This is a genomic window from Gammaproteobacteria bacterium (genome assembly GCA_036381015.1).
Lineage (GTDB): Bacteria > Pseudomonadota > Gammaproteobacteria > Steroidobacterales > Rariloculaceae > ZC4RG20.
Genome location: DASVDR010000041.1, coordinates 57403 through 115073, shown reverse-complemented (window position 1 = coordinate 115073; position 57671 = coordinate 57403). Strand labels below are relative to the sequence as shown.

51 protein-coding genes and 1 riboswitch (2 of these 52 only partly in view) are annotated in these 57671 nt (G+C 68.1%); of the genes, 17 read left to right on the top strand and 34 right to left on the bottom strand.

Going from position 1 to position 57671, the window contains the following annotated elements; all coding sequences use genetic code 11:
- Positions 1–81: the 3' portion of a sugar transferase gene (locus VF329_14255; protein ID HEX7082168.1), read on the top strand. The gene continues 558 nt to the left of window position 1, outside the view; only the last 81 of its 639 coding nucleotides appear in the window; its start codon lies off the left edge, out of view; its stop codon occupies positions 79–81.
- A 3-nt stretch (positions 82–84) separates the two neighbouring features.
- On the opposite strand, the gene VF329_14250 is transcribed toward VF329_14255, so the two are convergent.
- The 3 genes from VF329_14250 to VF329_14240 form a co-directional block, all read right to left on the bottom strand.
- The gene (locus tag VF329_14250) at positions 85–1497 is read right to left on the bottom strand and encodes a trehalose-6-phosphate synthase (GenBank protein HEX7082167.1); all 1413 of its coding nucleotides are present in this window, start codon (positions 1495–1497) and stop codon (positions 85–87) included.
- A gap of 76 nt (positions 1498–1573) precedes the next feature.
- Positions 1574–2320, bottom strand: coding sequence for a trehalose-phosphatase (otsB, locus tag VF329_14245; protein HEX7082166.1), 747 nt, complete (start codon positions 2318–2320; stop codon positions 1574–1576).
- A complete protein-coding gene (locus VF329_14240; GenBank protein HEX7082165.1) occupies positions 2262–3383 on the bottom strand; it encodes a mechanosensitive ion channel family protein in 1122 nt (373 codons plus the stop codon). The genes otsB and VF329_14240 overlap by 59 nt, the downstream gene beginning before the upstream one ends.
- 112 nt (positions 3384–3495) lie before the next feature.
- Here VF329_14240 and VF329_14235 point away from each other — a divergent pair, with 112 nt between their 5' ends.
- The 3 genes from VF329_14235 to VF329_14225 all read left to right on the top strand — a co-directional run bounded on the left by VF329_14235 (position 3496) and on the right by VF329_14225 (position 6440).
- On the top strand, positions 3496–3924 hold the full coding sequence (locus VF329_14235; protein HEX7082164.1) for a CHRD domain-containing protein: 429 nt from the start codon (positions 3496–3498) through the stop codon (positions 3922–3924).
- 429 nt (positions 3925–4353) lie between these two features.
- Positions 4354–5952, top strand: coding sequence for a tetratricopeptide repeat protein (locus VF329_14230; GenBank protein HEX7082163.1), 1599 nt, complete (start codon positions 4354–4356; stop codon positions 5950–5952).
- A gap of 167 nt (positions 5953–6119) precedes the next feature.
- A complete protein-coding gene (locus VF329_14225; GenBank protein ID HEX7082162.1) occupies positions 6120–6440 on the top strand; it encodes a UrcA family protein in 321 nt (106 codons plus the stop codon).
- Positions 6441–6552: 112 nt separating this feature from the next.
- Here the strand turns inward: VF329_14225 and VF329_14220 are convergent, their stop codons facing one another.
- Both VF329_14220 and VF329_14215 read right to left on the bottom strand, forming a co-directional pair.
- Positions 6553–8424, bottom strand: a complete 1872-nt coding sequence (locus tag VF329_14220; protein ID HEX7082161.1) for a DUF885 domain-containing protein — start codon at positions 8422–8424, stop codon at positions 6553–6555.
- Between the two features lie 91 nt (positions 8425–8515).
- Positions 8516–8962, bottom strand: coding sequence for a nuclear transport factor 2 family protein (locus VF329_14215; protein ID HEX7082160.1), 447 nt, complete (start codon positions 8960–8962; stop codon positions 8516–8518).
- 112 nt (positions 8963–9074) lie between these two features.
- Here VF329_14215 and VF329_14210 point away from each other — a divergent pair, with 112 nt between their 5' ends.
- Positions 9075–9710, top strand: a complete 636-nt coding sequence (locus VF329_14210; GenBank protein ID HEX7082159.1) for a glutathione S-transferase family protein — start codon at positions 9075–9077, stop codon at positions 9708–9710.
- An 87-nt stretch (positions 9711–9797) separates the two neighbouring features.
- Here VF329_14210 and VF329_14205 read toward each other — a convergent pair whose 3' ends face one another.
- The 3 genes from VF329_14205 to VF329_14195 form a co-directional block, all read right to left on the bottom strand.
- The gene (locus VF329_14205; protein HEX7082158.1) at positions 9798–10547 is read right to left on the bottom strand and encodes an FkbM family methyltransferase; all 750 of its coding nucleotides are present in this window, start codon (positions 10545–10547) and stop codon (positions 9798–9800) included.
- Positions 10544–11338 carry a class I tRNA ligase family protein gene (locus VF329_14200; protein ID HEX7082157.1) on the bottom strand — a complete coding sequence of 265 codons (795 nt, stop codon included), beginning with the start codon at positions 11336–11338 and terminating at the stop codon, positions 10544–10546. The genes VF329_14205 and VF329_14200 overlap by 4 nt, the downstream gene beginning before the upstream one ends.
- Before the next feature lie 272 nt (positions 11339–11610).
- On the bottom strand, positions 11611–12261 hold the full coding sequence (locus VF329_14195) for a hypothetical protein (protein ID HEX7082156.1): 651 nt from the start codon (positions 12259–12261) through the stop codon (positions 11611–11613).
- A 125-nt stretch (positions 12262–12386) separates the two neighbouring features.
- Here VF329_14195 and VF329_14190 point away from each other — a divergent pair, with 125 nt between their 5' ends.
- The 3 genes from VF329_14190 to VF329_14180 all read left to right on the top strand — a co-directional run bounded on the left by VF329_14190 (position 12387) and on the right by VF329_14180 (position 16474).
- A complete protein-coding gene (locus VF329_14190; GenBank protein ID HEX7082155.1) occupies positions 12387–12893 on the top strand; it encodes a cupin domain-containing protein in 507 nt (168 codons plus the stop codon).
- A 255-nt stretch (positions 12894–13148) separates the two neighbouring features.
- Positions 13149–15500 (top strand): LysM peptidoglycan-binding domain-containing protein, encoded by a 2352-nt coding sequence (locus VF329_14185; GenBank protein HEX7082154.1) that lies wholly within the window; start codon positions 13149–13151, stop codon positions 15498–15500.
- Positions 15501–15625: 125 nt separating this feature from the next.
- Positions 15626–16474 (top strand): uroporphyrinogen-III synthase, encoded by an 849-nt coding sequence (locus tag VF329_14180; GenBank protein HEX7082153.1) that lies wholly within the window; start codon positions 15626–15628, stop codon positions 16472–16474.
- 12 nt (positions 16475–16486) lie between these two features.
- Here the strand turns inward: VF329_14180 and VF329_14175 are convergent, their stop codons facing one another.
- Complete coding sequence (locus VF329_14175) at positions 16487–18856, bottom strand: EAL domain-containing protein (protein ID HEX7082152.1); 2370 nt, start codon at positions 18854–18856, stop codon at positions 16487–16489.
- A 152-nt stretch (positions 18857–19008) separates the two neighbouring features.
- Here VF329_14175 and VF329_14170 point away from each other — a divergent pair, with 152 nt between their 5' ends.
- Both VF329_14170 and VF329_14165 read left to right on the top strand, forming a co-directional pair.
- Positions 19009–19728 carry a methylamine utilization protein gene (locus VF329_14170; protein HEX7082151.1) on the top strand — a complete coding sequence of 240 codons (720 nt, stop codon included), beginning with the start codon at positions 19009–19011 and terminating at the stop codon, positions 19726–19728.
- The gene (locus VF329_14165; protein ID HEX7082150.1) at positions 19713–21056 is read left to right on the top strand and encodes a hypothetical protein; all 1344 of its coding nucleotides are present in this window, start codon (positions 19713–19715) and stop codon (positions 21054–21056) included. The genes VF329_14170 and VF329_14165 overlap by 16 nt, the downstream gene beginning before the upstream one ends.
- 116 nt (positions 21057–21172) lie before the next feature.
- Here VF329_14165 and VF329_14160 read toward each other — a convergent pair whose 3' ends face one another.
- The 3 genes from VF329_14160 to VF329_14150 form a co-directional block, all read right to left on the bottom strand.
- Entirely contained in the window at positions 21173–21622 is a 450-nt protein-coding gene (locus tag VF329_14160) for a nuclear transport factor 2 family protein (GenBank protein ID HEX7082149.1), read from the bottom strand.
- A gap of 13 nt (positions 21623–21635) precedes the next feature.
- Complete coding sequence (locus VF329_14155; GenBank protein HEX7082148.1) at positions 21636–21857, bottom strand: hypothetical protein; 222 nt, start codon at positions 21855–21857, stop codon at positions 21636–21638.
- Positions 21858–21966: 109 nt separating this feature from the next.
- On the bottom strand, positions 21967–22929 hold the full coding sequence (locus tag VF329_14150; GenBank protein HEX7082147.1) for a M23 family metallopeptidase: 963 nt from the start codon (positions 22927–22929) through the stop codon (positions 21967–21969).
- A 383-nt stretch (positions 22930–23312) separates the two neighbouring features.
- Here VF329_14150 and VF329_14145 point away from each other — a divergent pair, with 383 nt between their 5' ends.
- The 3 genes from VF329_14145 to VF329_14135 all read left to right on the top strand — a co-directional run bounded on the left by VF329_14145 (position 23313) and on the right by VF329_14135 (position 27376).
- Positions 23313–24527: an ABC transporter permease gene (locus VF329_14145; protein ID HEX7082146.1), complete on the top strand. Its 1215-nt coding sequence runs from the start codon at positions 23313–23315 to the stop codon at positions 24525–24527.
- 160 nt (positions 24528–24687) lie between these two features.
- The gene (locus VF329_14140) at positions 24688–25719 is read left to right on the top strand and encodes a hypothetical protein (GenBank protein ID HEX7082145.1); all 1032 of its coding nucleotides are present in this window, start codon (positions 24688–24690) and stop codon (positions 25717–25719) included.
- Between the two features lie 129 nt (positions 25720–25848).
- Positions 25849–25935: riboswitch (cyclic di-GMP riboswitch) on the top strand.
- An 88-nt stretch (positions 25936–26023) separates the two neighbouring features.
- Complete coding sequence (locus VF329_14135; protein ID HEX7082144.1) at positions 26024–27376, top strand: FAD-binding protein; 1353 nt, start codon at positions 26024–26026, stop codon at positions 27374–27376.
- 115 nt (positions 27377–27491) lie between these two features.
- Here VF329_14135 and VF329_14130 read toward each other — a convergent pair whose 3' ends face one another.
- The 3 genes from VF329_14130 to VF329_14120 form a co-directional block, all read right to left on the bottom strand.
- Positions 27492–29204, bottom strand: a complete 1713-nt coding sequence (locus VF329_14130) for a bifunctional sulfate adenylyltransferase/adenylylsulfate kinase (protein HEX7082143.1) — start codon at positions 29202–29204, stop codon at positions 27492–27494.
- A gap of 103 nt (positions 29205–29307) precedes the next feature.
- The gene (locus VF329_14125) at positions 29308–30288 is read right to left on the bottom strand and encodes an ACP S-malonyltransferase (GenBank protein ID HEX7082142.1); all 981 of its coding nucleotides are present in this window, start codon (positions 30286–30288) and stop codon (positions 29308–29310) included.
- A gap of 59 nt (positions 30289–30347) precedes the next feature.
- Complete coding sequence (locus VF329_14120) at positions 30348–31649, bottom strand: MFS transporter (protein ID HEX7082141.1); 1302 nt, start codon at positions 31647–31649, stop codon at positions 30348–30350.
- 117 nt (positions 31650–31766) lie between these two features.
- Between VF329_14120 and ald the strand changes: the two genes are divergently transcribed.
- Complete coding sequence (gene ald, locus VF329_14115; protein ID HEX7082140.1) at positions 31767–32861, top strand: alanine dehydrogenase; 1095 nt, start codon at positions 31767–31769, stop codon at positions 32859–32861.
- On the opposite strand, the gene VF329_14110 is transcribed toward ald, so the two are convergent.
- The 5 genes from VF329_14110 to VF329_14090 all read right to left on the bottom strand — a co-directional run bounded on the left by VF329_14110 (position 32849) and on the right by VF329_14090 (position 36889).
- Entirely contained in the window at positions 32849–33610 is a 762-nt protein-coding gene (locus VF329_14110) for a hypothetical protein (protein HEX7082139.1), read from the bottom strand. The two genes, ald and VF329_14110, sit on opposite strands and share 13 nt — an antisense overlap.
- On the bottom strand, positions 33603–33989 hold the full coding sequence (locus VF329_14105; protein ID HEX7082138.1) for a DUF6152 family protein: 387 nt from the start codon (positions 33987–33989) through the stop codon (positions 33603–33605). The genes VF329_14110 and VF329_14105 overlap by 8 nt, the downstream gene beginning before the upstream one ends.
- Before the next feature lies 1 nt (position 33990).
- A complete protein-coding gene (locus tag VF329_14100) occupies positions 33991–35052 on the bottom strand; it encodes an NAD(P)-dependent oxidoreductase (GenBank protein HEX7082137.1) in 1062 nt (353 codons plus the stop codon).
- Between the two features lie 19 nt (positions 35053–35071).
- Entirely contained in the window at positions 35072–35953 is an 882-nt protein-coding gene (locus VF329_14095) for an MBL fold metallo-hydrolase (GenBank protein ID HEX7082136.1), read from the bottom strand.
- Between the two features lie 270 nt (positions 35954–36223).
- Complete coding sequence (locus tag VF329_14090; protein ID HEX7082135.1) at positions 36224–36889, bottom strand: TerC family protein; 666 nt, start codon at positions 36887–36889, stop codon at positions 36224–36226.
- 238 nt (positions 36890–37127) lie between these two features.
- On the opposite strand from VF329_14090, the gene VF329_14085 reads away from it, so the two are divergent.
- Complete coding sequence (locus VF329_14085; GenBank protein ID HEX7082134.1) at positions 37128–39212, top strand: TonB-dependent receptor; 2085 nt, start codon at positions 37128–37130, stop codon at positions 39210–39212.
- 4 nt (positions 39213–39216) lie between these two features.
- Here VF329_14085 and VF329_14080 read toward each other — a convergent pair whose 3' ends face one another.
- Both VF329_14080 and VF329_14075 read right to left on the bottom strand, forming a co-directional pair.
- Complete coding sequence (locus VF329_14080) at positions 39217–39744, bottom strand: cytochrome c (GenBank protein HEX7082133.1); 528 nt, start codon at positions 39742–39744, stop codon at positions 39217–39219.
- A gap of 23 nt (positions 39745–39767) precedes the next feature.
- Positions 39768–40877: an S-(hydroxymethyl)glutathione dehydrogenase/class III alcohol dehydrogenase gene (locus tag VF329_14075; protein HEX7082132.1), complete on the bottom strand. Its 1110-nt coding sequence runs from the start codon at positions 40875–40877 to the stop codon at positions 39768–39770.
- Positions 40878–41043: 166 nt separating this feature from the next.
- Between VF329_14075 and folP the strand changes: the two genes are divergently transcribed.
- Positions 41044–42324 (top strand): dihydropteroate synthase, encoded by a 1281-nt coding sequence (gene folP / locus VF329_14070; GenBank protein ID HEX7082131.1) that lies wholly within the window; start codon positions 41044–41046, stop codon positions 42322–42324.
- 17 nt (positions 42325–42341) lie between these two features.
- On the opposite strand, the gene pabB is transcribed toward folP, so the two are convergent.
- From pabB to VF329_14035, 7 genes are all read right to left on the bottom strand, one after another.
- Positions 42342–43709 (bottom strand): aminodeoxychorismate synthase component I, encoded by a 1368-nt coding sequence (gene pabB, locus VF329_14065; GenBank protein ID HEX7082130.1) that lies wholly within the window; start codon positions 43707–43709, stop codon positions 42342–42344.
- Between the two features lie 203 nt (positions 43710–43912).
- Positions 43913–44773, bottom strand: coding sequence for a formate dehydrogenase accessory sulfurtransferase FdhD (fdhD, locus tag VF329_14060; protein HEX7082129.1), 861 nt, complete (start codon positions 44771–44773; stop codon positions 43913–43915).
- Between the two features lie 16 nt (positions 44774–44789).
- Positions 44790–45041 carry a formate dehydrogenase subunit delta gene (locus VF329_14055; protein HEX7082128.1) on the bottom strand — a complete coding sequence of 84 codons (252 nt, stop codon included), beginning with the start codon at positions 45039–45041 and terminating at the stop codon, positions 44790–44792.
- Between the two features lie 13 nt (positions 45042–45054).
- Positions 45055–47931 carry a formate dehydrogenase subunit alpha gene (fdhF, locus tag VF329_14050; GenBank protein ID HEX7082127.1) on the bottom strand — a complete coding sequence of 959 codons (2877 nt, stop codon included), beginning with the start codon at positions 47929–47931 and terminating at the stop codon, positions 45055–45057.
- Positions 47928–49505, bottom strand: a complete 1578-nt coding sequence (locus VF329_14045) for an NADH-ubiquinone oxidoreductase-F iron-sulfur binding region domain-containing protein (protein ID HEX7082126.1) — start codon at positions 49503–49505, stop codon at positions 47928–47930. The genes fdhF and VF329_14045 overlap by 4 nt, the downstream gene beginning before the upstream one ends.
- A 4-nt stretch (positions 49506–49509) precedes the next feature.
- Complete coding sequence (locus VF329_14040) at positions 49510–49974, bottom strand: formate dehydrogenase subunit gamma (GenBank protein ID HEX7082125.1); 465 nt, start codon at positions 49972–49974, stop codon at positions 49510–49512.
- 18 nt (positions 49975–49992) lie between these two features.
- Positions 49993–50385 (bottom strand): hypothetical protein, encoded by a 393-nt coding sequence (locus tag VF329_14035; GenBank protein HEX7082124.1) that lies wholly within the window; start codon positions 50383–50385, stop codon positions 49993–49995.
- A gap of 261 nt (positions 50386–50646) precedes the next feature.
- Between VF329_14035 and VF329_14030 the strand changes: the two genes are divergently transcribed.
- The gene (locus tag VF329_14030; protein HEX7082123.1) at positions 50647–52110 is read left to right on the top strand and encodes a hydroxymethylglutaryl-CoA synthase; all 1464 of its coding nucleotides are present in this window, start codon (positions 50647–50649) and stop codon (positions 52108–52110) included.
- A gap of 124 nt (positions 52111–52234) precedes the next feature.
- Here the strand turns inward: VF329_14030 and VF329_14025 are convergent, their stop codons facing one another.
- The 5 genes from VF329_14025 to VF329_14005 all read right to left on the bottom strand — a co-directional run.
- Positions 52235–52867 carry an ABC transporter substrate-binding protein gene (locus VF329_14025; protein ID HEX7082122.1) on the bottom strand — a complete coding sequence of 211 codons (633 nt, stop codon included), beginning with the start codon at positions 52865–52867 and terminating at the stop codon, positions 52235–52237.
- Positions 52868–52994: 127 nt separating this feature from the next.
- Positions 52995–54113, bottom strand: a complete 1119-nt coding sequence (gene hpnH / locus VF329_14020; GenBank protein HEX7082121.1) for an adenosyl-hopene transferase HpnH — start codon at positions 54111–54113, stop codon at positions 52995–52997.
- 27 nt (positions 54114–54140) lie between these two features.
- Positions 54141–54716, bottom strand: a complete 576-nt coding sequence (gene idi, locus VF329_14015; protein HEX7082120.1) for an isopentenyl-diphosphate Delta-isomerase — start codon at positions 54714–54716, stop codon at positions 54141–54143.
- Positions 54706–56982 carry a hydroxymethylglutaryl-CoA reductase, degradative gene (locus VF329_14010; GenBank protein ID HEX7082119.1) on the bottom strand — a complete coding sequence of 759 codons (2277 nt, stop codon included), beginning with the start codon at positions 56980–56982 and terminating at the stop codon, positions 54706–54708. Before VF329_14010 ends, idi begins: the two co-directional genes overlap by 11 nt.
- A protein-coding gene (locus VF329_14005; protein ID HEX7082118.1) for a hypothetical protein crosses the window boundary here: on the bottom strand, positions 56979–57671 show its 3' portion. The gene runs 294 nt beyond the window's last position; only the last 693 of its 987 coding nucleotides appear in the window; the start codon falls outside the window, past its right edge — the gene reads right to left on this strand; the stop codon is at positions 56979–56981. Before VF329_14005 ends, VF329_14010 begins: the two co-directional genes overlap by 4 nt.

Below are 57671 nucleotides of genomic sequence, written 5' to 3'. Positions count from 1 at the left end.
GAGCGCGCTTCGGCGGCACCCGTTGCTCCGGCGAGGGCATCCCACCGCGCGCAGATTTTCGCGGTCGTCGAGCGCGCTTAGCGCTCAGCGCCGGCGCGCGCGGCGCTCGGGCGTCGTGCTCGAGCGTGCGCTTTCCAGTGCGTCGATGAACCGCCGGCACCAGGCATGGATGTCGTTGTTCCGCAGCACCTGGAACATCGCACGGTAACGCTCGCGCCGTTCCGCAAGCGGCATGTCGATCGCTCTCTGCAAGCCTTCGGCGACGCCCTCCTTGTCGTAAGGGTTGACGAGCACCGCGCCTTCCGCGAGCTCGATCGCGGCGCCGCATAGCGTGGAGAGCACCAGCACGCCGGGATCCTTCGGATCCTGGCTCGCGACGTATTCCTTCGCGACGAGATTCATGCCGTCGCGGATCGGCGTGACGAGGCCGACGCGCGCGAGACGCAGGAGCGCCATCAGCACGCTGCGATCGTAGGCCCGATTCAAGTATCGGATCGGCACCCAATCGATCTCCGCGTAGCGGCCGTTGATGTTGCCGGCGGCCTGCTCGAGCTCGTTGCGGATCGCTTCGTAGGTCATGACCTTCGAGCGCGTCGGCGGAGCGATTTGCATGAAGGTGACGTGGCCGCGGATCGCCGGATAGCGGCCGAGCAGGCTCTCGTACGCCCGAAATCGCAGCTCGAGCCCCTTGCTGTAGTCGAGACGATCGACGCCGATGATGAGCTTGCGGTTCCGCAGGCTGAGAAGGAGCCGCTCGACCTGGGGCCGCTCCACGTTCTGTGCACCGAGCGAGCGGCACTCCTCGACGTCGATGCCGATCGGGAACGCGCCGGCCTCGAACGATCTGCCGAACGCCCGTATCCGCCCGTCTTCCAGCAGTCGGCCGCCGATCTCGGGCTGCGACATGCATTCGGCGAGCGCCATCCGATCCGGCTCGGTCTGGAGCCCGACGACGTCGTAGGCCGCGAGCGCGCGCAGCAGCTCGTCGTACACGGGCAGCGACCGCAGCACGTCGAAGCTCGGAAACGGCACGTGCAGGAAGAAGCCGATCGGCAGATTCACGCCTTCCCGCCGCAGCTCTTCCGCGAGCGGGATCAAGTGGTAATCGTGAACCCAGACGACGTCGTCGGGCTCGAGCAACGGCAGCAGGCGCTGCGCGAAGAGTCGATTGACGCGGCGATAGGCTTCGTAGTCGCTCCGGTTATAGGAGAAGAAGCCGAGCATGAAGTGCAGCAACGGCCAAAGGGTATTGTTGCTGAAGCCGTTGTAGTACGCCTCGAAGTCGCGGGCGTCGACGTCGATCGTGGCGAAGCGAACGCTTCCGGAGGTGGAAATCTTCGCGTCGCTGGGCTCCCCTTCCGTGGTCTTGCCGCTCCAGCCGAACCAGAGCCCGCCCCGCTGCTGGAACGCCGCCAAGAGCCCGACGGCGAGACCTCCCGCGGATTTCCCGCTCCGCGGCACGGCTACGCGGTTCGATACGGCCACGAGCCGGCTCATCGCGAGGCCCCGAGCTGCACAGCCGCCTGCCCGACATCCATCACGGGCCTATTATGCGGACAGCTCCGGCGAACCGTTAAGAGGTACCCGCCGCGACGAGCTGCTCGAGCCAGCCGAGCACGGCGCCCACGCCGGCAAGCCGCCAGCGGGCCTCCGTGGCGCCCGCCCCCACCTTCACCGACACGCCTCCCAGGGCGTTCACCGTGCGAAAACCCGCCTCGTCGGTCACGTCGTCGCCGACGAAGACCGGCGTGCGCCCGGCGAACGGCGCCTCCTCCATGAAGGCGGCGATCGCGCTCCCCTTGTTCGTCACGCCCGGCTTGAGCTCGAGCACGCTGCGGCCCAGAAGGATCTCGATATCGGGCGGCAGCGCGCGCTGGAGCTCGCCGGCAAAGCGGTGCACGTCGCGCTCGAGTTCCGGCCGCGCCCGGTAATGCATGGCCAGCGCGATGCCCTTGTCCTCGATCCACAGACCCGGGTGACGGGCCGCGAACGCGTCGAGCGCCGCACGCGCCGCGGCGAGCGCGCGATCGTGCCCGCCCGCGCTGTGCAGCCGGCGGCGGGCATCGCGCCGCTCCAGGCCGTGGACACCGGCGGCGACGTACGTGTGGGGCGCGAGAATGCGATCCAGCTCCTCGATGCGCCGCCCGCTGACCAGCGCCACGGCGCCGCCCGTGACGGTCGGCAGCGCCGGCAGCAGCGCCCGAAGGCGCGGCGAGGCCGTGGTTCGATCGGGATGCTCGACGATCTCGACCAGCGTCCCGTCAAGATCCAGAAACAGCGCCGGTCGATGCGGCCAGGGCGGCCGGTCGGCTTCCGTCATGCTTCGGCGTCTCCGAGACGTAGAGCGTCTGCGTCGGGTAGGCGAATCGAATGCCCTCCTTCGCGAAGCGCTCGTGAAGCGCGAGATCGATCTCCTGCTGGATGTCCATGAACAAGTTGTAGTCGGGCGAAAGCACGTAATACACGGTCTCGAAGATTAGCGCGAACTCGCCGTGCTTCTGAAAATGCGCGCGATCGAAGCGCACGCGGTCCTGCGCCTCGACGGCCTCCCGGATCATTGCAGGGATGCGCCGCAGCTGATCCGGCCGCGTCTCGTACCTGACGCCGATGCTGAAGACCACGCGCCGCTCGAACATCCGCCCGAAGTTACGCAGGCGGCTGCTCAGGAGATCGTTGTTCGAGAACACGAGCTGCTCGCCCGAGAGGCTCCGCAGGCGCGTGGTCTTCAAGCCCACGTTCTCGACCGTGCCGAGGAAATCGTCGACGGTGATGAAATCGCCGACCACGAACGGCTTGTCGAGCACGATCGAGAGCGACGCGAAGAGATCGCCGAGAATGTTCTGCGCGGCGAGCGCCACGGCGACGCCGCCGATGCCGAGCCCGGCCACCATCGCGGTCACGTTCACCCCGACGTTGTCGAGCACGACGAGCAAGATGATCGCCCACACCGCGACGCGCAGCACGAACCCGAGCACGTCGAGCGCGGCCACCGTTCCCGGATCCTCGGAGAGCTGGCGTTCGCGCTTCAGCTTCAGGAACGCGGCCAGCGCGGTCGTCGCCCAGAGCCCGATCTGGAGCAGCAGCCCGATCTCGAGCGCGCGTCGGAAGAAAGCATCGGCGGCGGGCGGCCAGGATGGCAGCCGCGATCCCACATAGAGCGCTACGAGCAGCAGGAACCAGCTCTTCGTGCAGCCGACGGAGCGCCGCGCGATCGCGAGAGGCAGGCTGCGGTTGCGGTCGGCCAGCAGGCCGAGACGCCTGCCGAGCTGCGAGCGGAGCAGCACGAGCACGAGCCACACGACGACGAACACGGCCGCGCCGCCGGCCCAGATCAGCAGCGAGTTGCCGCCGACTTCGTAGTCGAGCCACTCGAGATAGTCCATCAGTCCTCCCTGCTCCGTCGCTCGCGCCGATTGTAACGAATCGCGTCCGACGCGCCCGTCCCGTTGGTATATAGTTGCCGCGGAGCGCGTCCTAGAGAGGGGAGAATGGGCGATGAGGGGAATGATTCGGATCGCAGCGATCGGGCTCGCATTCTGCGCGCTTGGCCCGGCGGCCGCGCAAGAGAGCGGCTGGCACGCGCGGCTCTCCACGGTGCCGATCGATCCGTCGCTCACCGACACGATCGCCGGGCACGGCGAAGCTTCCGCGGAGCTGGCCGGCAAAGAGCTGCGTATCACGGGAACGTTCACTGGACTGAAAGGGCCGGCGACGATCGCGCAGCTGCGCGTGAGCCCATACGTCGGCGTCCGCGGGCAGCCGATCGCGGACCTCACCGTCAGCCCCGCCACCGAAGGCTCGGTATCGGGCTCCGTGGAGCTGACGCCCGAGCAGATCGAGGCGTTGCGCGGCGGTCGCCTCTACATCCAAATCCACAGTCAGACCGCGCCGGAAGGCAATCTTTGGGGATGGCTCGTGCAGTGACGCGCGGAATCGCGGCCGCCGGCGCCGCACAAAAGGGCGCGCCGGCACTCCTGCTGCCCAAGTAGCCCGTTGTCGCGATTCGGCGACCGAAGGAACGGCGCGATCCAGGTTCGCGTCGGCATCCCCGGCGCCTCGGCCGTTCCCCGTACCTTGCGAAACGGCGACTCGCGTGCGGCGGGCGGTCGTCGAAACGCCTGCCGAACAACGACATGGCGTGCAGTGTTCGAATCGATGACAGCCGTCGATGCGGGTGGTAGGCTAACGTTCCTTCGAGTTGCCGCGCGCGCATACTGCTCGAGGTCCTTTCGCCGCGCAGCGGGCGCCGCGACGTTCATTCAATGCGTACAGGCGATGCATCTGCCCACGCACTCCGAACGAGCCATTCGACCGACGAGCGCAGAGCCGGTCTATCGCTTCGGCGAGTGCGAGGTGAACCCTCGCCTCCGACAAATACGCTTCGCCGGCGCCCTCGTCGAAGCTCAGCCGAAGACTTTCGATCTGCTGCTCTACCTGATCGAGAACCGCGATCGTGTGATCGACAAGGACGAGCTGCTCGCGAAGCTTTGGCCGAACATGATCGTTTCCGAGTCCGCCCTCACGCAGGTCGTGCGCAAGGCCCGCTCCGCCGTCGGCGACGACGGCACGCGGCAAGCGGTCATCCGTACGATCCAGCGCCGCGGCTTCAGGTTCGTGGCCGCGCTCCTCGACGAGCCTGACGAGGAGTCGCCTCCGGCGCCGCTCGCTTCGGCGAGCGGCAAGGAAGAGGAGGCATCGGTCGCCGTGCTCCCGTTCGTCGACATGAGCGCGGAGCACGATCAGGAGTACTTCTGCGACGGCATGGCCGAGGAGATCATCAACGAGCTCGCGCAGATTTCCGGGCTGCGCGTCGCCGCGCGCACGTCCACGTTCGCATTCAAGAACCGCGCGGACGACGTGCGTGAGATCGGCCGGCGGCTCGGCGTGAAGTCGGTGCTCGAGGGAAGCGTGCGTAAGGCCGGAAACCGTCTGCGCGTGACCGCGCAGCTCATCGATGCCGATACCGGGTTTCATCTCTGGTCCGAGCGCTGGGATCGAGCGCTCGAGGACATGTTCGCGATCCAGGGCGAGATCGCGTCGCTGATCGCGGCCGCGCTGAGGCGACCGGTAAGCGACCCTACCCCCGGCGCCGTCCGCTACACGTCCGCGGATCTTTGCGAGCGCGGCTTCGCTTATCTGCACCGCTACGGCCGGCGCAGCCAGCGCTTCGCGATGGACCTCTTCGGTCAGGCGCTCGCAATCGACCCGAAATCGGCCCGCGCCTGGGCGGGCCTCGCGCTGAGCCATGCGGTGCTCTATCGCACCGACTGCCGGCACCATCGCGAAGAGGCGGCTGCCGCGGCCGAACGCGCTTTGCAGTTCGATCCGGGCTGCGCGGAAGCGTGGACCGCACGCGGCGCCGCGATATCGATCACGGGCGACTTCGCGGACGCTGAGGCCGCATTCAAGCGCGCGCTGGCGCTCGCGCCGTCGCTTTTCGAGGCCCATTACTACTACGGTCACGCGTGCATTGAAGCCGGCGAGTACGAGCAGGCCGCGGCGCTCTACGAGCGCGCCGCCCAGCTCCGTCCCGCTGACTACCAGGCCCTGGTCTTCGCTCGCCAGGTCTATCGCTCGCTCCGGCAGCCGGAGCGCGAGCGCGACGCGGCGCTGCGGCAGCTTCAAGCAGCGGAGCGCGCGTTGGCCGCGGATCCGACCGACGCCCGCGCCCTCTCGCTGAGCTCCGGCTCGCTGATCGTCGTCGGCCGTACCGAGGAAGCGCTCGAATGGAGCAGGCGCGCGTGCGAGCTCGAGCCGGACGAGCCCTACGTCCACTACAACGCCGCCTGCGCGTACGCGCTTCTCGGCGATACGGAACGCGCGCTGGACGCGCTCGAGCGCGGCACCGAAGGCGCGTACGTCTGCCGCCGGTCGTGGGTCGAGCACGACGACGATCTCGCGTCTCTGCGCAACCATCCGCGCTTCCGCCGGATGCTCGACGGCCTTTGCTGAACGGCGGCCCCCGAGGCCATCCGCTTCACTCCGCGGCCGCGGTCCGTCATTCGGCGGTCACGAATTAATCAGCGAAAAATCACTGCGAAGTCATGCCGTCGCAGCCGCCGTCGCCGATGATGACGACCGTCGGTTGAGGCGGAATCAAAGACACGAGGGACGATCCGATGAAAGCACAGCGACTCGCAGTGACGTTCGCGGCAACGTTGTCGTTCGCAGCCGGCCTTGCGTCCACGCAGGCCGCAGCCGACGGCCGGTCCGAGGTGACGCGGTCCGTCGTCGTCCAGTACCCGGTCGACCTGCTGAACGGCGATGCCGGAGCCGAGCAGCTCTATTCGCGGCTCCAGGATGCCGCGCGCAAAGCCTGCGGGCAGTTCGACACCAAGCAGCTTTACGGGCTGAAGGAGTGGCGCCGGTGCTACGAGGCGGCGCTCGCCGATGCGGTGAAGAAGGTCGGCGCAGGCCGTCTCGCGGCCGTGCGGGAATAAGCGTCGCAAGGCGGCCCCCCGGGGCGGACGCGGCGGCTTCGGACGCCGCCCCGCCCCGGGCGGGTCCCGGTAGAGCCGTCGGCACGCGACATCGAACCGCAGGCGCGTGACGTCAGCCGCTCGGTGCGCCCTGTGACGCGATCCAGGCGTCGACGCGCCGCTCGAGTATCGACAGCGGCAGCGCGCCGCCGCCGAGCACCGTATCGTGGAAGCCGCGGATGTCGAAGTCGTCGCCGAGCGCGTGCTCGGCCTTCTCGCGCAGCTCCATGATCTTCAGCATGCCGATCTTGTACGACGTCGCTTGACCGGGAAGGACGATGTAGCGGCGAACCTCGGACCGTATCTGGCCCTCCGCCGCCGGCGAGTGAGTTATGAAATATGCGACGGCCTGCTCTTCGGTCCACCCCTTCGCATGCAGCCCGGTATCGAGCACGAGCCGGATCGCACGCCAAATCTCGGTCGTCAGCCGGCCGAAGTCCGAGTACGGATCCTCGTACGCGCCCATCTCCTTGGCGAGCCGCTCGGCGTAGAGCCCCCAACCTTCGATGTACGCGTTGAAGAAGGCCTGCGTGCGGAATTCGGGAACGCTCGTCAGCTCCTGCGCGATCGAGATCTGCAGGTGGTGACCCGGGATGCCTTCGTGATATGCGACCACCTCGAGCTGCGGCTTCGGCATCGCGCTCATGTCGATCAGGTGCACGTAGAAGATCCCGGGGCGGGAGCCGTCCGGAGTGCCGGGGAAATAGTGCTGGGCGGCGCCGGGCTGCTCGCGGAAAGGCTCGACGCGGCGCACGACGAGATCCGCCTTCGGCAAGATGCCGAAGAACTCCGGCAGCTTCTGCTCGATCCGCCCGAGGTGGACGCGGGCGGCTTCGAGGTACGCCGCGCGGCCCTCGTCGGTGTTGGGGTAATAGAAACGCGGATCGTCTCGGACGAACTCGAAGAACTCGCGCAGGCTTCCGTCGAACCCGACGCGCTCCTTCACGGCCTCCATCTCCGCCTCGATGCGCGCCACTTCGCGCAGCCCGATCTCGTGGATCTCGTCGGCCGAGAGCTCCGTGGTCGTGGCATAGCGCAGGCGTTCAGCGTAGAACGCTCGGCCGTCCGGCAGCTTCCAGACGCCCGTGGCGACCTCGTCCGCGTTCGGCAGATCCGACTCGACCCATGCGACCAGCGCGTCGTAAGCGGGCTCGAGCCGCTCCGTCAGCGCGGCGCGCGCGGCAGCGCGCAAATCCGCGGCCCGCGCGGCGTCGATCTCGCCTCTCTCGAGCAGCGCTGCGATTTCCGCCTCGGCGTCCGCCCATATCGGCGAGTCGCCGTCGCCGCCGAACGGCGCCCCCGTGACGACCGCGCGCGCCTGCTGCAGCACGCCTTCGTAGGCGAAGCGAGGCGGCCGGACGCCCTCTTCCGCGGCCGCCTGCGCGCGCTCGAGCAGTTGCCGGATTGCCCGGCCGATGCCGCCGATGCGGGCGATGTAGGCCTCCATGTCGGAGACCGAGTCGACCTCGTGGAAGTTGATCAGGAACTGAGGCAGCGATGCCTGCGGACCGCTCATCTGGGTGAAGACGTAGTTCGAGCGCAGGTAGGGCCGCGCCGCCTCGGCGCGCTCGAGCTCGTAGACCCATATGTCGTAAGACGTTTGCGCTTCGGGCGTCAGGAGCTCGTAATCGAAGCTTCGTTCGAGATCGGCGACCGAGTCGCGCCGCCACGCGAGCTGCGCGTCGGCGGCGCTCTCGGAGAAGTCGTCGATCGCGTCGTAGTCGTCCTTCCGCCCGAGCATCGTCTTCTGCATCGGGCTGAAGTCGAGCAGCTCCTCGTAGCGCGCGTCGAACCACTCGTTGAGCCGCGCGGCTTCCGCCTCGATCCGCTCGGAGCGGGCCGCCGCAGGCGTCTCCTGCGCCGGCAGGCGGAAAGGCCACGCGACGACGCACGCCGCCACGGGTGCGGCGCAAAGCAGCCGGCGAGCCGATGTTTCGAACGTCATCGCGGTCCCTCCGGGGCGGCGAACGCAGTGAGCGCCGGCTGGGCGTGCGCGAGCGTCGGGTCAAGCATCATGTACAGGTATTTGCGGGACACTAGGTATGCATGACGAAGCGGGCCCGCCGTTCGGCGATGCGCCAGCCCGAGGCCGTCAGCCGAAACGCGTCCTCGAGCTCGCCGATCAGCGTGCGGGGATCGCACTTCGCTCCGAAAGGCCCCTCCGCCCGCAGCGCATCGGCCGAATACAGCACCACGTACGTGAGGCCGCGGGCTGTCGCCGTCGATTCCGCCGTGACGATGATGTTGCTGCACACGTGGCGCGTCATCCGGTTCCGCGGCCGCGACCGGTAGGAGTCGATGATCTCGTCGCGGCCGACGAGCGGCGGGCCCGAGGGCCTGTGAAGCAAGCCGTCGCTCGTGAAGAGATCCGCGAACGCCTCGTAGTCCTGGCGGTCGTTCGCGGCGACGGATTCGAGGACGAGCCGCGCGCACGCATGCTCGATCAGCGCCCTTTCCTGCTCGGTGAGTGCGGATGTGTTCATGGGCGAAGGATAACGCACGCGGCGGCGAAGCGCGCCCGGGGCTTCGCCCGTTGATTCCTGCGCCGCCGCGCCGGAACATCGGTTAGCCCCTTCCCCGCGTCAGGAGGATTCGATGAGCAGGGATCTCGTCTTCTATCACAACCCGATGTCGCGCGCCCGAATCGTCCACTGGATGCTCGAGGAAGTCGAAGCGTCTTACGAGGTCGAGCTGATCCGCTTCGACAAGAACGAGCACAAGGCGCCCGAGTATCTCGCGATCAACCCGATGGGCAAATTGCCCGCGATCGTGCATCGCGGCACCGTCGTGACCGAGAGCGCGGCGATATGCGCCTATCTCGCGGACGCATTTCCGGACGCCGGCCTGGCACCCAATGTCCGCTCTCCGGACCGCGGCACGTATTACCGGTGGCTGTTCTTCGCCGCCGGCTGCCTCGAGCCCGCGCTCGTGGACAAGATGCTCGACCGGCCGGACCCCGGACGGCCGAGCGCAATCGGATACGGCACCTACCGTGACACGCTGGATACGCTCGAGCAGGCCGTCGCGAAGGGACCGTATCTTCTCGGCGAGCGCTTCACGGCGGCCGACCTGTACGTGGCCTCGCAAATCGGCTGGGGCCTCATGACGAAGGCGCTCGAGCCGCGGCCGGCGCTCGTCGACTATTCCACCCGCTGCACGGAGCGGCCGGCCGCGAAGCGGGCCGCCGCGCGGGAAGAGGAGTTCGTCGCCCGGCTGAAGGCCGCGGGCTGAGCCGAGCCGCGAGGCCTGACGGCCGACGCGGGCCCGGGACGCACGTCAGCCGCGAGGGCACACGGCCGACGCGGCTCGAGACGCTCGTCAGCCGCGCAGCCGCGCGTAGATGTCGCCGGATCGGGACCGCGCCGTCAACGACGCAACGAAGCGGCGAATGCCGTCCGCGTCGACCCACTCGGTCTCGCCGAAAACGTGGCTCTCGCCGGCGGACCAGTTGAAGAGATAGTCGCCGAGGGCCGCGAGACGTTCCACGCACACGACGGCCGTCTCCCTGGCCGCGGGCAGGTATTCGAACGACAACGCCGGCAGCGCGGTCGAGACGCCCGCGAGCACCTCGGCTTCGTAGCCTTCCACATCGATCTTCACGAACTGCGGCAGGCCGTGCTCGTCGACCAGCGCCTGAAGCGTCGTCAGCTCGACCTCGTCGCCTTCGGCCCACTGCACGCCGCGGAACGACGGGTCTTGCCGCACGTCCTCGATCCATTCTCGGGACAACGTCGTGACCGTCGGCGCCCGCTCGCTGACGAGAAGCCGGGCGCGTCCGGGTGCACGCCCGACGGCCTTCGGCACGATCGTGACGCCGGCGTCGCGGCCGTACAGAAGTCGCAACAACCGGACGAATGGCGCTTGCGGCTCCACGGCGACGACGCGGGCGCCGAGCCGCCGCCAGATCCGGATCCGGTTGCCGGCGTGGGATCCGATGTCGAAGCAGACCGACCCCGGCGCCACGAGCTCGGCATAGAAGCGCGTCATTCGCGCGCCGCGCAACGGCGACGCGTAGTACATCGCGAGCGAGCGCGCGATGCCGAGCGCGGATCCGATTCCGTGCGTCATCGCGGGAACAGCGGCTCGGGCGACGAGGCGTCGAGCGCGACGAGCAGCCGCGACGACGCGTCGGGCAGAAACGGCCGCAGCGCTTCGCCCACGCGCCGGAGCGCGGCGTAGAGCTCGCCGAGCACGTCGCCCAGTGCCCCGATCAGCCCGTGTTTCCCGAGCTTCCAAGGCTCGGTCCGGTTCACATAGGCGTTGGCGGACCCGACGACGCTCCAGATCGCATCGAGCGCTCGATGCACAGCGAACTCCTCCACGTGCCGAGCGACCTCGGCCTCGAGCCCCGAGGCGAGCTCCGACCCAGGTTCGGCCGGCACGCCGTGTCTGCGCACGAGCGCCGTCGCTCGGGACACGAGATTCCCGAGATCGTTCGCGAGCTCGTGCTCATAGACCTCCGCGAGACGCTCCCACGAGAAGTCGCCGTCGTAATGGCTGCCGACATGGCGCAACAGGTAATAGCGCAGCGCATCGGTGCCGTGGCGGCGGCACGCCTCCGCCGGCGATACGGTCCGACCGTGCGACTTGCTGATCTTCTCGCCCTCGACCGTGACGTAACCGTGCACGAGGATTTCGCTCGGCGGGCGGAGCCCCGCGGAAAGGAGGATGCCGGCCGCCTCCGCCGCGATCGCGTTCTTCAAGCTGTTGTCGTCCGTGCCGGACAGAAAGAACGTGTAGTCGCCGCGAAGCCGCGCATGTCGGGCGACGACGTCGGCGATCACGAGCTCCTGCGCGAACCCGATGTGCGGGGGCGCGTTCACGTACGGGATCGCCGTCGAGACGAAACGATAGCTCATGACGCTTTCTCCAGGGCAAAAAAAATGCCGAGCCACCTCTTGGAGATGGCTCGGCATTCGTTACGGCTTGTCGGCTTAGCTCTGAATCGCCCCGAGCGCCATCCCCACGTTCGAAGACATGGCGATGGTCATAGGCATCGTGCCGGCGCTCGGTCGCATGATGCCCATCATAACCCGACCGCTAAAAGGGCGCGGCCCTATTTCGGGGCCCCCTTCTCGGAGAGCGATCCACCGCGACTCCTCCGCGATCGGTGCGACGGCCGCCGCGGGGCTCAATCGATCGCGAAGCAGTAGAACAATCCGTTGCCGCCGGTGCCCTGCAGATCCGCCTGGCCGCAGCCGCGGGAGGCGTGCGCCGAGTTCCACGACATCGGATTGGCTCCGCCGCCTTGACGGTCGTGATGGCCGACCATCGCGCTGCCGTCGGAGCCGCTGCTCGTCCAGTTCTCGCAGGTACTGCCCGCCGTCGAGACCGTGCCGTCCGTCTCGGAGCCTGTGAGGATGTCGTGCATGTTCGGCGAGTCGCCGCGGCCGTTGATCTGCTCGCCCTTCTCGCTCAGCGACGTCTCCTTGCCGAGGTTGTTGTTCTCACTGTGCAGATCCTCGACGCTCTCCGCGACCATCACCCCCCTTGCGTTGAACCAGGGGCCTTCGCCGATGCGATCGCGCGCGTTCACGGCCGGCTGGCCATCCGAAGCCGTCGCGCTCAGGTACGCACGCCACGTCTTGTCGCCGGCGCCGACCGCCTCCGCCAGCTGCTGACAATGCGCGTCGGCGCCCTCGAGGCCGCCCAGATCCGCTCCGTTGCCGGGTCCTTCGCTGGTGATGAAGAAGCTCATCCGCGGGTCCGCCTGCTGAGCATCGGCGAGGCCGGACGCAAGCGCCGCCGCGGCCGCGAGCGCGAACGATGACGTTGTTCTCATGGACTCCCCCTCGATTCGTATTGGATAGGCCGGTCGACTCCCGACGGCCCTAGTGTACCCTCGCCCCGCCGGACCGCCACCGACGGCGCGGACGCGCGGCCCGCCCCGCCCGTATAATCCGCGGCGTGGACGCCGTCGCCGCGAAACTCGCCGAGCGCCTCGGGCTCGAGCCGCACCCCGAAGGCGGCTTCTACAAGGAAATCTATCGATCGCCGCTCGAGATCCCGCACCCGGCCGTGCCGGGCGGCGAGAGCGCCGCGCGCTCTGCCGGCACCCTGATCTACTACCTCCTGGCCGGCGAACAGTTCTCGGCTTTCCACCGTCTGCGGTGGACGGACGAAATCTGGCACCTTTATGCCGGCGGGCCGCTCGAGCTGCACCTGATCGATTCGGATGGCGACTACGAGAGGCGCCTCCTGACCGGCGATCTCGCGCGCGGCGAGCCGGCCGCCGTCGTGCCGGCCGGCGTTTGGCAGGCCGCGCGGCTCGAGAGCACGGCGTCATGGGCACTCTGCGGCTGCATGGTCGCGCCCGGCTTCGACTTCGCCGATTTCGAGATCCCGCCGCGCAGTCGGCTGCTCGCCGCCCACCCGCAGCACGCCGCCGTCATCCGCGAGCTCACGCGCTCCTGAGCCCAGAGTCGCCGCACGTCCCGCCGCTTCCGGCGACTTTCGTCCGGCGGAAGAACTGATATACTCCAAGCTGCTATAAACAAAAGGAAAACGACGCGCTCGATCGCGGCTCGGGAGAAGCTCGCAAGCACGACGATGGCCGAGGCTTTCAACGCGTGATCCAGATCAGCGACCGCGTCGCCCTCGTCCGACACAATCCCGCCCCGCTCTCGAAGTCGTCGTGCCGCTTGAGGGGGACGCCGGTTGATCAGAACAATGCGTTGCTGCCTCGGCTTGCTCGTCGCGCTCGCGGCGATTCAAGCCGCGCAAGCCGCCGAGGAGCTCTTCCCACGACCGCCACAGCTCGAGCCCGCCATCCGTTTCTGGACGCGCGTCTATACCGAGATCGACACGCAGAGCGGCTTCATTCACGACTCGGAGCGGCTCGATGTCGTCTACGAGACGGTCGGCCCCATCGCAAGTCCGCGCGCGCGACGGCGCGCGGTCGACCGGGCGGAGGAGCACTACCGCCGGATCCTCCTCGAGCTCGCGAGCGGTAAGCGCGAAGGGCTCGACGCCGACGCGCGCAGGGTGCTCGCGCTCTTTCCCGAAGGCACGAGCAACGCGGAGTTCCGGCGGGCGGCGGGCAGGCTTCGCTTCCAGCTCGGGCAGGCCGACCGCTTCCGCGAAGGTCTGATCCGCTCCGGGGCGTGGCGCGATTACATCGCCGACGTCCTTGCCGCGAACGGCGTCCCCCGCGAGCTCGCGGCCCTGCCGCACGTCGAGTCCTCGTTCGACCCCACCGCGTACTCGAAAGCCGGCGCGGCGGGCATGTGGCAATTCACGCGCTCCACCGGTCTGCGCTACATGCGCATCGACCACATCGTCGACGAGCGGCGCGATCCGTTCTTGTCCACGGATGCCGCCGCGCGCCTGCTGCGCGACAACTACGAGGTGCTGCAGAGCTGGCCGCTCGCGATCACGGCCTACAACCACGGCGTGGCCGGCATGCGCCGCGCCGTCAGCCGGCTCGGCACGAGCGACATCGGCGTGATCATCGAGAAGTATTCGAGCCGCACCTTCGGGTTCGCGTCGCGGAACTTCTACGCGGCCTTCCTCGCGGCGCTCGACGTCGATGCCGACCCGCAGAAGTATTTCGGCCCGATCCGCCTCGATCCGCCGTCGAATACGATCGTGACGTCCGTGCCGGATTACATGGCCGCGGAGACGCTGGCGAGAGCGCTCGATCTGCGCGTCGGCCGGCTCCGTGAGCTGAACCCCGCGCTCACCGAGCTCGTCTGGAGCGGCGACAAGTTCGTCCCGAAAGGATTCGCGCTTCGGCTCCCCGCCGACCTCGGCGCCGATCCGGGCGTGCTGCTCGCCTCCGTTCCGCCGACCGAGCGGTATGCGGCGCAGCAACCCGACGTCCGCCACCTCGTGCGCCGCGGCGAAACGCTTTCGCAGATCGCCGCGCGTTACCGCGTGAGCCTCGCGTCGCTCGTGCAGCTCAACGGGCTGCGCAGCCGCAACCTGATCCGCGCCGGGCAAGTGCTGATGTTGCCGGTGCCGGCCGCCGGGACGCCCGCCACGCTGGCCGAGGCCCGGGGCGAGACGGCCGTCGCCGGCGGCGAGTACGTCGTGCGCCGCGGCGACACGATCGAGCGAATCGCGAGAGTGCTCGGCGTCGACATGGAGCAGCTGCTGCGCGAGAACGACATCCGCAACAAGAACCTGATCTACGCCGGCCAGACGCTGCGCGTGCCCGGGCCGGTGCTCGCTTCCGCGGACGGCCCTGCCGACTCGGCCGGCGCCGCCGATGCGGCTGAGGGGGCCGCCGATGCGGCCGACACGGCCGGGGCGGCGGTTGCGGAGCCTGCCGTGATCACCGCCGCGTTGATTACCGACCCGGGCCCGCTCGAGGCCGCGCAAGCGGCCGAGGCCGAAGCGGCGTTCGTCACGGCGGAGCTCGAAGGGAGCGCGGGCCTCGTCGCGGCGGAGCCCGCCGTCGCGCTCGAGACGGCCGCGGCGGAGGGCGGGGAGCTCGAGCTCGGGCTCGCATCCGGCGAGGCGCCGCTCGACGCGGCGCTCGACGGAACGCTCGACCCTGCAGCGGCCGCGAGCGGCGAGGCCGACGCCGGCGAGAACGTGCTCGCCAGCCAGCAGGCCGAGCTCGCCGCCGATCCGAGCGATTACTCGGTGACCGACGGCACGATCACGGTGCAGGCGCTCGAGACGCTCGGCCACTACGCCGATTGGCTCGAGATCCGCACGCAGCGGCTCCGCGACCTGAACGGCCTGCCGTTCCGTCGACCGGTCGTGATCGGCCAAACGCTGAAGCTCGACTTCTCGCGCGTGTCGCCGGAGGAATTCGAGCAGCGCCGCATCGAGTACCAGCGCCGGCGTCAGGAAGCGTTCTTCTCGAGCTATCGGATCGAGGATGTCGAGGACCATGTGATCCGCCGCGGCGAGTCGGTGTGGGTCCTCGCGCAGCACCGCTACCACGTGCCGGTGTGGCTGCTGCGCCAATACAACCCCGATCTCGATCTCGACCGTCTCGCGCCGGGCACGATCGTGAAGTTCCCGCGCCTGCGTCCGCTCACCGAGGGCGACGCCCAGGTTTCGACCTGACCCGGGCCGGAGTCGCCCCTCGGGCGCGCCGGCCCGGTCCGGCGCCGCCCGATTCGCTATCATCCCGACGTCCGGATGCCAACCGACGCGTACCCTCGCCCACCGAAGCGCCTGCTCGCCGTCCGATGACGCCACCACCGAACGTCGACGATTCGGCGCCGCTCGCCGGCCGCACCGTCGCCGTGCCCGAGGCGCGCCATGCTGACGTGCTGGCGTCGCTGCTCGAGAAGCGCGGCGCGCGCATCGTGCGCTGCCCGCTCGTGGCGATCCGCGACACGGATGACGAGCCGGCCGTCGCCGCCTGGATCGAGCGCGCGATCGCGACGCCGCCGAGCGTCCTGGTCCTTTACACGGGCGAGGGCGTCGACCGGCTCACCGCCTTTGCCGAGCGCGCCGGGCGGAAGGACGCGTTCGTCGCAGCCCTAGGACAAACCCGGACGCTCACCCGCGGGCCGAAGCCGAGGCGCGCGCTGAATCGCCTCGGCATCGCTCCGACGGTCGAAGCGCCGGAACCGACGACCGCCGGAATCCTCGCCGCTCTCGACCGGATGGAGATCGACGACGGCCGCGTCGCGGTTCAGCTCTACGGCACCGAGCCGAACCGCGCGCTGCTCGACTACCTCGCCCGCCGCGGGCTCGCGGCCGACTGCGTCGCCCCCTACACCTACGCCTCTGCCGCCGACGACGATCAGGTCGCGGAGCTCATAGGCCGAATGCGCCGGGGCGAGGTCGACGCGATCGCGTTCACGAGCAAGTCGCAGCTCGACCGATTGCGCCGGCTCGCCGGCGAGCGAGGCCTCGTCCCGGACTTGGAGCAGGCGCTCGCGGCGACGCGAGTCGCCGCCGTCGGCCCGGTCGTGGCCGCGGAGCTGTCCGCGGCCGGCATTCGCGTGGACGCGGTTCCGACGGAGAGCTTTCACATGAAGCCGCTCGCGGACGCGCTCGCGGCGCTTTTCTCGCGAGCGAAAGGCTGAGCGGCCGGGCCGTCAGGCCGGCGCCGGCTCGGTGCCGCGCCGGCGCGGTCCGGTGAACGGGACGACGCAACGGCCCCGCCTGCGCCAGTCCTCGAGCCAGAGCAGCACGTCCGAGGCCGGGAGCGGACGAGCGATGTGGTATCCCTGCGCGGACTCGCACCCGAGCTCGCGCAACCGCTCCAGGGCCTCGGCGGTCTCGACGCCTTCGGCCACGACGCCCATCCGCAAACGATGCGCGAGCTCGATCGTGCTGCGAACGATCGCTTCGTCTCTCGAGTCGCCGAGATTGAGCACGAAGGACTTGTCGATCTTCAGCTCGTCCACCGGCAACCGCTTGAGCTGCGCGAGCGCGGACTGGCCGATGCCGAAGTCGTCGACCGCGATGCGGAAACCGAGCTCGCGGATGCAGGCGACGACGGCGCGTGACTGGCTCACGTTGTGCATGATCGCGCTCTCGGTGAGCTCGAGCGTGACGTCGGACGGCGGCAAGCCGCTCTGCCGGACGAGATCGAGCAAGTAGTAGGGAAGGTAGTCGTCGGACAGATCGTCGACCGAGATGTTGACGGCCAACGAGAGGTCCGCACCGTGCTTGCGCCACTCCCGCAGGCACCGCACGGCTTCGCGCAGCACCCATCGCGTCAGGTGCGAGATGCCGCCGGCCTGCTCGATTGCGTCGACGAACGAGTCCGGCGTCAGCAGACCGAGCTCCGGGTGACGCCAGCGCACGAGAGCCTCGACACTGCGCGCACGACGGGTGACGCAGTCGATCTGCGGCTGAAAGTGGAGCTCGAGCTCGTTCGCCTTCACCGCCTTCGGAAAGTCTCCGACGATCCTCAGCTGCCGAAGGAACCGGTCCTCCTGCCCGAGCTTGTACACGACGACGGGCTCCGACCTCCGCCTCGCTTCCGCCCGCGCGATCGATGCGCGCCGCACGAGCTCCGCGGCATCGCTGCCGTGATGCGGATGCACGGAGATGCCGACCACGCCGCGGAGCGAGACGTTGGCGCCGGCGACGCGCACGCCGGACCGCAGCTGATCGAGCAAGCCGAGCGCCCATTCGGTCGCCTGCTCGCCGTCGTGCTGCGGGAGCGTGAGCACGAACTCGTCGCCGCCGAGATGACCGAGCGTCTGGCCTTCCTGCATCCGATTGCGCAAGAGCCCGGCCACGAGGACGATCACCTCGTCGCCGGCCCGGTGGCCGAGCGACGACACGATGTTGTTGAACCGATCGAGCGTCAGGCTGACGACGCTCAGCACGTTCGTGTGCTCGAGCGCGTCGCAAAGTCGGGCGATTGCGAGCTCCCGGTTCGGCAATCCCGTCAAGCTGTCGTGGTGCGCTTGATGGACGATGCGCTGCTCGCGGTCGGCGATCGCGTGCTGCATCGCGTTGAAGCTTCCGGCGAGCTCGCCGAGCTCGTCGGCGGAGCGAATCTCGATCGGCTCCGTGTAGATGCCTTCGCGCATGCGGCGAGCCGCCGCGGCGAGCTTCTCGACGGGGCGCGTCACCGTGTTCGCGAGCCAGAACGCCCCGGCGACCGCGAGCGCGAGCGAGAAGCCGGCGACGCCGAGGAGGATCGCCCGGATGCTCCGGTAGGACGCCATGGCTTCGGCGAGGGACAGCTGAAGCGCGACGTAGAGCTCTTTCGAGCCTGCGAGGAACGGCCTGAGACCCGTGAGGAAGCCGCCGGTCGAGTCGGCGCCGACCCGCTCCAGGGCGTACGCATCCGCCGGGTCGATGCCGTGAAGCGCCGTGGCGCGAACGGCCCGCGGAAGCGTCGATGCCACGATCTCCGGGGCGTCCGGGCGCAACCGCAGCACCGAGACTTCCAGGCCAGTCAGGCTCTTGACGTGCAGTGCCAAAGATTCGTCGATCGGGTATCCGAGCATGACCCAGGCGACCGTGATCGGGGCCCGCACCGGCACCGTAACGGTCTGGTATTCGGTGCCGCCGATCTCGACGACCGCGCTCGACGAGCGGTCCGGCGTCACCCCGAGCGGAAGCTGCACCGTTTGCGGAAGCGCGCCGTCGACCGACGACGCGTGCACGGCACCGTCGAGTCCGAGCAGCAGCGCGACGCTCGCCCGCGCGCGCGCCGCGTGATTGCGCAGCGCCGAGCGAATCGTCGCCTCGTCCTGGCTCGCGACGGCCTGCTTGAAGCCGAAGTCGGAAACGAGCACGTTCGCCGTCGTGAGCAGCTGGTCCGTCCGGTTGCTCATGAACTCTTCGAACACGAGCCCGGCGAGCCGCGTCGTACGCTCTGCGCGTTCCGTCGCGTCCTGCTCGATCGCGTCGAGCACGGGGAACAGCGTCACGATCTGCACGGCCGTGACGAGCGTCACGGCGAGCAGCAAGACCTTGCGCCTGAAAGTGAACTGCGACATCGAGGGCTCGCGACGACGGCGTGATCCGGTCCACGGACGGCGCCGAAGGATCGATGGTAAGGGGCGCGGCGCCGGGGCATTGTGCGGCGGATCACGGTTGCGCCGTGCCGCTGCAATTTAACATCGCGCGATCTCCAAGCCCGCAATCCTCCATGACGGATGCCGAGTCGCATCGCAACGCCAAGGCCGTCTTCGCGGCGCTCGCGGCTCTGGCCGCTCTCGCGGGCAGCCCCGCATCCGCGGCCGGGCTCCAGGTACGAGTTACGGCCGACGACGGCGCACCGGTACCCGACGCGGCTGTGTACGCGCTGCGCCTCGACGACGAGAGCTCGGGCGGCCCGTCCGTCTCACGCGGCATCGGCGCGGCCAAGCACACGCATCCGCCGATTGCGGTCATGGATCAGCGTCACCGCGCCTTCGTTCCTCACGTCCTCGTCGTCCAAGCCGGAACGCTGATCGACTTTCCGAACAACGATTCGGTCAGCCATCATGTCTACTCGTTCTCGCCCGCGCGCCCTTTCGAGCTCTCGTTGTACCGCGGCAGTGAGCACCCTCCGTTGCCGTTCGATACGCCCGGGCTCGTCGTCGTCGGCTGCAACATCCACGACGACATGCTCGGATACATCCTCGTAGTCGATACGCCTCATTTCGGCAAGACGAATCCGCACGGCATCGCCGCGCTCGAGGGACTGCCCGCCGGCCGCTATTCGGTCAATGTGTGGACGCCGCGCCTTCGGCCGGAGGAGCTTCCGCACGCGCAGATCGTCACGCTGGGGCCCAACGCGCGCGAGGCGGTCGACTTCGAGCTCGACGCACGGCTGTTGCCGCCGCACGACGACGGCGAGTCGTCCCTCACGTGGAACGACTACTGAAGCGCGCGACGCGCGTATCGATTCGCGCGCGCTCCGCCCTGCAGGCGGGCCTCGCAGCCGCGAGCCTCGCCGCACCGCTCGCGTCCGCGCAGACCGCCGCGGACGATCACCAGTGGCTGATCGAGATCGACACCGCCGCGAACGTCGCGGATACGCGGTTCGCGACGTGGACGGAAGGGGGAGTCGCGAAGCTTCGCTTCGACGAATCCGACGACGGCTTCACGGGCCGACGTCTGCTCGCCGAATATCGCGGTCGCTTCGCGCCGACTCTGTGGGGCAACGCGGTGCTCGACTATGCGGGCGACGCGTCGTCCGGCGTCGGCGTCACGGAGCTCTATCTCGACTGGCGCCCGCTGCCGAATTCCTCCACTCGCCATCAATGGCGCTTCGGCGCGTTCTACCCGCCGCTCTCTCCGGAGAACAAAGCCGACGGCTGGAGCAGCCCGTATACGATCTCGTATTCGGCCGTGAACAGCTGGCTCGGCGAGGAAATACGGCCGATCGGAGCGCAATGGTCGATGCGGCGGCGCATCGGCTTCGCGGGCTCGCCCCACGAGATCGGCGCCTTCGCCGGCGCGTTCTACGGGAACGATCCCGCCGGCACGCTGCTTTTTTGGCGGGGCTGGTCGCTGCACGATCGTCAAAGCCGTCTCGGGGACCGGTTTACGCTGCCGCCGATCGTGCTGCGCGACGACGCGGGCAACCTCGTCCGTCGCGTCGAGCACGAGCTCGAGCCGTTCGTGGAGATCGACGGCAAGCCGGGAGTCTTCGGCGGCCTCAAGTGGCAGTACTCGCGCCGCGCCGCGTTGCAGCTCGCCTTCTACGACAACCGCGCAGACCCGTACGCGTTCGACGACGGTCAGTGGGGCTGGCATACGCGATTCGTGCAGGCGTCCGCCCAGCTCGATCTCCCCTGGCGCCTCGGTCTCCTCGCGCAATGGCTCGCCGGCAAGACGAATTGGATCATCCGCGCGCGTGCGGACGGAACGCTGCCGCCGAGCAGCGAGCTCGTGTCGGACGACTTCGAAGCGAAGTACGTGCTGATGACGAGATCTATCGGCGAAGCGCACGCATTGACGTTGCGCATCGACGAGTTCGATTACCGCCGGCCCGCCGATCCGCGCGGGCTCGTGCCGGACACCGGCAGCGCGTGGACTTTCGCGTACCGCTATCGCCGCTCGCCGCGGCTCGCGATCGCGCTCGAATGGCTCGAGATCGCGTCCACGCGCGACGTGAACCCGCTGCTGCTCGATGCGCCCCCGCATGCGCGCGAGCAAGCGCTGCAAATGAAGCTCACGTTCAGTCTGGGCCCGGCCGCCGTGCGGTAAGCCTCCGCGCCGCGCAGCAATCCACAGTTTCTGTGGATAAGGTTGTGGAAAAAAGCTTGAAAGCGCGTCCGCCCATCGGTCCCGGCATGCGCGGCGTCAGATTGGTGAAAAAAACGTCAACGCAGCGGGATTTCGATCTCGCGCCAATCGTCGCCCGCGAAGCGGCGCTCGGACTCCGCGATCTCGACATCGTTGATGCTCGCCTCGCGGCGGCGCATGAGGCCGTCGTCGTCGAACTCCCAAAGCTCGTTGCCGTACGAGCGATACCATTGACCGCTCGCGTCGTGCCATTCGTATTGAAAGCGCACGGCGATGCGGCGCTCGCCGAATGACCACAGGCTCTTCCGCAGGCGATAGTCCAGCTCACGCTCCCATTTACGTCTCAGGAAATCCTCGATCTCGGCTCTGCCGCGAATGAATTCCGAGCGGTTACGCCACACCGAATCCTCGGTGTAAGCGAGCGCCACGCGTTTCGGGTCGCGGCTGTTCCATGCGTCCTCCGCAGCCTTCACCTTGGCTAGCGCCGCCTGCTCGTCGAACGGCGGCACGGGCGGCTTTCGACTCATGCTCAAGCTCCTCTCAGCGATCGGGAACATCCTCGGGCGGACCGCCGCCCCACTTCTCGCGATGCGCCTCCTCGGCAGCGCGCTGCACCTTCGCGTGACGCTTGCTCAAGAGCAGGGAATCCGGCGAGCAGACGTCCGCACGGATGACGCCGAGGTCGATTGCCGCATCGAAGAGACTGGGATACCAGCGTCTCCATCCGGGGAAAATCTGCTCCACCCGTTCGCGCAACGTCATGTTCGGATCCGTCGGGATCGACGGTCCAATCTATACGAGGGGGTCGCGATACGCAAACGAGCAGTCGTCGAAAATTACCGGCTCGGCGCAGGCCGATGCGGACGAGTGCTCAATCGAGGAAGGGATACGGATCCCTCGCGCCGCCGCGTCCGCCGCCGCGCCGGCGCACGTACACGCCGAAGTGAAGATGCGGCGGCGTGGTGATCGCATTGCCCGTGTTTCCGACCGTGCCGACCGCCTCTCCTGCGAGGACGAAATCGCCGGGCTCGACGAGTTGCTCCTCGAGATGAGCGTAGTAGAGCCGCAAGTCGCCGAACAGCGGCTGCAGCCACACGACGTTGCCGCCGCGACGAGTCGTCTCGACGCGCGAGACCCAGGAATCCATCGCCGCAAGCGCGGGCGTGCCGCGCGGCGCGAAGATGTCGACGCCCCGGTGCGATCTCGCGCCGCCGTCCCGCTCGGCCCCGAAGCCGCTCTGAATCGCCTCGATGTCCATCCCGTCGACCGGGAACGCGAGAAGCGGTGCCGCGCGAACGGTGACGCGATACTCGCCGGCGTACTCGAGCGCGGGCTGCACTCGCAGCACGAACCGCTCCGGTGCGAGCACCGCGACCTCGAGGCGGTGCACGCGCGCGCCGTGCTCGTCGCCGCGCGCCGGTGCCGCGCTCTCGAGAATCTCGAGCCGCCCGGCCGCCGCCGAGAACAGGTCGACGAACACCGGTGACGCGGCAACCGCTGCGCCGGCCTCCGGGCTCGCCGCCGTGCGAACCTCGATCTCGATCCGCCGACCGCCCCTCGCGTCGAACGCGAAGCCGAGCGCCTCGGCGCGGCTCGAATGGAATCGTCCCACAACCTCGAGCGGCAGCGCCGCCGCGGCCGGCCGAAAGAGCGCGTGCTCGGCGGCAAGGAGCCATTCCTTGGCCGGCCGGACGCGGGGGCCGTCGAGCGCCAGCGAGTAGCCGTACGCCTGATGCGCGGTGCGAGGAAGGTACGGCGAGAGCAGGACCTCCGAGTCTTTCGAGCTGCCCCCGACAGGCGCGAGCGCGCAGGCCGCCGCGAGCGCGAGCGCCATGCCGGCCTTCAGTGCCCGAAGACCGAGTCGGACCCACCGCGGTGTACGCTCCCGCCTCATGCTCCGCCGGCGCCGCGGCCCTTTCTCGGCCGCCTCGAAGCACAGGGTAGTGTGACGTCCCGCAAATATCTATACATGCTGCTCGCCGGGACGCTCGCGTACGCCACCCCAGCGCTCACTGAGTTCGGGCTGGGGACCCCGGGCAGGGACGCGCGCGAGCGAGCCCCCAGGAAAGGGTTCACGGCGGTCCCGGCAAGCAGCATGTATAGATATTTGCGGGACACCGTACCGGGGCCCCGAAGGTCCAGAAAACTTCAGCGGCCGCGCCTTGACCGGTAGGGCGGACCTGCTACTTTAGGCCCGCCTTCGAGGGACTCCGAACCATGCTCTTCGGCGAGATCGTCCGCGTCGCTTTCGAATCGATTCGCGCAAACTTTTTCCGCGCGATTCTGACGATGCTCGGCATCATCATCGGGGTCAGCGCCGTGATCGCGATGTTGGCGGCCGGTGCCGGCGCGCAGAAGCGGATCGACGAGCAGATCGCATCGCTCGGTGCGAATATCCTGACGATCAATCAGTCCCGCTTCCTGTCGATGGGCGTCGCGCGGGATCAGATGACGCTGCGGGTCGAGGACGTCGAAGCGCTCGAGAAGCATTCGCGATATCTCGACGCGGTCATTCCCGAAATTTCCAACCGCGGGCAGCTCAAGTTCCTGAACCGCAACACCAACACACGGGTGATCGGCACGACGTTCCACTATGCGGACGTCTTCAACTACGACCTCGCCGAGGGACGGTTCTTTCGCCTTGACGAGGATCAATCGAAGCGCCGCGTGATCGTGCTCGGCGCCGACATTCCGGAGGAGCTCGAGGTGCTTCCGGCCGAGCTTCTCGGCCAGACCCTGATGCTGAACAATCAGCCGTTCGAGGTCGTCGGGATCCTCGCGAGCGAAGGCGGCGGTGGCTTCGGCAACCGGGGCCCGGACTCGAGCGCGTTCATCCCGCTGAAGACGGCCGAGCAGCGCGTCTTCGGCCGCGAGGAGGTCGACAACATCAGCGTGCGCGTGATCGACGGCATTCCGCTCGAGCGCGCGATGGTCGACATCGAGCGCGTGCTCCGCAGAGAGCATCGGCTGCTGCCCGGCCAGCCGAACGATTTCGCCATCGTCGACCGGCGCGACTTCCTCGAGACTCAGCAGGAAGCGCAGCAAACGTTCACGGTGCTCCTCGCGAGCATCGCGGGCGTCAGCCTGATCGTCGGCGGCATCGGGATCATGAACATCATGCTGGTCAGCGTCACGGAAAGGACGCGGGAGATCGGCATCCGCATGGCGCTCGGCGCCACGCGCGGCAGCATCCTGCTTCAATTCCTCGTCGAATCGGTCACCCTGTGCCTGCTCGGCGGTCTGCTGGGGGTCGGGCTCGGCGCCGGCGCCGCCACGCTGATGTCCCGCATCGCGGGATGGGAAGTCTTCGTCTCGCCGGAGTCCGTCGGGCTCGCGTCCGCCTTCAGCGTCGGCGTGGGCCTGTTCTTCGGCATCTGGCCGGCGCGGCGCGCCGCGCTCTTGAACCCGATCGAGGCGCTGCGCTATGAGTAGGGCACCGCAGGAGCCGCGGCCCCTGTCGCGTTTCCGCGACGAGCTTTCGGTCGCCTCCGGTCCTCGGTAGAATCCCGCGCGCCGGTATTGCAGCCGCGGAGCGGGCCGTTGCCGCAACCCGCCACCTACTCGTGCAAGACTGAGCATCGGAAAGCTCGCATTGTTTGCCCGCCTGACACGACCGCTCGCGGCCGCGATCTCGCTTCTCTGCCTCGGCGGGTGTGTCGCGCATCTGTATCATCCCCCGTCCACGCCGTCCTCCTACGAGTATCGTCCGCCCGTCCAGGCGGACCCGCTGTTCTCGAGCTCGGAGCCCGTCGACGTCGAGATCTCGGAGCCGTTCGACAAGACGCGCTTTCACGAGCTCGTGAACCTGTCATTTCCGTCGAGCGGGACGGAGGGCGGGCCGGACGGAATCGTCGAAGCGCTCTACTACCGGAGCTTGTCTCCCGGCCCGAAGAAGCTCGTGATCGTGTTGCCGATATGGGGCACGAGCACGTATCCGCCGAGCCGGATCTCGCGCGGCTACGCGCGCCGCTCGAAGGGCGAGGCGAACATCATCTGGATACTCGGCCGTTCGCCGCTCTTCCCCTGGAGCGGGCTCAGCTCCACGTCGAGCGAGGAAGCGTTCGTCACGATGGCGAAAGAGAGCGCCGAACGGTACCGCTCGGCGGTGGTCGACATGCGGCTGCTGCTCGATTGGGCGGAGACGCAACCGAACATCGACTCGTCGCGGATCGCGATGGTGGGCTTCAGCATGAGCGCGCTCGTCACCGCCACGCTGATGGGCAATGATCCGCGGCTCTCGGCGGCCGTGCTGATGATGGGAGCCGCCGACTTCGCCACGATATTCGCCACCTGCGGCAATCGGGCCGGCGAAGTCCGGCGACACGTCCTCACCGAGTACGGCTGGACGATCGAGGAGTATCACGAGTTCTTCGAAGACTTGTTCGGGCCGGCGGACCCGATTCGCTACGAGGGCCGGTACGATCCCCGCGAGATCCTGATGATCGATGCCGCTTTCGACGACTGCATGCCTCGAGAGTCCCGGGAAGCGCTGTGGGAGGTCACCGGCCGGCCGGAGCGCATCACGCTCTTGTCGCGCCACCGCAGCGGCTTTTATTCCCTCACCCCGCTCGGCTTGAATTTCGTTAGACGTCGCATCTACCGATTTCTCGACGAGACGTTGTGAGGCGCCGGCGCCCGCCGCGGAACGCCCGCCCCGCCGGTATGACATAACCGTCGCCGAGCGAAGCCCCCGCGAAGCGGAATCGAGGCGTGGTCGCTTGCAGCGGCGCGCGTTGTGAGCGATAGTCGGGCGGCTGACCAAGGGTAAACCTGGCGAAAGCCAGGGACACAAAGCTTCCGGTCTACGGGATTCGGGTCCTACGACAGCGGGGTTGCCGGCGAACGTCGAAGGCGCGGCCTTCCACGGGCTTTCCCCAGCGTTTATCCGGTCGGCGCAGCCGATTGATCACGGGGAGGAGCTCGTTCCGATGAGCACTGCCGTTGCGCGTAAGCGCGCTGGGACCTTTGCGTCCGCGGGTCCGGCCGCCGTCGTGCATCCGACTACGCCGAGCGAGATCGCGCAAGTGCTGCGCGACCTGAAACGTTATCCCTCTCCGGTCCGGCCGGTCGGCTCGCGCAGCTCCACCACCCGATGCGTCACGGCGAACGGCGGGACGGTCATGGACCTTTCCGACATGAACCGCGTCCTGCGCATCGACGCCGACACGGTCACGGTCCAGCCCGGCATCACGCTGTCCGATCTCGCCGAAATCCTCAGCGAGGAAGGCAAGGAGCTGATCGGGGGGTTCGACCTCGCGAACCGCAGCGTCGGCGGCGCCGTCTGCGGCGCGGGGCTGGAGGCCTCGATCGCCGGCGGCGTCGGCCAGTTCGCGGCCCACGCGGTGCAGCTCAAGATCGTCAGCCCGACCGGACGCAAGTTCGTCGTCAACGACCGCACGAAGCACTTGATGGCCCTGTTGAGGCTGAGCTACGGCCTGCTCGGCGTCGTCTACGAGATCACGCTCCGGATACGTCCGGTGCAGGGATTCGCCGTGCAGACGGCCCGGACCGGGTTCAAGGAGTTCGCGAAGCTCGGCACGCGCCTGGCCGGCGCCGGCTCGGGCGTCAAGCTCTACCTCCTTCCGTTTCGCGACCACGTCTATCTCGAGCTGAGGCGCCCGGCCGAGCGGACCGCCCCGGGGCGGCGCTTCGCATGGCGCCTGAAGGATTGGGCCGTGTACTCGGCGTTGCCCGGCGCCGCCCGCTCGATCGCGTTCGCCGTGCCCGTCCGCCAGCTCCGCTACCCGCTGATCGACGGTCTCAGCAAAGCGGCGCAGGCGCTGACGAACAATGCGCTCGTGCGCACGGGCAGCAACGCCGTGGAGCAAAGCGGCCGCTTCCAGTCCCTGGGCGGCAAGCAACGGTTCACCTACTGCACGTGGGCCTTTCCCGCCGAGGACTTCGGCAGCACGGCCCTCGCGTACAAGCTCTTCTGCAAGGAGCATTACGCGCGGACGGGATTCCGCTGCGACATGCCGACGATCGGCTTTCGGCTGAATCAGGACAAGAGCGCCCTGCTCTCCCCGTCGTTCGACCGCTCGATGATCACGTTGAGCCCTCTATCGACCCAGAGCGACGGCTGGGACGACTTCGTGCTCGACTTCGCCGAGTTCGCGGCCGAGCACCAAGGCGTCCCGTTCTTCAACCAAACGAGAAACGCAACGGCTGACGTCGTGAACGCGAGGTACGATCGGCGCCTCGCCTTCTTCAACAAGGTCCGAACCGAGCTCGACCCGATGGACCGGATGCTGAATCAGTTCTTCGCCGCGTATCTCGCCTGAAAATCGCGGCTCCGAAAAAGGTGTCCGAAAAAAGGTGTCAGACACGATTTTTCGCCAAAACGTGTCTGAACACCATTTTTCAAGAAAAGGTGTCTGACACCTTTTTCGGGCAGCGCTACCGCACGAAGCCGAGGCTCTCGAGCTTGACGATGATGCGGTGCGCGGCCAGATCGGGCGTGAGCGTCGTGGTGTCGATCCTCATCTCCGGGTTCTCCGGCTCCTCGTACGGGTCGCTGATTCCCGTGAAGCTCTTGATGATCCCGGCCCGGGCCTTCGCGTAGAGTCCCTTGCGATCGCGCGCCTCGCAGACCTCGAGAGGCGTGGCGACGTGAACCTCCAGAAAGCCGCCGAGCGGCGCGATCATCTCGCGCACCTGCTTGCGTGTCGCCGCATACGGCGCGATCGGCGCGCAGATCGCGACGCCGCCGTTCTTCGTGATCTCGCTCGCGACGTAGCCGATCCGCAGGATGTTCAGGTCCCGATGCTCCTTCGAGAAGCCCAGCTCGCTCGACAGGTGCTTGCGCACGATGTCGCCGTCGAGCAGCGTGACGTGCCGCCCACCCATCTCCATCAGCTTGACCATGAGCGCGTTCGCGATCGTCGACTTGCCGGAGCCCGAAAGCCCGGTGAAGAAAACCGTAAAGCCTTGACGGTGCCGCGGCGGATGCGTGCGCCGAAGCTCCGCGACGACCTCCGGGAACGAGAACCACTCCGGAATATCGACGCCCTCCTGCAGCCGCCGGCGCAGCTCCGTGCCCGACAGGCTCAGCGTGCGCATCGACTCGTCGACCTCGTCCTCGGGCATGTACTGCGCACGATCCTCGACGTAGAGCATGTTCTTGAAGGGCACCATCGTGATATCGAGCTCGCGCTCGTGCTCCTTCATGAGCCGCTGAGCGTCGTACGGCCCGTAGAACGGCTTGCCGTCGCTGCCCTTCCCCGGCCCCGCATGGTCGCGGCCGACGATGAAGTGCGTGCAGCCGTAATTCTTGCGGATGATCGAGTGCCAAACCGCCTCGCGCGGCCCGCCCATGCGCATCGCGAGCGGCAGCAGGCTGAGCGCCGTGGTTTGCTCCGGGTAGTACGCGAGCAGGTGCTCATAGCAGCGCACGCGCGTGAAATGATCGACGTCGCCGGGCTTCGTCATGCCGACCACCGGCTGGATCAGAAGGTTCGCCTCGACCTCCTTGGCGGCCCGGAACGTGAGCTCGAAGTGCGCGCGGTGCATCGGATTGCGTGTCTGAAACGCGACGACCTTGCGCCAGCCGAGCTTCTGGAACCGATCGCGAATTTCGCGCGGCGTATCGCGAAGATGCTTGAAGTCGTAGTGCGTCGGCGGCTCCACGCCCCGCAGGCGCCCGCCGAGGTAGACGGGATGCGCCTTGTTCATCAGGTAATTCACCCCGGCGTGGGCCTCGTCCGTGGTGCGGAACACGAGGCGCGCCTCGCGCTCCTTGTCGGGTCGGTAGATGCTCGAAACCTCCATCGTGGCGATCAGCACGCCTTCCGGATCGCGCAGCGCGATCGTGTCGCCCTCCTTGGTCGAGCCGGCGAACTCCTCGGTGACGTCGAGCGTGATCGGCATCGGCCAGAGCACGCCGCTCGCGAGCCGCATGTTCTCGAGGACGCCGTCGTAATCCGGTGGGTCGAGGAAGCCCTCGAGCGGCGAGAACGCGCCGTTCAGCAGCAGCTCGATGTCGCAGAGCTGCCGCATCGTGAGGTCCCAGGAGCGCATGTCCCGCGCGCGGCGTTTCTCCTCGTCGCGTTCCGACGACGGTAGATACAGGTCCTTCAGTTCCCCTCCGTGGGCTTCCTTGAACGCTCCCATAGCGGTTGTGGCTCCTTATGTCTGGTGGTTGGCCGGCGCAAGACAAAGGCCCGAGCCCCCGCGAGCCGCGGCGCGAGGAGCCGCAGGCGGAGAAGACGCAGGGCTATTCCCCTGCCAAATGCTGGGCCGCCGCGCGAATGCCGGCGGAATTGATCGCGGGAAGATATTGCGCCTGATGCTGGCGGTATTTCAAGGATTTCCTCACGATGCCTTCCAGATTCGGGCGCTTGTCGCCCGGCCCCTCGCCCTTGCCGATCCCGCCGCCGAGCTCGACGATCGTGTCGACGCCGGCATCCATAGCCGTGTTCATGCACTCGAACCAGCGTACGGGATTGAAGAGCTGGAAGAAAAGCCGCGAGCGAATGGCCTGGGGCTCGGGCTCGTGCAGCTTCCCGGTGTAGTTCGAAAGCACGCCGACCTCGGGCTCGCCGAACGCCGTGCTCTCGAGCACGGCACGAAACTGCCGTGCGGCGTCCACCATCAGGTAGGTGTGGAACGCCCCTTCGGTGTTGAGGCGGATCGCGCGTTTCGACGGGTAGCGAGCCGCCAGATCCTCGGTCAACGCGTCGAGATCGCGCTCCTCGCCGGCGACCACGGTCTGATCGGGCAGGTTGCGTCCGCCGATGCCGCAGAAGTGCTTGTCGGCGAGCGCCGTGGCCGACTCGAGATCGAGCGTGGTGGCCAGCATCGCGCCCCGCCCAAGGCTGCCCATCAGCTCGCCGCGGCGGCTCACGAGCTCGACGGCGCTCTCGAAGCGGAGCGCTCCGGCCGCGACGAGCGCCGCGTACTCGCCGAGGCTGTGACCGGCCGCCATGGCCGGCCGCACGCGGTCGCCGACGAGGCTGCGCAACGCCTCGAAGCACGCGATCTCGTGTGTGAGCAGCGCCGGCTGCGTGAAACGCGTTTGGTTCAGCTCGTCGCGCGGGTCGCGAAACGACAGCTCCCGAAGATCGTAGCCGAGGACCTCGCTCGCGCGATCGTAGACGGCCCCGGCCGCTGGGAAATCCTCGACGACGTCGGAGCCCATGCCGCGATACTGCGACCCTTGGCCGGGAAAGACGATCAGGATTTTGTGCTCGGGCACGGGCTCGCGTCTCGACGACGGTCAAAGGTCGGAAGAATACGTCGTCCCGCGACGGAGGCTCAAGCCCGAACGGGAGCCGCCGCGACGCTGCGGGCCGCCGCCCCCTCGCGCTCGTCGACGGCCAGCAGCACCAGGAGGCCGATCGCGAACAGGCCGAGCACGACGGTGACGCCCGCACGCTGCGATCCCGTGACATCGGTCAGCACGCCGAGCAGGAACGGTCCGATGAACGCCGTGAGCTTGCCGGAGAACGCGAAAAAGCCGAAGAACTCGTTCTCGACGGCCGGCGGAACGAAACGCCCCATCAGCGACCGGCTGGCCGCCTGATTCGGGCCTGCGAAAATGCCGATCAGGATGCCGGCGACCCACAGGGCCGGCGCACTGGTGGCGGCGATCGCGACGCCGGTCGCGACGATCAGCCCGAGCAGCGACAGGATGATCGTCCGCTTGCCGCCGATGCGGTCATCGAGGAAGCCCATCAGGATCGCACCGGCGCCCGCCGCGACGTTGATCACGATGCCGAAGACGAGAACCTGCGGGAGCGTGAAGCCGAAGGTCTCGGCGGCATAGATGCCCCCGAACGCGAAGACCGTCACGAGCCCGTCGTTGTAGAGGAGCCGCGCGATCAGGAAGCGCACGGTCTGCCGATAACGGCGGACCTCAGCGAAAGTGCGGCGAAGCTGGGTCAGCGCCTCGCGCACGATGCGCCCGGGCGGCGAGACGCGCGACTTGTCCTCCTTCACGAAGAGGAACAGCGGCAGGCTGAAGACGACGAACCAGACGGCAACCAGCAGATTCGTCGCGCGCACGTTCTCGCCGTCCTCGCGCGAGAAGCCGAACCACGGCGTGTCGGGCTGCACGAGCGTGACGAGCGCGACCACGAGCGCGAGCAGGCCGCCGAAATACCCGAGCCCCCAGCCCCAGCCGGAGACCGTGCCGATTCGTCCCTCAGGCGCGATGTCCGGCAGAAACGCGTTGTAGAAGACGCTGCCGAGCTCGTACGCGATGTTCGCGATGACGAAGAGCACGAGCGCGGCCGTGACCTCGCCGGGCAGCACGCCGTAAAGGAGCGCCGTCGCGCCGGAGCAGACGAGCGTCGCGAGCACGACGAACAGCTTGCGAAATCCGCCGCGGTCGGCGAGCGCGCCGAGCACCGGCGAGCCGAGCGCGACGACGATCGCCGTGATCGTCACGCCGCGGGACCACAGCGCGGTGCCATGAATCGGATCATCCGCAATGACCTGCGTGAAGAAGGTGGCGTAGACGAACGTCACGACGAGCGTCGTGAATGCGGAGTTCGCGAAGTCGTAGAGCGCCCAGGACCAGACCTCGCGACGGCGGGCCGGGCTGCGTTGCGTCATAGCGGGTTCCGAGCTACGGGCCGCGCGACGTTAACATCCGGCCGAAATCGGCGGCAAGCGCGATGCGCGATCTCCCCTCTGGACAGAGGCGCCGCCGGGCCCTTAACGTGGATCGAAATGCGGATCGGCGTGCCGAGGGAAATCAAGAGCGACGAGCACCGCGTGGCGCTGACGCCCGCGGCGGCGGCGACGCTCGTGCGCGCGGGCCACGAGGTGCTGATCGAGACGGGGGCCGGCATCGGCGCGGGCCTCGGCGATGCCGAGTTCGAGTCCGCGGGCGCCCGTATCGTCCCGTCCACGGAAGCTCTGTTCGACGAAGCCGAGCTGATCGTGAAGGTCAAGGAGCCGCAGTTGGAGGAGCTTGCGCTGCTGCGGCCCGAGCACGTGCTGTTCGGCTATCTGCACCTCGCCGCGGATCCGGAGCTCGCGAGAGGCCTGCTCAAGGCCCGCGTGACGGCGATCGCCTACGAGACCGTTACCTCCCCGAACGGCGGCCTCCCGCTGCTCGCACCGATGAGCCGCATCGCCGGACGAATGGCAGTCCAGGCCGGCGCCCATCACCTCGAGCGCACCGCCGGCGGCATGGGCGTGCTGCTCGGCGGCGTGCCGGGCGTTCCGCCCGCGCGCGTCACGGTGATCGGCGCCGGCGTGGCGGGCACCGGCGCGATCGAGTCGGCAATCGGCCACGGCGCCGACGTCGTCGCGCTCGACACCGACGTCGCCAAGCTCGAGCGCCTCGCCGCGCGCTTCGAGAGTCGCATTCGCACGGAATACTCGACGCCCGACGCCATCGCCCGCAACCTCGCCGAATCCGCGCTCGCGGTCGGCACGGTGCTGGTTCCGGGCCGCAGCGCGCCGAAGCTCGTGAGCCGCGAGATGATCGCCGCGATGCCTCGGGGCGCGGTCGTCGCCGACGTCGCGATCGATCAAGGCGGCTGCTTCGCGACGAGCCGGCCGACGACGCATGCCGACCCGGTCTACGAGGTCGACGGCGTTCTCCATTATTGCGTGACGAACATCCCCGCGGCCGTGCCGCGCACCGCGACCTTCGCGCTCGTGAACGCGACGCTGCCCTATGTCCGCGCGCTGGCCGACAACGGCTGGAAGAAGGCCATGAAGCTCGACCCGCATCTCGCCGCGGGCCTCAACGTGGCGGACGGCCGCGTGCGCAACGAAGCCGTCGCCGCCGACCTCGAAAGCTACTCCCCGTAGCTCGGGTCGCAGTCGTACGGATAGAGGAAACCGTCCGGATCGCGCGTCCACGCCATGTAGCGCGCCGCCTTCCCGGCGAAAATCGCGGGGTCCTCGTAAAGCTGCGTGAGCCAGAGCGTGTCACCGTCCGGGCTCAAGCGGAAATGCTCGATCAGATGGATGTTCTCGCTGTGGTCGACGCCGTTGTTCATGAACGTGCCGGGCGCGATGTGCGTGGTGTCGACGACGAGCGTGTCGCCTTCCCAACGTCCGATCGAGTGCCCGGACTTGAAGTGCGGGGCTTCCGGCGGCGGATGCTCGGTCTCGTTCAGATGAATCACCCGCGTCATGTCGAAATACTCGGCGCGAATCACGATCAGGTCGCGGCCTTGATGGATCTCGATCGGAAACGGCGCCTGCATGTAGAACACGACGGACGGCGGGACGCAGGTATTTTCCCGCTTCAGCTCCTCGGCATAGTCGTACTCCGCGATCTGCTCGAGGGCCGCTTCGGTCAGCTCGAGCCCGGCGAAATCTCCGGCCCCGAGCTCGCCGCCGCCCGCATCGTCGATCATCACGACGCCGTCCGGAAGCTCGTCGATCAGCGCCTGCCCGGAAGGCGAGCGCTCGAACTTCACCTGCCACACGCCGGAGAGGTCGGGCACGGGCTCTTGCCCGGCCGCCGCGCCGGAGACCGACAGCGCGACGGCTGCCGCTGCCGAGACGGCTGCCGCCGCCGCGGCGGCCGGTTTCGCGCGGGCGTCAGTCACCGGCCGTGGGCCGCTGCCCAATCAGCACGCGGCCGTCCTCGAACGTGATGCGGTAAATGCGCATCGAAGGCGACCCGTCGCGCGCCGGATAGCCTTCGATCGTGACGCGGTCGCCGACCGCGAGCGAGTGCTCGCTCCAGCCGCGCCGGCGCAGGATGTTCGGCGAGTTCGTCTCGGCCCGCCACGTCTCCTCTTCGCCGTTTTCGCCGGTCGCCGAGACGAACACGAGGCCGTGCGGATTGCGGAACCGGAACTCGGTGACGACCCCTGCGACGGACACGATCTCGTCGGCGACGAAATGGACCGCAAAGGAATGGTGCGCAATCGCCGCAGGAGCAAAGAGACACGCCGCGGCGAGCGGGACGAGCACGCGCTTCACCTCACCCTCCCGGCGGCGCCCCGAGCAGGCTTCGCCCGCCGAATCTGCGCCGCCACAGCTCGATGGCTTCCCGATTGTAAACGTATTCGGGAACTTCCGACCGAAGCGCGGCAAGCACCGCCTCGGTCGCCCACGGAATCGCTGCGTGAAGCGTGCCGCCCTCGTTCGCGGCGATCATGTGCGGGCTCAGAATCACCTTGTCGCCGAGCGCGAGGAGGCGCGCGCCGGCCGGGGGCGGCTCCACCGCCAGCACGTCGAGCGCGGCGCCGCCGATGCGGCCGCGCTCGAGCGCATCGCAGAGAGCGTCCAGATCGACGATCGGCCCCCGCGCGGTGTTGATCAGCAAGGCCCGCGGCTTCATCGCCGCAAGCTCGGCGGCGCCGATCATCCCGCGGGTCTCGGCAGTGAGATTGCAATGCAGCGTGACGACGTCCGCCTCGCGGAGCAGCGTTTCGAGATCGACGCGCTCGACCCCTCGCAGCGCGAAGCGCGCGTCGTCCACGTAAGGATCGACGCCGATCAGCCGCGCGCGCCACGGGCCGAGAAGCTCCGCCAAGCGGGAGCCGATGCGCCCGAGCCCGACGATGCCGATCGTGAGCCCGGGATACCCGTCGGCGCGACGCCCGACGTAGCGGCCCTCGAGCCGCTTGTCGCGCCAGCCGCCCGCCTTGACGTGGCGGTCGCGCTCGGCAATCCGCTTCAGGAACGCGAGCATCAGCGCGATCGTGCCTTCCGCGACGCCGCCCCAGTTCGCCTCCGTCGGGCAATGCGTGACGAGGATGCCGAGCTCCGTGGCCGCGTCGACGTCGACGTCGTCGACGCCTATCGTGTATTTCGCGACGATGCGCAGATTCGGGAACGCGCCGAGGAGCGATGCGTCGATCACGCCGCCGCGGAACGTTGCGCCGACGAGCGCCGCCGCATCCGGCGCGGCGGCGAGGAGGCGCGGGATGTCCCGATCGAGCTCGCCCGCGACGACCTCGCAGCCGGCCGCCTCCATCAGGCGGTGCGACTCCTGCGTCTCGTCGACGGGCCGGTAGATCAGGACCTTCGGCCGGCGCAACGAGGTTTCGACGGGCGTCTCAACGCCCCCCGAGCTCGAGCCGAATCGACTCGTAAAGCCCCTCCAGGAACGTGTCCGGCGAGCCCCAACGCTCGTCGAACTCCCGAGTGGGCTGCGCCGCGGTCACCTGCTCGAGGGTCATGCCCTGCTCGACCATCGGCTTCACCCGGCCGTAGACCTCGGCGACCATGTCGCGGAACGCCTGGACGTCGTCGCGCGTCGAGACGACGCCGTGGCCCGGCAGGATCTTCGTCTCCGGCCCGGCCATCTCGAGCAGCAAGTCGAGCGCTTCGATCGTGCCGGCGGCCGTTCCGCCGTTGCCCGTGTCGATCCGCGGGTACCCCGTGGTACGGAACACGTCCCCGGTATGGATTACGTCGGCGCCGACGAAATGGATCACGCTGTCGCCGTCCGTGTGCGCGGCCGGCACCTTCACGATCCTGATCTCCTCGCCGTTGAAGTGAAGCGTGGCGGCGTCGGAATACGTGACGACCGGCAGCGCGGCCGGCGGCGCGGGCTGTTCCCCCTTGCTCATGCGCAGCCGCACGTTGTCGTGCGCGAGGATCGGGATGCCCATGTTCCCGAGGTTCTCGTTGCCGCCGACATGGTCGCCGTGAACGTGCGTGTTGATGACGAAAAGCACGTCGCGGTCGGAGACGGTGTCGATCGCGGCGAGAATCTTGTCCGTCAGCGGGGCGAACTGGTCGTCGATCATCACGACGCCGTCCTCGCCGACGGAGAGCCCGATGTTTCCTCCGCGGCCCTCGAGGTAGTAGAGGTTCTCGGCGACCTCGTGGACCGTGATTTCGACGGACGCGAAATCGTCTTGAGCCGTAGCGGCTTGCGCGGCACAAAAGCCGGCGAGCACGAGCGATACGCTTGTTGTCTTTCGGCGTTGCATCGCTTCCCCCTGAAGAAAAGACTCGTCCCCGGGGATCATAGCACGCAGCCCGCGGACCGGCCGCCGGGCAGAGGACGCCCGGCTCGCGAGTATCGTGTCCCGCGAATACCTATACATGATGCTTGACGGGAGCTCCGCGTACGCCACCCCAGCGCTCACTCCGTTCGCGCCGGGGACCCCGGGCAGGGATGTCGCGGAGCGAGCCCCCAGGGACGGGTTCACGGCGTTCCCGGCAAGCATCGTGTATAGGTATTTGCGGGACGCCCCCAACTAAGTGAGCTGTTGCGCGGCGGCCTCGAAAACTTCGAGCCCGCCTTCGAAAATCATCCGCAGGGACACGTAGAAGATCAGCGCGAGACCGACGTACGCGATCCAGTGATACCGCGCGAGGAGCCGGGCGACGAGGACGGCCGCGAATCCCATCAGCGCGACCGACAACGTGAGCCCGAAGACGAGCACCCAGAGGTGCTCCCGCGCGACCCCCGCGACCGCGAGAACGTTGTCGAGCGACATCGATACGTCGGCGACGATGATCTGCGTCGTCGCCTGCCGCATCGTCTTGCCCGCCGGCGAGTGGCCCGGGTTCACGGCGCGGGCCGGGCTCGGGCCCGCCGTCTCGAGGGCTTCCTCACGGGCGCTCCGCTCGTAGCGCGCGGCCTGAAGCTCGCGCCAAAGCTTCCACGACACCCAGAGCAGCAGCAGGCCTCCGGCGAGAAGCAGCCCGATGACGTTCAACAGCTGGACCGTGACCGACGCGAACGCGATGCGCAGCACGGTGGCGGCGGCGATGCCGAAGAGCATCGCGCGGGCCCGCTGGTCGCGCGGGAGGCCGGCCACGGCCATCCCGATTACGACCGCATTGTCGCCGGCGAGCACGAGATCGACGAGGATGACCTGAGCGAATGCGGCAAGCTCGGAAAGCGATACGAAATCCATTATGTGGGAGAGCGAGGAAGAACCCAGAAGAAGCCCCGGGGGCGAGCCACGGGATGCCCCATGATCCATGGCACGCCGCCTGGTAGCCTCTACTGGAAACGAGCGGCTTGCGTCAGGCGACTAGTGTGCCAACGGACCGCCCGGATCGGAAGTGTCTCATTTGCGCCGCTCCGACCGAATCGGTCATGATAGGCAGTCCCTTCGATTTCCCGCATCGTCCCCTGCGAGATGTGACGCGATGACCACACGAACTCTTCCGTACGCGATCTCCATGGGCCTCTCGTGGTCGGCTTTGTGCCTCGGAGCGCCTTTCGCCGCGGCGCAAGAGGCGGCGGAGCCGCGCCCGATGCCGCCGCTCGAGGAGATCGTCGTCACGGCCACGCGCCTTGCCACCACGCTCGATCACGTGCCGGCCGCGGTCTCGGTCGTGACGCAGGAGGAAATCCAGCTCGGCCGACAGCAGCTCGCGCTCGACGAGTCGCTGAGCCGCGTGCCCGGCCTGTTCATGCAGAACCGCTACAACTTCGCACAGGATCTCCGGGTCTCCATCCGCGGCTTCGGCGCCCGGGCGAACTTCGGCATTCGGGGCGTGAAGATTCTCGTCGACGGCATTCCCGAGACCCTGCCGGACGGGCAGGGATCGGTCGACGGCATCGACCTCGGCGCCGTCAGCCAGATCGAGGTGGTCCGCGGGCCGAGCTCCTCGCTGTACGGCAATGCGTCCGGCGGCGTGATCAGCGTCACCACGGAGCCGCCTCCCGAGGAGCCGTTCGCGGAGCTGCGCCTGTCCGGCGGACGCTACGACTTCAAGAAGCTCCAGCTGAAGGCCGGCGGCCGCGGCGACCGCGTCGGCTACCTCGTGAGCCTTTCGGACTCGGACTACGGCGGGTTCCGCGACCACAGCGAGGCCGAGAACCGCCAGCTCAGCGGCCGCTTCAACGTGAACTTCGAGGGAGACCGCAAGCTGCTCGCCGTCGTCAACCTCACCGATCAGCCGACGTCGGACGATCCGGGCGGCATCACGGCCGAGCTCGCAGCGAGCGATCCGGCCGCCGCGTGGCCGGCGAACGTGGAGTTCGCCGCCGGAGAGAGCCTCGAGCAGCAGCGCGTGGGCTTCGTTTACGACATGCCTCTCGGCGACCGACACTTGCTCACGGCCCGCAACTACTACATCTGGCGCGATTTCGCGAACAGCCTGCCGTTCGTCGACGGCGGTATCGTGGATCTCGACCGCTTCTTCGTCGGCGGCGGCCTGAGCTACACGTACGACGGCTTCTGGCTGGACCGCCCGAACCGCCTCGTCGTCGGCCTCGACTACGACGACCAGGACGACGACCGCAGACGCTTCGACAACCAGCTCGGAACACGCGGTGCGCTCACGTTCGATCAGAACGAGACCGTGCGCAGCATGGGCCTGTTCGTGCAGAACGAGCTCAGCGTCACGGAGCAGCTGCTCCTGACGCTCGGCGTGCGGTTCGACGAGGTGGAGTTCGACGTGACCGACCGGTTCCTCGCCGACGGCGACGATTCCGGCGAGCGCAGCCTCGACGGCACGAGCCCGATGCTCGGCCTCGTCTACGTGTTCTCGCCGAGCCTCAGCGTCTACGGCACGTACTCCACGGCCTTCGAAACGCCGACGACGACGGAGTTCAACGACCCGAGCGGCGGCGGCGGCTTCAATCCCGTCCTCGATCCTCAGGAAGCGGGCAACGTCGAAGTCGGACTGCGCGGCCTGCTCGGCGACCGCCACCGCTACGAGCTCGCGCTGTTCTCGATCGAGGTGGACGACGAGCTGATTCCGTTCGAGGTGCCGGGCAGCCCCGGCCGCGACTTCTACGTGAACGCCGGCCAATCCAGTCGCGACGGCCTCGAATTCTCGTTCATGACGCAGCCGACGGAGCGCCTGCAGGCGATCGTCAGCTACACGTATTCCGACTTCGAGTTCGACCGCTTCGTGGATGCGAGCGGAGAGGATTTCGCCGGCAAGACGATTCCCGGCACGTCGGAGAACGTGCTGTTCGGCGAGCTCAGCTATCGGCACCCGGTGGGCTGGTTCGCGGCGTTCGACGTCCTCTACATCGACGATCAGTTCGCGAACAACGCGAACACGGTCGTGAACGACGCTTACACGCTCTCGAACGTGCGTTTCGGCTACGAGCACACGTCGGGCGACCTGCTAATCACGCCGTTCGTCGCGATCAACAATCTCTTCGACGAGACGTACAACGCGAACGTCCGCATCAACGCCTTCGGCGGCCGGTTTTTCGAGCCCGGCCCCGGGCGCAACGTCTACGCGGGCGTGTCTCTGAACTGGCGCTACTGAGCCGCTACCGCAGCGGCACGAGGGGCCCCGGCGGGAGCTCTCCGGCGGCGCGCGCCGACAGGTAGGACCAGAGCTCCTCATAGTAGCGGGAAACCTCGCGGTGCTCGCCCCACGGGCGCATCGGAGCGCGGTTGCCCGAGTAGCCCCGGTCGAGGGCGGCGAAGAACGCGCTCCGGTCGAGCTGGCCGACACGGTGCACGAGGCTCGGCGCGAACGTGCTGCCCTCGGCGTCCGTGCCGTGACAGCTCGCGCAATAGCGCTCGAACACCCGCCATCCGATATAGGTCACGAGGTCCGTGGCGCACGTCGCCGCGGCCGCCTCCGCCTCTCCTTCCCCGGCCCGTTCCGCGCACTGGACGCGATACGCATGCGGGGCGGCGCGCGGCCCGGCCGCCGGACCCTGCTGCGCGCCGCCCGACGAAGCCCAAACGCCGCCGAGCACGACGTGGAGTAACAGCGCCGCGGCCGGCGGCCGGCGCCTCCGCTTCGGGATGCGCCGGCCGCCTTCGAAGCGACGGCTCGACCTCGTCACGGCCGGGAGGCCGCTCGGCCCCCTTAGTAGTGGATCACCGAGCGGATGCTCTTGCCCTCGTGCATCAGGTCGAAGGCCTTGTTGATGTCCTCGAGGCCCATCGTGTGCGTGATGAACGGATCGATCTTGATCTCGCCGCTCATGTACTGGTCGACCATGCCCGGCAGCTGGCTGCGCCCCTTGACGCCGCCGAAGGCGCTGCCGCGCCATACGCGGCCGGTGACGAGCTGGAACGGCCGCGTGCAGATTTCCTGGCCGGCGCCCGCGACGCCGATGATCGTAGACTCGCCCCAGCCCTTGTGGCAGCACTCGAGCGCGGCGCGCATCAGATTGACGTTGCCGACGGCCTCGAACGAGTAGTCGACGCCGCCGTCGGTCATATCGATGAGCACCTGCTGGATCGGCTGATCGTAGTCCTTCGGATTCACGAAGTCGGTGGCGCCGAGCTGGCGCGCCATCTGCTCCTTCTCGGGATTGATGTCGACCGCGATGATCCGAGCCGCCTTCGCCATCACGGCGCCTTGAATCACCGACAGGCCGACGCCGCCGAGCCCGAAGACCGCCACGGTGGATCCCGGCTGCACCTTGGCCGTGTTCAGCACGGCGCCGATGCCGGTCGTGATCCCGCAGCCGAGGAGGCAGACCTTCTCGAGCGGCGCCTCCTTGTTGATCTTCGCGACGGCGATTTCCGGCAAGACCGTGTACTCGGAGAACGTGGAGGTGCCCATGAAGTGCAGCACCTGCTTGCCGTTGCTCGAGAACCGGCTCGTGCCGTCCGGCATCACGCCCTTGCCTTGCGTCACGCGAATCTTCTGGCACAGATTCGTCTTGCCCGATCGGCAGAACTTGCACTCGCCGCACTCCGGAGTGTAGAGCGGGATCACGTGGTCCCCGGGCTTCACCGACGTGACACCTTGCCCGACCTCCTCCACGACACCGCCGCCCTCGTGACCGAGGATCACCGGAAACGCACCTTCCGGATCGTCGCCCGACAGCGTGAACGCGTCCGTATGGCAGACCCCGGTCGCCACCAGACGCACGAGCACCTCCCCGGCTTTCGGTCCCTGGACGTCGACCTCCTCGATCGACAAGGGCTTCCCGGCTTCCCACGCAACCGCCGCTTTCGCTTTCATTGTCCGTTCCTCTTCTTGTGGCCTAAAAACTGCTGGCCTGAAAATCGTTGATCGGGGGGCCGTCATTGTATGAACTCGCTGCTTTGCTGTCGCCCCTCGCCGCGGCCCGGTCGGACGCGGCGGCCCGCGGTACACTTGGGCGCTTTCGGAACGGGCGCTCCGCTGCATGGACATTTACCTCGGCCTCGGATCGAACCTCGGAGACCGCCGCGCGAACATCGCCGCGGCCCTCGCGGAGCTCGCCGCCGCGGGCATCGAGATCCTCGACGTATCCCCCGTGGTGGAGTCGCCCGCGCTCCTGCCGGAGGCGGCCTCTCCCGATTGGAATCGGCCGTTCCTGAACGCAGCGGCGCGCTGCCGGACGGCGTCGAGCCCCGATCAAGTGCTCGACGCGGCCAAGCGGATCGAAGCCCGCCTGGGGCGCGACGCGACGCACCGGTGGGCCCCGCGCCCGATCGACATCGACATCCTGCTGTGGGGCGATCGGGAAATCCGTACCGAACGTCTCGTCATACCGCACCCGGCGCTGACCCGCCGTAACTTCGTGCTCGCGCCGCTCGTCGCGCTCGATCCCGGGCTGACCGTGCCCGGCCGCGGCGAGCGCACCGTGCTCGACTGGTCCGGCGAGCTGCGCCACCGTATCCCGCTCTGGATGGGCATCTTGAACCTCACGCCGGATTCGTTCTCCGACGGCGGCGAGACGGTGACGTGGGAGGCGGCGGAGGCGCGGGTAGACGCGATGATCGCCGCCGGCGCGCAGATCGTCGACGTCGGCGCGGAGTCGACCCGGCCCGGAGCCCGGCCGCTGACGGCCGACGAGGAATGGGCTCGCCTCGAGGCGCCGCTCGCGAAGCTGATCGACAAGGTCGCCGGCGCTCCGCTCCGGCCGCGAATCAGCGTCGATACGTACCACCCCGAGGTCGCACGGCGGGCGCTCGCGCTCGGCGCGGACATGATCAACGACGTGAGCGGCCTCACGTCCCCGCAGATGCTCGAGGTCGCGGCCGGCGGCGGCGAGTGGGTCGCCATGCACAGCCTCACCGTGCCGGCCGATCGAAGCGTGACACTGCCGGCCGACGGCGATCCGGTCGACCATGTGCTCCGCTGGCTCGATGCCCGGCTCGGCGAGTGGGACGCGGCCGGCATCCCGCGCAAGCGCATCGTCTTCGATCCCGGCATCGGCTTCGGCAAGAACCCTCTTCAATCGCTCGAGCTGTTGCGCAACGTCGCGCGCTTCCGCGTTTCCGGGATCCGCTGCCTCGTCGGGCATTCGCGGAAGTCGTTCATGGCGGGCTTCACGAAGCGGGACGTCGCCGACAAGGATCTCTTCACGATCGGCGCGTCGTTGAATCTTTGCGCGCAGGGGGTCGACATCATTCGCGTGCACGACGTGCCGTCGCACGTCAGCGCTTATCGAGGATGGGTGCATCTGCTGCCGGCCGACTGAGCGCCGGCACGTAGCGCTCAACGCCGATCGGCGCCGAGCACGGCGAGGAGCGCCGCCGCCTTGTCGAGGCTCTCCCGATACTCCGCCTCGACCTCCGAATCGGCGACGATCCCGCCGCCCGCCCAAGCGTAAACGCGGTCGCCGCGGCGCAGCAGCGTGCGGATCGCGATGTTCAGGTCCATGTCGCCGTCGAACCCGACGTAGCCGATGCAGCCGCAGTACACCGTGCGCCGCTGCGGCTCGAGCGTCTCGATGATCTCCATCGCGCGCAGCTTCGGCGCGCCCGTGATCGAGCCCCCCGGAAAAGCGCCGCGCACGAGGTCGAGCGCGTGCGCGTCCGGCCGCAGCCGCCCCTCGACGGTGCTGACGAGGTGGTGGACGTTGGCGAAGCTTTCGATGTCGAACAGCTTCGTCGCGCGGACCGACCCGGGCACGCAGACCTTGCCGAGGTCGTTGCGGAGCAGGTCCACGATCATGACGTTCTCGGCGCGGTCCTTCGAGCTCGCCCGAAGCTCGTCGGCGAGGGCACGGTCGGCGGCCGCGTCGGGGGCGCGGGGCCGCGTGCCCTTGATCGGCTTCGTCTCGACGCGCCCGCCGGCCACCTTGAGGAACCGCTCCGGCGACGACGACAGGATCTCCGCGAACGGCAGGCCCAGGTAGGCCGCGAACGGCGCCGGGCTGCGGCGGCGCAGGTCCGCGTAAGCCGCCCAGGAATGGCCCTGCGCCGCGGCCTCGAAGCGCTGCGTGAGGTTGACCTGGTAGCAGTCCCCGGCGCGGATGTGCGCCTTCACGCGCTCGAAGGCCGCCCGGTAGCCCTCGAAGTCGAAGCTCGACGCGATCGTCGAGCCTGCCGTGAAGGGCTTGACCTCCGGCGGATCACGGGGGCAAAGCGCATCGACGAGGTCGTTCCACTCGTCGAACGTCCGCTCGTCGCGGCCGGCGCCGACGAGCCACGTGCGACGCTCGACGTGGTCGACGACGCAGGCCCAGTCGTAGAGCCCGACGGCCATCTCCGGGACGTCGATGTCGGCCGCGGCGATCGTCGGCAGGCGCTCGAAGCGGCGGCCGAGATCGTAGGCGAGGTAGCCGATCGCGCCGCCCGCGAACGGCACCTGCGGCGGGCGAGCCGCCGGGGGCCCGAGGCGCTCGATCAGAAGCTCGATGGGATCGCGGCCGGAGACGTCGGTGCCGTGCGGGGCGCGGATCTCCGTCACGCCGCCGCGGGTCGTCAGCGTGACGTAGGGCTCGGCCGCGAGGATGTCGTAGCGGCCCGCCTCGCCCCCTCCGTGGCCGCTGTCGAGGAACACGTGCCACGGGCGGCCGAGCAGCGGATGGAAACGCCGCGTCGACTCCGCGATGTAATCGATCTCCGTGATCCGTGGCAAGGCGGCCCTCCGGCCGCTCGGCGGGCGACTGGGCGTATCGGCGTGCCGTGGCGGGGGCAATTCTCGCAGAGCGCGCGCCGGGGCTCTAGCCTGGTCGCGGCGAGCGCGTCGCGAGCGTGGCCCCGGCCGCCAAGTGCCGAGGCCGAAAGCCGAGGGGGTTGGGGGCTGACAGATGCGGCGAGGGTCAACCGAAAGGTTCGCGCTCAGACGACGCGGTCGGGGCGCGAGTAGATGTTGAAGCGGTCGCGCTTCAGAAAGCCGACGAGCGTCATGCCGAACTCCTCGGCGAGCTGCACGGCGAGCGACGACGGGGCGCCGACGGCCGCGAGCAGCGGGCAGCCGGCCATCATCGCCTTCTGCATCAGCTCGAAGCTCGCGCGGCCGCTGACGACGATGCCGTAGTCGGTGAGCGGCAGCGCGTCGGCCATCAGACGGTTGCCGATCAGCTTGTCGAGCGCGTTGTGGCGGCCCACGTCCTCGCGGACGAGATGGATCGTGCCGGCGGCGTCGAAGAGGCCCGAGGCGTGGAGGCCGCCGGTCTGGTCGAAGACGTCCTGGCGGGCCCGGAGCGCCTCGGGCAGGCCGCCGAGGACGTCACGGCCGATCTCGAAGCGGACGGACGCAATGTCGTAGCGGCTCTGCACGGCGACCGCCTCGAGCGACGACTTGCCGCAGACGCCGCAGCTCGACGACGTGTAGAAATGGCGCTCGAGCCGATCGAGGTCGACCTCGACGTCCGGGGCGAGCTCGACGCGGACGACGTTGACGAGGCCGTCGGCCGCGGGCGGGCCGCAGGGGCCGACGGAAGCGACGTCCCGCGACGCGCGCACGATGCCTTCGGTGAAGAGAAAGCCGACGGCGAGCTCGAGGTCCTTCCCCGGCGTGCGCATCGTGACCGAGATGCTCTGCTCGCGATGCTCGCGGCCGACGAAGTACCCGAGCCGAATTTCCAGCGGCTCCTCGGTGGCGACGACATCGTCCTCGACACCGGCGCCGAGCCCGACGCGGCGGACTTCGAAGTGCCGCACGCTCTGGCGGCGCACCGCTTCGTTCAGGTCGGCCACATTGTTCCGCCGCGTGTTATGCGACGTCTTTCCGCTGCTCCTCGGCGATGCGCGCCACGGCGTTCGCGGCGAGCTCCGACAGCGGATCGACCTCGCCCGCCGGGTCGCCCCCTTCCAAGTGGTACGCGACGATCTGCCGGCGCATCTCCGGCGTCCAGAAGCGCTTCAGATGATCCGCCGTGGCGGCCACGACCTTTTCCCTGTCCTGGCCGTAGTCCAGGTTCTTCGCGATCTGATTCGCCATCCGAACCAGCTTGCCGATGTCCATCTTCGTTGCCGCCTCAGCCGACCGCTTTCTCGGCGCCCGACCCTGCCTGCCGCAGGTACTCGAGCTGCTCCTCCGTGAAGGCCTCGTACTTGCGCTGCCAATCGGAGAGCTGCGTGACCTTGTAAGCCTGCACGGCCGTGACCTTGTACTCGGGGCAGTTCGTCGCCCAGTCCGAGCTGTCGGTCGTCACGACGTTCGCGCCGGTCTCCGGATGATGGAACGTGGTGTAGACCACGCCCGGCATCACGCGCTCGGTGATCACGGCCCGCAGCACGGTCTCGCCGGCGCGGCTCTTCAGGCCGACCCAGTCGCCGGTCTGAATTCCGCGCTGCTCGGCGTCGTGCGGATGGATCTCGAGGACGTCCTCGTCGTGCCACTTCACGTTCGCCGTGCGCCGGGTCTGCGCGCCGACGTTGTACTGCGTCAGAATGCGGCCCGTCGTCAGCAGCAGCGGGTACTTCGAGCTCGTGCGCTCCTCCGTCGGCACGTACGGCGTGACGCGGAAGAGGCCCTTGCCGCGCACGAACTCGTCGACGTGCATCGTCGGCGTGCCTTCCGGCGCCTTCTCGTTGCACGGCCACTGGATGCTGCCGAGCCGGTCGAGCTTCTCGTAGCTCACGCCCGAGAACGTCGGCGTCAGCCGCGCGATCTCGTCCATGATCTCGCTCGGGTGCTTGTAGTTCATCGGGTAGCCCATCGCGTTCGACAGAAGCTGCGTGACCTCCCAGTCCTCGTAGCCGCCGAGCGGCTCCATGACCTTACGGACCGGCGAAATGCGCCGCTCGGCGTTGATGAACGTGCCGTTCTTCTCGAGGAACGACGAGCCGGGCAGGAACACGTGCGCGAACTTCGCCGTCTCGTTCAAGAAGAGATCCTGGACGATCATGCACTCGAGCGACGAGAGCGCATGCGTGACGTGCGTGGTGTCCGGGTCGGACTGAGCGACGTCCTCGCCCTGCACGTAAAGACCCTTGAACTGCCCGGCGACGGCCGCGTCGAACATGTTCGGAATGCGCAGCCCCGGCTCGGGCTGCACCTTGACGCCCCAGGCCTCGTCGAACGACGCGCGCACGGCCGGGTCGGAGACGTGCCGATATCCCGGGAACTCGTGCGGGAACGAGCCCATGTCGCACGAGCCCTGCACGTTGTTCTGGCCGCGCAGCGGATTCACGCCGACGCCTTCGCGGCCGATATTCCCGGTGACCATCGCGAGATTCGCGATACCCATGACGGCCGTCGAGCCCTGGCTGTGCTCGGAGACGCCGAGGCCGTAGTAGATCGCGCCGTTCGGCGCGGACGCGTAGAGCCGCGCCGCGCCGCGCACCAGCTCGGCCGGGACGCCGGTTTCGGCCTCGAGCGCCTCGGGCGAGTTGCGCTCCTCGAGGATGAACGACCGCCAGTCGTTGTACGCGTCGAGCTCGCAGCGCCGCTCGATGAACTTCTTGTCCTCGAGCCCTTCGGACAATATGACGTGCGCGAGCGCGTTGAGGATCGCGACGTTCGTGCCGGGCCGGAGCGCGAGGTGGTAGTCCGCCTCGACGTGCGGCGAGCGCACGAGATCCGTGGCGCGCGGGTCGATCACGATCAGCTTGGCGCCCTGGCGCAGCCGCCGCTTCATCTGCGACGCGAACACGGGGTGCGCGTCCGGCGGATTCGCGCCGATCACCATGATCACGTCGGCCTTCATGACCGAGTCGAAGGCCTGCGTCCCGGCCGACTCGCCGATCGTCGACTTCAGGCCGTAGCCCGTGGGCGAGTGACAGACCCGCGCGCAGGTATCCACGTTGTTATTGCCGAAGGCCGCGCGCACGAGCTTCTGAACGAGGTACGTCTCCTCGTTCGTGCAGCGCGACGACGTGATGCCGCCGATCGCGCCGATGCCGTACTTCTGCTGGATGCTCTTCAGCTTGTTCGCGGCGAACGAGATCGCCTCCTCCCACGAGACCTCCTTCCACGGCTCGTGGATCGAGTCGCGGATCATCGGCTTCGTGATGCGGTCCTTGTGCGTGGCGTATCCGAACGCGAAGCGGCCTTTCACGCAGGAGTGGCCGTGGTTCGCATGGCCGTCCTTGTTCGGGATCATCTTCACGACCTGCTGGCCCTTCATCTCGGCGCGGAACGAGCAGCCGACGCCGCAGTAGGCGCAAGTCGTGATCACGTAGTGCTCCGGCTGGCCGAGCTCGATCAGCGAGTTCTCGGTGAGCGTGGCCGTGGGGCACGCCTGCACGCACGCGCCGCACGACACGCACTCGGAGTCGAGGAACGGCTGATCCTGGCTCGCCGCGACCTTCGACGCGAACCCGCGGCCGTCGATCGTGAGCGCGAACGTGCCCTGCACCTCTTCGCAGGCCCGCACGCAGCGCGAGCAGACGATGCACTTCGTGGGATCGAACGTGAAATACGGGTTGCTCGTGTCCTTCGGCGCGTCGAAGTGGTTCGCGCCCTCGTAGCCGTAGCGCACCTCGCGCAGGCCTACGGCGCCGGCCATGTCCTGGAGCTCGCAGTCGCCGTTCGTCGGACAGGTCAGGCAGTCGAGCGGATGGTCGGAGATGTAGAGCTCCATGACGTTGCGCCGGATATCGGCGAGACGCTTCGACTGCGTCGTGACCTTCATGCCGTTGCGCACCTCGGTGGTGCACGATGCCGGGAGCCCTTTCGCCCCCTCGATCTCGACGAGACACAACCGGCACGATCCGAACGGCTCGAGGCTGTCCGTGGCGCAGAGCTTCGGGATGTTGATGCCCGCGGTGGCCGCCGCGCGCAACACGGTCGTGCCCTCTGGAACGGAGACTTCCTCCCCGTCGATCGTCAGCGTGACGACGCGCTCGGACTCGCGCGCGGGCGTGCCGAAATCGTAGGCTCGGTGATAGGGTTTGTAGGCTGCGCTCATGCTACCTCTCCCACCGCGCGCCGCTCTTCCTTGCGCGCTCTCAAGTCTTCAGGGAAATGGTCCAGGATGCTCATGACCGGAAACGGCGCCATACCGCCGAGGGCACAGAGCGACCCGACCACCATCGTGTCGCAAAGCTCGCGAAGCAGCGCGAGGTTCGCCGCCTCGTTCTCGCCCGCGAGGATGCGGTCGATGACCTCGACCCCGCGCACCGCGCCGATCCGGCACGGCGTGCACTTGCCGCACGACTCGATCGCGCAGAACTCCATCGCGAAGCGCGCCTGCTGGCCGAGGTCCACGGTGTCGTCGAAGACGACGAGGCCGCCGTGGCCGATCATGGCTCCGAACTGGGCGAACGCCTCGTAATCGAGCGCCGTGTCGAACTTCGACGGATGAACGTAAGCGCCGAGGGGTCCGCCGGCCTGGACGGCCCGAATCGGGCGGCCAGTGGCGGTGCCGCCGCCGAAGTCGTACAGCAGCTCCCGCAGGCTATGCCCGAAGGCGATCTCCACCAGACCGCCTTGCTTGACGTTGCCGGCGAGCTGCACCGTGAGGGTGCCGCGCGACCGGCCCGTGCCGAAGTCCTTATAAAAGGCCGCGCCCTTGTCGAGGATGATCGGCACGGTGGCGAGCGAGATCACGTTGTTGACGATCGTCGGCGCGCCGAAGAGGCCCTTCACGGCCGGAAGCGGCGGCCGGAACCGGATGATGCCGCGCTTGCCTTCGAGGCTCTCGAGCAGCGACGTCTCCTCGCCGCAGATGTACGCGCCCGCGGCCTCGCGAACCTCCAGATGGAAGGCACGGTCGCTGCCGAGCACCCGGTCGCCGAGGTAGCCCGCGGCCGTGGCCCGCTCGATGGCCTCCCGCATCGTGCGGATGGCCTGCGGGTACTCGAAGCGGATATAGACATAACCTTGCGTGGCCCCGACCGCGAGCCCGGCGATCGTCATGCCTTCGATCAGCACGTACGGATCGCTCTCCATGATCATGCGGTCGGCGAAGGTCCCCGAGTCGCCCTCGTCGGCGTTGCAGACCACGTACTTCCGTGCGGCCTCGGTGTTCAGCACGGTGTTCCACTTGATGCCGGTCGGGAACGCGGCGCCGCCCCGGCCCCGCAAGCCCGACTCCGTAACGATGTCGACGATCTCCCGCCCCGAAAGTTTCACGGCGTTCTCGAGGCCGCGAAAACCGCCGTGCGCGCGGTAGTCCTCGATCGAGAGCGGGTCGATCAGGCCGACGCGCGCGAACGTGAGCCGGTCCTGTTTCGCGAGATAGGGGATCGACTCCGTGTCGCCGAGCGCGCTCGGATGATCCCGGCGGCCGTCGAGGAAGCCGGCTTCGAAGAGGCTCTCGACGTCGGCCGGCCTGACGGGCCCGTAGGCCTTGCGCACCCCGTCGACCTCGACCTCGACGAGCGGCTCGAGCCAGTACAAGCCGCGCGATCCGTTCCGGATCAGCTCGATCTGCCGGCCGCGGCGCTCCGCTTCGGCCGAGATCGCGGCGGCGACGCCGTCGGCGCCTACCGATCGAGCGGTGGTGTCGGACGGGACGAAAACCTTCGTGACGCTCGCCATGGCGCTAGCTCAGAAGCTCGTCGAGCCGCTCGGGCGTGACCCGTCCGTGGACGGTCTCGTCGATCATCACGGCGGGGGAGCAGGCACAGTTGCCGAGGCAATAAACCGGCTCGAGGCTGAAGCGGCCGTCGGCCGTGGTTTCGTGGAAATCGACGTTCAGCTTGTCGCGCACGTACGCTTCGAGGGCCCTCGCGCCCATCGACTGGCAGGCCTCGGCGCGGCAGAGATAGAGCGTGTGCCGCCCGGGCGGGGCCGTCCTGAACAGATGATAGAAGCTGACCACGCCGTGAACCTCGGCTCGGGACAGGTTCAGCACGTCGGCGACGATCGGCACTGCCGCCTCCGGCACGTATCCGAGCTCGTCCTGAATGGCGTGGAGGATCGGCAACAACGCCCCCGGCTCCTGCTTACGCGCCTCGGCTAGGGCTCGGATCGCCGCCTCATCAGTTGTAGCGAATTCCCCTTTCACCGGTCTCGATCACCTCGGTTAGCTTGACTCCCGCGGGCCCATGGTACCACCCCGGGGATTCGGAAAGAGATCGGAGTCGTCCTCCCCCTCACGCGGCGTGAGGCACTCGAAGTCCTTCTCCACGAGGATTTTCAGCGACTCGCCGCCGCCGATCGGCTGCTCGCCGCGGATCGACACTTCCTCCGGCGCGAGCCAGCGCTCGACGGCGGCCCGCGGCAGGACGACGGACAGCTCGTCCGCGCCGAAGCGCGCGGCGGGCTCGCCGTCCGGCGCGACGGTGACGCGGTACCGCAAGGCCGAGTCGGCCGAAAAATGCACGGCATCCTCCGCAAACCCGGCCTCGGCGATCTGGTTCAGCTCGCCCCGCGAGACGCGGATCCGCACCGAATTTCCTCGAATTCTGAGCTTCATCTGACGGTATTCAGGGGCCCGCGGACATTTTAGCCCAGCAGGCGAGGCCGGCCCGCGAAACAAGCGCCTCACGGCGCTCGGATTTCCGAAGCCGGCATGCTCGACCGAGTGATCGTGAAAAATCCGAGCCGCGAGATCAAACGCTAACTAGGTGATTCTTAAGCCGCTGCCCTATAATGCGCCGCTGTGGGAGCACAATCAGGCCGATCGACCGCCATCAGCGCGCACGGTGGACGGTAAGCCATTTTTTGGGGATAGCGAATGAACGAGCACGTCGGGATCAGTGGGTTCGCGGTCTATGTGCCGCCTTATCGGGTCGACCTGGAGGCATGGTGCAGCTGGACCGGTTCCCCGTGGGACAAGACGCGCGCGGTCGTCGGCCGCAGCTTCCGGATGCGCGGGCCCGAGCAGAGCGTGTACACGATGGCCGCGACGGCCGTCATGCGGCTCATCGAGCACTACGACGTCGACCCGGCGCGCGTCGGGTTCCTCGGCCTCGGCACCGAATCGAGCACCGACAACTCGGCCGGCGCCGTGATCGTGAAAGGGATGCTCGACGAAGGCCTCAAGGCGAAAAGCTTGCCCGTTCTGAACCGCCACTGCGAGGTCCCCGAGGTCAAGCACGCGTGCCTCGGCGGCGTTTATGCCCTGAAGCACGCGCTGCGCTATCTGGCGCTCGAGCGCGAGGATCGGTGCGCGATAGTCGTCAGCGCCGACATCGCCGAGTACGCGCGGGGAAGCTCGGGCGAGCCGACACAGGGGGCCGGCGCGGTCGCGCTGCTGCTCGAGCGCAATCCGAAGATGCTGACCGTCGAGCTCGCGCACATCGGCAGCGCGTCCGCCTACCGCGCCGTCGACTTCCGCAAGCCGGTGCTGCGCAACATCATCCGCGGCAAGCTGAACTGCCACTTCCAGGACCTGCCGGTCTTCAACGGCAAGTATTCGACCACCTGCTATATCGACGAGACGCTGCATGCGCTGAACGACATGACGAGGCGGATGGGGCGCGAGCCGGCCGAGTACTACCGCGAGCTCGACGCCGTGTTCATGCACCGGCCTTACCACAGGATGCCGGAGACGTCCTTTGCGATGAGCTATCTTTTCGGCCTGGCAAGCGACGGTCCGGAGGGTCGGGCCGAGCTCGCTCGCTATTGCGAGCGCGCCGGCATGGATGTCGCGGAGGTGCTGGCCGAGATGCAGTCGCGGCCGGACGTCCTCGACCTCGTCAAGCGCGGCGATATCGAGGCCGACGCGTATCCGCTCGCGATACAGCTCTCGCGCGAGTTCCGCAACAGCGCCGAGTTCAGCGCGCTCGTCTCGTCGAAGATGTCGCTCGGCTCCGAGGTCATGAAGGAGATCGGCAACGTGTACTGCGCGGCGCTGCCGGCCTGGATGGCCGCCGGGATGGAGGATGCCTATCTCCGGGGCATCGATCTCGCCGGCGGCAAGGTGCTCGCGGTCGGCTACGGCAGCGGCGACGCGGCCGAAGCGATGCCGATGCAGGTGGTCGAAGGGTGGGAGCGCGCCGCCGCGAGAATCGGCTTCGAGGCCGCGCTCGAGCCGTACCAGGACCTGACCCGAGCGCAGTACGAGAGTCTGCACGACACGGGCACCGCGCCGGGGCTCCGCTCTCCGAGCGAGGGGTTCGTGATCGAGTCGGTCGGCAGCAGCCTGAACGCGAAGTTCAGCGACGAGGGCATCGAATACTACCGCTTCGTCCGGTAGCCTCGAAAACCGGTGTCAGACACGGTAATGTCAAAAAAGGTGTCAGACACCTTTTTCGTGTCTGGCACCTTTGTTGTGTCTGGCGCCTTTTTCGAAAAAGGTGTCTGACACCATTTTTTTACGGTCAATCCGCGGCGGCCGCCTCGGCCGTCTGCCGCTCGAGCTCTGCAATCACGTCGTCGACCGAGCCGCCCTCGAGCAGGCGCCGGTACTCGGCGCGCTTCAGCGCGAGATCGCTGACGTTGTCCGCCAGGATGTTGACGATCTTCCAGCCGGCGTCGGTCTCGTGCAGCACGTATTGGAACGGTATCGCCCGTTCCTTCGTCGTGAGCGTCGCCGCGACCTGCGCGCGTCCGCCGGCGAGCGACTCGCCGCCGGTGATCTCGAACATGCCGGCCTCGAGCCTGCGGAAGCGGCTCGCGTAGGTCGTCACGCTCAGGCGCTCGAAAGCTTCGACGAAGCGTTGCCGGTCGTCGACCGACAGGCCGTCCCATTCGCGCCGGATCGTGAGCTCCGCGATGTAGGGCAGATCGTGCGTGGCCTCGACGACCGGCTCGAGCCGTGCATAGCGCTCCTCGAGGCTCGCGTCGCCGAGCTCTGCGGCCGTCTCGACGAGCGCGTCATGCAGCGTCCGCACCGTGTCCTCCGGCGTCGCGCCGGGCGCCGGGGCGTCCTGGGCGAGCGCCGTGAGCCACATCAGCAACAGGGCCGCGGCCCAAGCCGGGCGGCCGCCGGCCGTCTTCGGATACGTCGGCATCAGCGTCCTCTCTCCGTTGGAATGCGTGCGGAAGAGCATGCGTTCCGCAGCCTGACTCGGCGCTGAACCGGCGCGGGCGAGGGGCCGGAGCTTGGCCGCGCCCGACTCGGCCGCGCAAACCGGCCGGCTACGAGTCCCGGCCGCGGCGCCCGATCCGGTCGACCGGAATCGACACGCCCGGAACACGGCCGCCGTGCAGCACCGGCAGCTCCGGCGCCATCTCGCCGTCGAGACGCGGACCGAACAGGAAGACGCCCAAGGCCTTCCATGGGTTCGCGATCGTGTCCTCGACGGCCGTGCCTTCGTAGCCGCAATGCGCCATGCAATTGTCGCACTTCGGATTGCGGCCCGTCCCGTACTTGTCCCAGTCCGTCGTCTCCATCAGCTCCTCGAAGGACGAGGCATAGCCCTCGTCGACCAGCAGATAGCACGGCTTCTGCCAGCCGAAGACGTTGTAGGTGGGATTCGCCCAAGGCGTGCACTGGTAGCTCTGGTTGCCGGCGAGGAAATCGAGAAACAGGCTCGACTGATTGAAGTGCCATTTGCTCGAGCGCGCGCGGCCGCGCTTGAAGATCTCGCGGAACAGCTGCTTCGATTGCCGCCGCCCGAGGAAGACGTCGCGGCGAGGGGCATGATCGTAGCTGTAGCCCGGCGAGATCATCACCCCTTCGATCCCCAAGCTCATCGCGTAATCGAAAAAGTCGGCCACGTCGTCCGGATCCTCTCCGGCGTACAGCGTGCAGTTCGCCGTGACGCGGAACCCGCGCTCGCGCGCCACCTTGATCGCGCGCACCGCCTTGTCGAACGTGCCTTCGCGGCAAACCGACGCGTCGTGACGCTCCCGGTTGCCGTCCAGATGCACCGACCAGGTGAAGTACGGCGAAGGCTCGTAGTCGTCGATCTTCTGCTCGAGGAGCAGCGCGTTCGTGCAGAGGTAAACGAACTTCTTGCGCGCGATGATTCCGCGCACGATCTCCGGCATCTCCTTGTGGATCAGCGGCTCGCCGCCCGGGATCGATACGACCGGCGCTCCGCATTCATCCACGGCGCGCAGTGCATCCTCCACGCTCATCCGCTTTCTCAGGATCTCCGGCGGATAGTCGATCTTGCCGCAGCCCGCGCATGCCAGGTTGCACTGGAACAGCGGCTCGAGCATCAGCACGAGGGGATAACGCTTTCGGCCCTTCAGCTTCTGCTCGAGGATGTAACGGGCGATCCGATACTTCTGGATGAGGGGAATGCTCATGCGGTCTCCTTCTTCTGCCGGAGCGGATCAACCGTCCGTGCCGGTGCGCCTGAGCAGCGCATCGAGGAAGTTGCGCTTGATGTGCGCCCATTCCATCTTGAACCACGGCGTGAAGCGCTCCGGTTTCGCTCCGAGCTCGGCCTCGAGCGCATCGATCCCGATCCAGCGCCACTCGGCGATCTCGCTGACGTTCGCGTCGACCGGCCCGTCGTAGCGGCCGTGGTAGACCCAGCAGTACTCGTGCTCCGCTCCGAGCGCGCCATACTGCGCGTGATACTTGAATTTGTATAGAAATTCGAGCTCGCACTCGAACCCGAGCTCCTGCCCGAGCCGCCGCGAGACCGCCTGCTCCATCGTCTCGCCGTAGCGCGGGTGCGAGCAGCAGGTATTCGACCAGTAGCTCGGCCACAGCGGTTTCGACGCCGCCCGCTTCTGAAGCAGCAGCTCGTCGTCGGAGTTGAAAACGAAGATCGAGAACGCGCGGTGCAGCACACCGTTGCCGGAATGGCACTCGCTCTTCGTCTTGGAGCCGATTTCCCGATCGAGCTCGTCGACGAGGATGAGCTCCTCGAGGTCGCTCGAGACCACTTCGTCACGCGCCATCGAGCGCCGCCCCCAACTGCACAGTGACCGCCTGGAAGCCGGCGCCGCGAATCGCCGCGGCAACCGGCTCGGTGTCGGACTCGCAGATCGCGACGATCGAACCGCCGCCGCCGCCGCCCGTGAGCTTCGCGCCGAGCGCGCCGCTCTCGCGCGCGATCGTGACGAGCTGCTCGAGCTCCGGAGTCGACACCTGCAGCGCGTTCAACATACCGTGACAAATGTTCATCAGCTCGCCGAGGGTCGGCAGGTCATTGTCCTGAATCGCCTGCACGGCGCGCAACGTCAGCGCGTCGATCTGGTCGAAAATCCGCTCGTAGAGCTTGCGGTCTTGCTCCCACGCCTCGCGTACTCGACCCACGGTCTTTGCCGTCAAGCCCTCGTAGCCGGTCATGCCGATCACGGCCGGAATCGGCTTCGCGATGTTCAGCGGCTCGACGAGCGGAGGGTCTCCCGGCCTGAACACGAGCGACCGGCCGTACGTGGCGAGCGTGTTGTCGAGGCCGCTCGGGCTGCCGTGGGCGACCTTCTCGGACTCGAACGCGAGCCGGTTGACCTCCTCGTCGGAGAGTCCGAGCTTGAAATGCATGTCGAGCGCGCGAACGATCGCGACGGCCATCGCGGCCGAGCCGCCGAGCCCCATCCCGCGCGGCACCTCCGGAAATACCTCGATGCGCATGCCGCGCCCGGAGAGCCCGAGCTTGTCGAGCACGACGCCCGCTGGACGCTCGAACGAGCGACGATCGGCCGGGTTGCGCGCGAGCTGATACTCGACGCCCCAGCGCGGGATCATCAGATGGATGCCTTCGTCGCAGTCCTCGACGAGCGCCTTGATCGTCATCGGCACGGGCGCTGCGATCGCATGCCTTCCGTAGACCACCGCATGCTCGCCGAGGAGCACCACCTTGCCGTACCCGACGCCCATCGCCGGCTCCTCGTGACGCTTCACGCCCCGCCCGCTGCTCGCCTTGCGCCGCTCCGCCTCGACCTCCGCGATGATCTCCTGCGCCTTCCACACCTTGATCACGCCGCTCTGGATCAGACGATCGAGCACCTCGTCGAAGATCTCCTTCGACGCGCCCGCGGCCGTGACGACGCTGCGTGCGTGCAAGGTCATGTGGCCCTTCTGGATGCCCTCGGTGGCGAGCGCGCGAATCGCGGCGAAGTTCTGCGCGAGCCCGACGGCGGCCATCACCTCCGCGAGCTCCGTGGCCGACTTCACGCCGAGCAGCCGCAGGTTCAGCGCAACCGTGGGATTCGACTCGAGCGGAGCGCCGACCGTGCCGACCTTGATCGGGATCTCGATGCGGCCGCAGAGGTTGCCTTCGTCGTCGGCGAACCACTCCGTGAGCGACGAGTAGCGGCCGCTGCGGGCGGCGTACGCATGCGCACCGGCCTCGATCGCACGCCAGTCGTTGCCGGTGGCGATCGCGATCGGATCGATGCCGTTCATGATGCCTTTGTTGTGCGTGGCGGCGCGGTACGGATCCACGGCCGCGAAGTCCGCCGCGACGATGATGCCGTCGCGCGCCTGCTCTCCGGTGTAGCCCCGGCCGGCGAGCTTCTCCACGGGAATCTTGCACGACGCGCGCACGAGCGACCGATCCGTCAGATTGGACAGGATGCGCAGGAACACCTGCCCGCCGGTGATCGACTCCACGAGGGGAGCGACGCCTTCACACATTCCGTTGACGAGGTTCGCGCCCATCGCGTCGCGCGTGTCGACGAGCAGGTGCACGACGAGCATCGGCTTGCCGCTCGACGGCAGCGGATGGACGTAGAGCTCGATGTCGCGCGCGCCGCCTCCGCGGGCCACCATGTTCGGATGGAAGCTGTTCGCGAGGTTGAGGATTTCCTGGCGACGCTCGAGAAGCTTCGCACGGGCCCTGGCCATGTCGGGCAGGTTCACGACTTGAATCTGGCCGATCAGGATCGGGTCGGAGGCTTCTGCGGTGAAACCGCCGCAGGCGCCGACCAGCTTGCACGCCGACCCCAGCGCCGCGATCACGGACGGCTCCTCGACGACCATCGGCGCGACGTACTGGCGGCCGTTCACGACGAGATTCATGCCGAGGCCGAGCGGCAGCCCCATGACGCCGACGACGTTCTCGATCATCTTGTCGGCTGCCGACAGATCGAGCGTGTGACGTCCGGTGGACAGCGCTCGGAAATCGCTCGCGTTCAGCAGGCCGCGCTCGTGCACGGTCCTGACGCGCTCCTCGATGCTCAGCTTGTAGAACTCGGGAATTCTCGACCGATCCGCATTCACTCGGTTCGCTCCTCGACTACCAAACCGTGGCCGTCCAGATTCAAATGGACGACATCGAAGCCTTGCTCGGCCGCGGCACGCTCGAACGCATCGAGCGCATCGGCGTCGGCGGCCAGCGCGAGGCCGAGGTCCCCGCCGCCCGCGCCGCTCACCTTGTACGTGACGCCGAACCGTCTCGCCGTGTTGCCGAGAATGCGGTGCTCGGCCGTGACGATGTCGGCGCCGATCGCTTGTCCGAGGGCGGAAAGCTCCTGCCCGTAGAGGTCGACTGCGCGCAAGAATTCCTCGCTTTCGCCGTGCCTCGCGGCGGCACAGCCCGCTTCGGCGATCCCCCGCAAACTCCGATGCCTGGCCGCCGCCTCCTTCGGCCTCTCGGCGCACCATTTGTGGTAACGCGCCAACAGATCGGGCGTCGAGGCGGATCGCCCGGCAAAAATACCCGCGAATCCTACACCGTTCGGCAGTTGGACTGAACCGACATCGTCCAAGCTTCGAGCACCCGAGCGAAACTCGATCGCGCCGCCCTTCATCGAGGCCGCGACGTCCAGCCCGCTGCCCGCCCCGCCTTGGAATCGCCGGTGCAGGTCGATCAGGCCGCCGAGCGATGGGAGCGGCGCTCCGATCCAGGCCGCCCAGGCCGCCGCGAAGCAGCACAACGCGGCCGCGCTCGAGCCGAGCCCGAGCTTGCG

Bases quoted from the DNA above. Each gene is read 5' to 3' on its own strand.
- VF329_14250 (HEX7082167.1), bottom strand. From the start codon at position 1,497: ATGAGCCGGCTCGTGGCCGTATCGAACCGCGTAGCCGTGCCGCGGAGC.
- otsB (HEX7082166.1), bottom strand. From the start codon at position 2,320: ATGACGGAAGCCGACCGGCCGCCCTGGCCGCATCGACCGGCGCTGTTT.
- VF329_14240 (HEX7082165.1), bottom strand. From the start codon at position 3,383: ATGGACTATCTCGAGTGGCTCGACTACGAAGTCGGCGGCAACTCGCTG.
- VF329_14235 (HEX7082164.1), top strand. From the start codon at position 3,496: ATGAGGGGAATGATTCGGATCGCAGCGATCGGGCTCGCATTCTGCGCG.
- VF329_14225 (HEX7082162.1), top strand. From the start codon at position 6,120: ATGAAAGCACAGCGACTCGCAGTGACGTTCGCGGCAACGTTGTCGTTC.
- VF329_14220 (HEX7082161.1), bottom strand. From the start codon at position 8,424: ATGACGTTCGAAACATCGGCTCGCCGGCTGCTTTGCGCCGCACCCGTG.
- VF329_14215 (HEX7082160.1), bottom strand. From the start codon at position 8,962: ATGAACACATCCGCACTCACCGAGCAGGAAAGGGCGCTGATCGAGCAT.
- VF329_14210 (HEX7082159.1), top strand. From the start codon at position 9,075: ATGAGCAGGGATCTCGTCTTCTATCACAACCCGATGTCGCGCGCCCGA.
- VF329_14205 (HEX7082158.1), bottom strand. From the start codon at position 10,547: ATGACGCACGGAATCGGATCCGCGCTCGGCATCGCGCGCTCGCTCGCG.
- VF329_14200 (HEX7082157.1), bottom strand. From the start codon at position 11,338: ATGAGCTATCGTTTCGTCTCGACGGCGATCCCGTACGTGAACGCGCCC.
- VF329_14195 (HEX7082156.1), bottom strand. From the start codon at position 12,261: ATGAGAACAACGTCATCGTTCGCGCTCGCGGCCGCGGCGGCGCTTGCG.
- VF329_14185 (HEX7082154.1), top strand. From the start codon at position 13,149: ATGCGTTGCTGCCTCGGCTTGCTCGTCGCGCTCGCGGCGATTCAAGCC.
- VF329_14180 (HEX7082153.1), top strand. From the start codon at position 15,626: ATGACGCCACCACCGAACGTCGACGATTCGGCGCCGCTCGCCGGCCGC.
- VF329_14175 (HEX7082152.1), bottom strand. From the start codon at position 18,856: ATGTCGCAGTTCACTTTCAGGCGCAAGGTCTTGCTGCTCGCCGTGACG.
- VF329_14170 (HEX7082151.1), top strand. From the start codon at position 19,009: ATGACGGATGCCGAGTCGCATCGCAACGCCAAGGCCGTCTTCGCGGCG.
- VF329_14160 (HEX7082149.1), bottom strand. From the start codon at position 21,622: ATGAGTCGAAAGCCGCCCGTGCCGCCGTTCGACGAGCAGGCGGCGCTA.
- VF329_14155 (HEX7082148.1), bottom strand. From the start codon at position 21,857: ATGACGTTGCGCGAACGGGTGGAGCAGATTTTCCCCGGATGGAGACGC.
- VF329_14150 (HEX7082147.1), bottom strand. From the start codon at position 22,929: ATGGCGCTCGCGCTCGCGGCGGCCTGCGCGCTCGCGCCTGTCGGGGGC.
- VF329_14145 (HEX7082146.1), top strand. From the start codon at position 23,313: ATGCTCTTCGGCGAGATCGTCCGCGTCGCTTTCGAATCGATTCGCGCA.
- VF329_14135 (HEX7082144.1), top strand. From the start codon at position 26,024: ATGAGCACTGCCGTTGCGCGTAAGCGCGCTGGGACCTTTGCGTCCGCG.
- VF329_14130 (HEX7082143.1), bottom strand. From the start codon at position 29,204: ATGGGAGCGTTCAAGGAAGCCCACGGAGGGGAACTGAAGGACCTGTAT.
- VF329_14120 (HEX7082141.1), bottom strand. From the start codon at position 31,649: ATGACGCAACGCAGCCCGGCCCGCCGTCGCGAGGTCTGGTCCTGGGCG.
- ald (HEX7082140.1), top strand. From the start codon at position 31,767: ATGCGGATCGGCGTGCCGAGGGAAATCAAGAGCGACGAGCACCGCGTG.
- VF329_14095 (HEX7082136.1), bottom strand. From the start codon at position 35,953: ATGCAACGCCGAAAGACAACAAGCGTATCGCTCGTGCTCGCCGGCTTT.
- VF329_14090 (HEX7082135.1), bottom strand. From the start codon at position 36,889: ATGGATTTCGTATCGCTTTCCGAGCTTGCCGCATTCGCTCAGGTCATC.
- VF329_14085 (HEX7082134.1), top strand. From the start codon at position 37,128: ATGACCACACGAACTCTTCCGTACGCGATCTCCATGGGCCTCTCGTGG.
- VF329_14075 (HEX7082132.1), bottom strand. From the start codon at position 40,877: ATGAAAGCGAAAGCGGCGGTTGCGTGGGAAGCCGGGAAGCCCTTGTCG.
- folP (HEX7082131.1), top strand. From the start codon at position 41,044: ATGGACATTTACCTCGGCCTCGGATCGAACCTCGGAGACCGCCGCGCG.
- VF329_14055 (HEX7082128.1), bottom strand. From the start codon at position 45,041: ATGGACATCGGCAAGCTGGTTCGGATGGCGAATCAGATCGCGAAGAAC.
- fdhF (HEX7082127.1), bottom strand. From the start codon at position 47,931: ATGAGCGCAGCCTACAAACCCTATCACCGAGCCTACGATTTCGGCACG.
- VF329_14045 (HEX7082126.1), bottom strand. From the start codon at position 49,505: ATGGCGAGCGTCACGAAGGTTTTCGTCCCGTCCGACACCACCGCTCGA.
- VF329_14035 (HEX7082124.1), bottom strand. From the start codon at position 50,385: ATGAAGCTCAGAATTCGAGGAAATTCGGTGCGGATCCGCGTCTCGCGG.
- VF329_14030 (HEX7082123.1), top strand. From the start codon at position 50,647: ATGAACGAGCACGTCGGGATCAGTGGGTTCGCGGTCTATGTGCCGCCT.
- VF329_14025 (HEX7082122.1), bottom strand. From the start codon at position 52,867: ATGCCGACGTATCCGAAGACGGCCGGCGGCCGCCCGGCTTGGGCCGCG.
- hpnH (HEX7082121.1), bottom strand. From the start codon at position 54,113: ATGAGCATTCCCCTCATCCAGAAGTATCGGATCGCCCGTTACATCCTC.
- idi (HEX7082120.1), bottom strand. From the start codon at position 54,716: ATGGCGCGTGACGAAGTGGTCTCGAGCGACCTCGAGGAGCTCATCCTC.